The following is a 53,369-nucleotide window of genomic DNA, read 5'->3' as shown; positions in this document are numbered from 1 at the left end:
TCCCTCCTCCCCCCCCCCCCCCCCCCCCCCCCCCCCCCCCTCCCCCCCCCCCCCCCCCCCCCCCCCCCCCCCCCCCCCCCCCCCCGCCCGATCCTGTCATTGAACCGCTTCTGGGTGAACAGCCGCTGATTTGAACGATCTCGCAGCGGGTAGCCGGAAAGGAACAGAACCGACTTTCCGGGGAGGACACCCGCATGGCCGACCGCATCCGCCCGCCGCAGCAGCAGGAACCGCCGGGCACCACTGAGGACATGGACCCGCGGCCGCGCGATTCGATGGCCGACTACGAGGGCCGCGGCCTGCTGGCCGGAAAGCGCGCGCTGATCACCGGCGGCGACTCCGGCATCGGCCGGGCCGTCGCGATCGCCTTCGCGAAAGAGGGCGCGGACGTCGCCATCTCGTATCTCAACGAGCACGAGGACGCGGAGTACACCGCGGACCGGGTGCGCGCCGAGGGCCGGGAATGCTTGCTGCTTCCGGGCGATCTCGCCGAAGCGAGCCAGTGCCGGGACATCGTCGAGCGCACTCTGTCCGAATTGGACGGTCTCGACATCCTGGTCAACAACGCGGCGACGCAGTGGCCGGTCGACAGTCCGGAGGACCTGACCGAAGAGCAGTGGATGCACACCTTCGACGTGAATCTCCACAGCTACTTCCGGGTGACCGCCGCCGCGCTGCCGCATCTGGGCGACGGGGACGTCATCATCAACACCGGTTCGGTGAACGGCCTGCGCGGCAACAAATCGCTCATCGACTATTCGGCGACGAAGGGCGCGATCCACGCCTGGACGTACTCGATGGCGCAGGCGCTCGCCGACCGGGGGATCCGGGTGAACTGCGTCGCGCCGGGTCCGGTGTGGACGCCGCTGATCCCGTCGACGTTCCCGCCGGAGAAGGTGGAGAAGTTCGGCTTGCAGGTGCCGTTGGAAAAGGCGGCGCATCCGGACGATATCGCGCCGTCGTATGTGTTTCTCGCTTCGAACCGGCTTTCGTCGTACTACAGCGGCGAGGTGATGGCCGCTCTCGGCGGCGAAACCGTTCCGGGCGGATAACCGCGGTTCGGTCCGTGAGGGGAACCCTGAGGGAATCAGATTCCCTCAGGGTTCCCTCACGGACGATCACCGGTTTTCCGAGTCGAGCCCGGCGGCGAGCAGTTCGGCGAGATGGATGCCCTCGCGTCCGCCGCTGTCCAGTTCGTGCAGCTGGGTCCGGCAGCTGAACCCGTCGGCCAGCACCGCTGTCCGCCGGTCCGCCTGCCGGACCCGGGGGAGCAGCACCCGTTCCGCGCAGGCCTTGCTGACCTCCAGGTGCCCTCGCTCGAAGCCGAAATTCCCGGCCAGGCCGCAACATCCCGAATCGAGCCGTTCGACGTCCACCCCGGCCGCCTCGAGGAGTTCGCGATCCGCGTCCCAGCCCAGCACCGCGTGCTGATGGCAATGCACCTGGGCCAGCGCGTGCCCGGGAATCCGCGGCGGCCGGTACCCGGGGGAGTGCCGGGTCAGCAGTTCCGCGAGCGTCACGGCCTGGTTCCGCAGCCGCCGGACGTCGTGGTCACCGGGGAACAACTCCGCCGCGTCGGAGCGGAACACCGCAGTACAGCTGGGTTCCAGGCCCAGCACGAGCCCGCCGTCCCGCAGATGCGCGGCCAGCTTGCGCACGGTGCGGGTCAGCACCCGTTTCGCGATTCCCAGCTGGCCGGTGGAGATCCAGGTCAAACCGCAGCACGCGGACGGCTCCGGCAGCGTTACGCGCCAGCCCGCGTCCTCCAGCACCCGCACGGCCGCCTCGGCGACGTGCGGATGGAAGTAGGACGTGAACGTGTCCGGCCACAGCATCACCGTTCCGCGCGCGCCCGTCCCGGACGGTTGACGCCGGGCGAACCATCGAGGCAGCGGTTTCGGGGCGAAGCGGGGGATTTCGCGGTGCTCGACCCCGGCGGCCCGCGTCGCGAAGGGGGTTTTGCCCAGCAGGTTCACCAGCCAGGCCGTGCGCGTCTTCGCGACCAGCCGCGCGACGAGTGGAAGCCAGCCCATGCTGAAATCCGACCGCGGCCGTTTCCAGGGGCGGCCCTCGTAGTGATGGGCGAGGAATTCCGCCTTGTAGGTGGCCATGTCCACGTCGGCCGGACAGTCGGATTTGCAGCCCTTGCAGGAAAGGCACAGATCGAGCGCCTCGCGGACTTCGGTGGAGCGCCAGCCGTCGGAAATCGGGCTGTCGTGGTGCCCGTTGAGCATTTCGAACAGCAGCCGGGCGCGGCCGCGCGTGGAGTATCCCTCCTCGCCGGTGATCTGGTACGACGGGCACATCACGTCACCGTTGTCCGAAGTGGACTGACGGCAGCGGCCGACGCCGACGCAGCGGTTGGCGGCCTGGGAGAACGAGCCGCCGTCGTGCGGGAAGCGGAAGTAGAGGTCCTGCGGCTCGGCGGGGGACCACGAGCCGCCGAGCCGCAGGTTTTCGTCCAGCGCGTACGGCGCGACGACCTTGCCGGGATTCATCCGGTCCGCCGGGTCGAAGATCGCCTTGAGCTGGCCGAAAGCGGTGACCAGGTCGGTGCCGAACATCCGCGGCAGCAGTTCGCCGCGGCTCTGCCCGTCGCCGTGCTCGCCGGAGAACGAGCCGCCGAACTCCGCGACCAGGTCGGCGGCCCGTTCCATGAACTTCCGGTAGGTCGCGACGCCGGACGCGGTGTAGAGATCGAACGGGATCCGCGTGTGCACGCAGCCCTGGCCGAAGTGGCCGTACAGGCTCGGCCCGGTTTCGTCGGTGTAGCCGAATTCCTCGTACAGCGCGTCCAGCCGCCGGAGGTAGTCTCCAAGTTTTTCCGGCGCTACGGCGGAGTCTTCCCAGCCCTCGTAGGTGTCCCGTTCGCCGGGGACGTGCGCGGTCGCGCCGAGCCCGGCCTCGCGGACCTGCCAGAGCTCGGCTTCCTTGGCCGGATCGTCGAGGAAAGCGACCTCGGCGCCCTCGATGGAGTCGAGCAGCCCGCGAGCCTGGTTCTCGGCCTCTTCGAGCGTTTTTCCCCCGAACTGGACCATCAGGAACGCCCGGCCGCGCGGCAGTTCTTCGCGGGCTTTCTCGTTGAGGTGCTTGAGCCGTTCGTCGTAGAGAAGCCGGTGATCGACGCCTTCGAGCGCGATCGGCTCGTGCGGCAGGACGTCCGGCACCGCGTCGGCGGCGGTCGCGATGTCCGGGTAGCCGAGCACGACCATCGCGCGCTCCGGCAGCACCGGGACCAGGTTCAGTTCCGCGCGCAGGACGGTGACCAGCGTCGATTCGCTGCCGACCAGCAGCCCGGCGACGTCGAAGCCGTGTTCGGGCAGCAGCGAGTCGAGGTTGTAGCCCGACACCCGGCGCGGGATGTCCGGGAAGCGGCGGCGGATCTCGTCGGCGTACTCGTCGCGCAGGCGGTGCAACTGCCGGTACACCGCGGCGCGGCGGTCGCCGTGGTGCTCGATCTCGGCGTACTCCTCGTCGCTGGTTTTCCCGCACCAGAACCGGGTTCCGTCCGCCAGCAGCACTTCGAGTGCCACGATGTTGTCGACGACCTTGCCGGTGCGCTGTGCGGTCGCGCCGCAGGAGTTGTTGCCGATCATGCCCCCGAGGGTGCAGTTCATGTGCGTGGCGGGCTCGGGGCCGAACCGGAGCCCGGTGTCGGCGAGCTGCCGGTTGAGGTCTTCCAGCACGATGCCCGGCTGCACGACGCAGGTGCGGCGCTCGGCGTCCACGGATTCCAGCTCGGAACAGTACTTCGACCAGTCGAGCACGACCGCGGTGTTGGTGCACTGGCCGGCGAGGCTCGTCCCGCCGCCGCGCGAGAGCACCGGCGCGCCGAATTCCCTCGCCACAGCCAGCGCCTCGACGGCGTCGTCGGGGGAGCGGGGCATCACGACGCCGAGCGGGACCTGGCGGAAATTCGACGCGTCGGTGGAGTAGGCGGCGCGGCTGCCGTCGTCGAAGCGGACCTCGCCCTCGACGCGCTCGCGCAGGGCGGCGGCAAGGGCTTCGGTATCGATCTCGGCGGGTTCCGGCACGCGAACAACGGGGTTGGGGAGTTCAGCGGTGCTCATCGGCCCTCCTTGACCGCATACTCGGCGGCCGCGTCCGCGTGCAGCCGCAGGCCGTGCCCGGCAGTGGACATCGACGGAGCGACCCGGCCGCCGCTCGGGTCGAGGCCGCCGTAGAACAGTTCCCGTTCGATCCGGTCGTGGTCGGCGAACCATTCGATGTGCCGGAAGTTCGGCGTCGCCGCGGCCGCGTGCGCGGACAGGTTCGGCGCGCAATGTGCGGAAACCTCGCGGTTAGCGGCAGCGGCAAGGGCGGCGACGCGACGCCATTCGGTGTACCCGCCGCACCGCGTCACGTCGACCTGGAGACAGTCGACGGAGGGGAGCATCCGGGCGAAATACGGCAGGTCGTAGCCGTACTCCCCGGCGGCGATGTCCGGCCCGTCGGGCGCGCGCAACTGCGCGAGCCCGGGCAGATCGTCGCTGGACACCGGCTCTTCGAACCAGGTGACGCCGAATTCCCGCAGAGTGTCGGCGATCCGGCGAGCCCGGCCGACCGAATAGCCGCCGTTCGCGTCGACGTACAGCGCGGCGTCGTCCCCGATCGTCTCCCGGGCCAGCCGGACCCGGCCGATGTCGCGGGCGACCGCGGAACCCCAGGACTCGCCGATCTTGATCTTCACCCGCGGAATGCGCTGCTTGCGCACCCAGTGGTCCAGCTGCGCGGCCAGTTCGTCGTCGTCCTGCGAAGTGAAACCGCCGCTGCCGTACACGTCGACCTCGTCGTGCACCCGGCCGAGCAGGCGGCTCACCGGAACGTCGAGCAGCCGCGCGGCCGCGTCCCAGATCGCGATGTCCACAGCGGACAGTGCACAAGAGACTAAACCGGCGCGGCCGAGGTTCCGGATCGCGTGCTGCATCGCGGTCCAGCACGCGGGCGGGTCCAGGACCGGCTTTCCCTCTAGCGCCGAGGCCAGTTTGCCCTCGATCAGCGGGACGCAGGAGAAATCCGCGTACGTCCAGCCGAGCCCGTCGGTGTCGCCGGCCCGCACCCTGGCCACGATGAGCGTCGTGGAATCCCAGGCGAGCGTGCCGTCGGCCTCCGGCGAAGGAGTCGGCACCCGGTAGGCGCGCGCGTCGACGCGTTCGATGTGCGGGGCGGCGACGGTCACCGCGACCGTCCGGGCAGGAACTCCTGCAGCTTCGTCTTCGCGCCCTGGAACATCAGGTGGAACGCTTCGGGATCGCCCTTGAGCACCGACTCGGTCACCGATTTCATCTGCTCGAACGTCGCGTGCGGCGGAATCGGCGGGACTTCGGCGTCGCAGCGCACGTCCAGCACGGCCGGCCGGTCCGCGGCGAGCGCGGTCCGCCAGGCCGACGCGAGGTCGCCCGGATCGTCGACGTTGATCCCTTCGAGGCCGACACTGCGGGCGAATCCGGCGTAGTCGACGTCCGGCAGCGATTGCGATTCCTCGAACTTCGGCGCGCCGCCCATCGCGCGCAGTTCCCAGGTGACCTGGTTCAGGTCGTTGTTGTGGAAGACGCAGACGATGCACCGAGGATCCGACCACAAGCCCTGGTAACGGGCGATGGTGATCAGCTCGGCCATGCCGTTCATCTGCATCGCCCCGTCGCCGACCAGCGCGATCGCGGGCCGGTCGGGATGCGCGAACTTGGCGCCGATGGCGTAGGGCACGCCGGGGCCCATCGTCGCGAGCGTGCCGGACAGCGTGCTGCGGATGCCGTCGCGGATCCGGAGGTTGCGCGCGTACCAGTTGGTCGACGAGCCGGAATCGGCGGTGACCATCGCGTTGCCCGGGATCTGCTGGGAGAGCTCGTGCACGATCCGCATCGGGTTGACCGGTTTCGCGTCCACCGCGGCTTGCTGGTCCATGGTGGTCCACCAGTCCGCGACGTTCTTCTCGATTTTCTCGCGCCACGAACGGTTTTCCGTCCGGCTCAGCTTCGGGATCAGCGCGCGCAGGGTCGCCGCCGCGTCACCCACGAGGTTGACCTCGGTGGGGTAGCGCATGCCGATGAACCGGCCGTCGATGTCGATCTGCACCGCGCGCGCCTGGCCGTACTCCGGAAGGAACTGGCTGTACGGGAAATTGGAGCCGACGATCAGCAGCGTGTCGCAGTCGCGCATCATCTCGTAGCTCGGCCGGGTGCCGAGCAATCCGATCGAGCCGGTCACGTAAGGCAGGTCGTCCGGAAGAACGTCCTTGCCCAGCAACGCCTTCGCCACTCCGGCCCCGGTGAGGTCCGCGACCTGCTTCACCTCGTCGGCCGCCTTGCGGGCGCCCTGCCCGACGAGGATCGCGACCTTCTCCCCGGCGTTGAGCACGTCGGCCGCCTCGCTGATGGCGGGTTCGGGCGGCACCGGATTCGGCCACGCGGTCCCGGGCGGGCTCGACGGCATCTGCTTGAACGCGTGCTGCGGCGGCTGGTACGGCTCTTCCTGCAGGTCCGCCGGGATGATCAGCGCGGTCGGCGTGCGCGAGGCCTGCGCCACCCGGAACGCGCGGTCGAGCGCGTTGGGCAGCTGCTCGGCGACGTTCACCTCGATGCAGTACTCGTTCGCGACATCCCGGTACAGCGCTTGGAGCTCGACCTCCTGCTGGTAGCTGCCGCCCATCGCGGTGCGCGCGGTCTGCCCGACGATCGCCACGACCGGCACGTGGTCGAGTTTCGCGTCGTAAAGCCCGTTGAGCAGGTGGATCGCGCCGGGCCCGGAGGTCGCCATGCACACGCCGACGGCACCGCTGAACTTCGCGTAGCCGACCGCGGAGAAGGCGGCCATTTCCTCGTGCCGGGCCTGGACGAACCGCGGCTGGTTGTCCGCCTTGCCGAAGGAGGCGACGAGACCGTTGATCCCGTCCCCGGGGTACGCGAACACCTGTTCCACGCCCCAGTCACGCAGCCGCGAAAGCAGGTAGTCGCCGACGGTCTCGGTCATGACAAGTCCTCCCGTGCGTTGAGTTCTTCCCCGGCTACCCGGTGGTCTGGGGCACTACACGTCGTGCCGCAGCCCCTGTTCGTGCCCGCTGGCGTTCGTGGTGGTTTCCGCGCCGTCGAGGTGGCGCGCGGTGTTGACGAGCCCGACCATGGTGAAGGCCTGCGGCATGTTCCCGAGCTGCCGTCCGGCGGCGACGTCGTATTCCTCGCTCAGCAGCCCGACGTCGTTGCGGACGGCCAGCATCCGCTCGAAAACCTCGACCGCTTCCTCGGTGCGGCCGGTGCCGTGCAAGGCGTCGGCGAGCCAGAAACTGCATGGCAGGAACGCGCCTTCGCCGCCTTGCAATTCGCCCTGCCCGGAATCGGCGTCCGGATCGTAACGATGGACGAATCCGTCTCGCGACAGCTCTTTCCGTACCGCGTCGACGGTTCCGCGGACCCGAGGGTCGCTTGCCGGAAGGAAGCCGACGCGAGGGATCAGCAGCAAGGCCGCGTCGAGGCCGTGCGAGCCGTAGAACTGGGTGAAAGTGTTGCGGTCGGCGTCGTAGCCTTCGCGGCAGACTTCCTCGTGGATCCGGTCGCGCAGCGCGCGCCAGCGGTCGACCGGGCCGTCGAGCTGGTGCCGTTCCACTGTCCGGACCGCGCGGTCTATGCCCGCCCACGCCATTACCTTGGAATGCACGAAATGACGCGGTTCGCCGCGTACTTCCCACAGGCTCCGGTCGGGCTGATCCCAATAGCCTTCGAGGAAATCGAGCAGCCCGCGTTGCAGGTCCCACGCCGGATGCGTCACCGGAAGCCCGGCCTCGCGGACGAGATGCAGGCCGTCGATCGTTTCGCCCCACACGTCGAGCTGGACCTGACCCGCGGCGGCGTTCCCGATGCGCACCGGGGTCGAACCGGCGTAACCGACCAGCAAGTCCAAAGTGGACTCAGGCGCCCGGCGGGAACCGTCCAGTCCATAAAGGACCTGGAGTTCGGCCGGATTTCCGGCGGCGGCGCGCACCAGCCATTCGCGCCACGCCTTCGCTTCGTCGGGATAGCCGGTGCCCACGAGCGCTTGCAGGTGCGCCAGCGCTTTCTCGGCGTCCGTCGGATCGGGCCGCTCGCGGTAGGACGCGTGGTAGGTGAGCACGAACGGCACTCGCTCGCCCTCAGCGACGGTGAACGCGGCGTCGCCCTCGGCCGACACCTCGACCGGCGTGGTCAGCCGAACCGCGTCGGGACCCGCTACTGCGTCGAAACGGCCGTCGACATGCCGGACCACGGCCGCACTGAGCCGTAGTCGAACCGCGGCCGGAGGCAATTCCGCATCGGCACCCGGCCGCGCAATCCCTCGACGATCCGGACGAGATCAGCCGCCCCGTCCCGCGGCGGCATGAAGTCGAGCACCCGCACGGCACCGTCGGCGGTCTCCCATTCGCTGGCCAGGACCAGGGAATCGCCGACGTAACCTCGGCGCGTCGCCGACCCGCCCGCCGCAAGCCCTAGTTGCCAGACCCCCGCGCGTTTGTCGTGCAGAAGCGCGGCGAAACACGCGGGGGAGTCGAAGCGCGGCAGACAGAGCCACTCGACCGCACCTTCCCGTGACGCCAACGCCGCGGTGTGCAGGTCGCCGAGCAAGGCGTAATCCTCGATCGGGCGCTGGTTCGTCGCGTCCGGATCAGTCGCGGCCGAGCGCCTTCGCCAGTTCCTTCTTGTTCATCGTGGACCGGCCGTGGATATTGCGCTTCTTCGCCTCGTTGTACAGCTGGTCGCGCGTCGGGCCGCCGGGGCCGAGCCGCTTGCCGGAACGGTGCCCGCCGCGCTTCTGCGGCGATTTGTCCTGGACCGAACTCTTGCTCGCCTGGTCCGATTCGCCCGACTGCGCCCGGTTCTTGTTCACCGTGCGGGCGGCGATCTCCTTCGCGCGCTTCTTGCTCGCGCCGCGCTCTTCCTGCGACTCCTCGATGTGCTGGTACTGCCGTTCGCGTTTCGAACTCCAAGCCTGCTGCGGCATCCCAGTCTCCTTCCGCCGTTCTTGATCCCCGGGTTGCCCGCGCGCGGGAGGGGGAAACATCGCGGTTCGCCGAGCCGGAAACGGGTACCCGCTCGCGAGTGGGACGCGAACAGACTCTCGCCGGGCGGCTGCTGGCCGAGCACCTGGTCGCCGGCCGGCTCGAACCAGGGACCGAGATCGGCCTGCGGGTCGACCAGACGCTGACCCAGGACGCCACGGGCACGCTGGTGATGCAGGAGCTGGAGGCGCTCGGGCTCGACCGGGCGCGCACCGAGCTGAGCGTGCAGTACGTCGACCACAACCTGCTGCAGGCGGACGAGAAGAACGCCGAGGACCACGCGTATCTGCGCTCGGCTTGCCGCCGGTTCGGGCTGTGGTTTTCCAAAGCGGGCAACGGGGTTTCGCATCCGACGCACATGGAGCGTTTCGGCGTGCCCGGCAAGAGCCTCGCCGGCTCCGATTCGCACACCTGCGCGGCAGGGGCGCTGGGCATGCTCGCCGTGGGCGTCGGCGGGCTCGAAGTGGCGCTGGCGATCGCCGGGGAGCCGCTCTACCTGCGGATGCCGGAGATCTGGGGCGTCCGGCTGCGCAACGAGCTGCCGCCGTGGGTGTCGGCGAAGGACGTCGTGCTGGAGATGCTGCGGCGGCACGGGGTGAGCGGCGGACGGCACCGGATCATCGAGTACCACGGGCCGGGGCTGGCCTGCCTGCGCGCGATGGACCGGCACGTGATCGCCAACATGGGCGCCGAGCTGGGCGCGACCGCGACGGTGTTCCCGGCCGACGAGGCGATCCGCGTGTTCCTGCGGGCCGAGGGGCGCGAACACGACTTCCGCGACCTGCGGGCCGGACGCGACGCTTCCTACGACGTCGAAGACGAGATCGATCTGTCCACTGTGGAGCCGCTGGTGGCGAAACCGTCGTCGCCGGGCAACGTGGTGCCGGTGCGGGAGGCGGCCGGAACGCCGGTGGGGCAGGTCGTGCTCGGTTCGTCGGCCAACCCCGGGTTCCGGGACTTCGCCGTCGCCGCGGCGACCGTCCGGGGCAGGCAGACGGCCGATTCGGTCAGCTTCGACGTCAACCCGACGTCGCGGCAGATCCTCGTCGAACTGGCTCGCAGCGGACATCTCACCGACCTCGTCGCGGCGGGAGCGCGGGTGCACCAGGCGGGCTGCCTCGGCTGCATCGGGATGGGCCAGGCGCCCGCGCCCGGCACGAACTCGCTGCGCACCTTCCCGCGGAACTTCCCCGGCCGGTCGGGCACCGCGGACGATTCCGTCTGGCTGTGCTCGCCCGAGACCGCCGCGGTGTCGGCGCTGACTGGCGAGCTGACCGATCCGCGCGACTACGCGACCGCGCACCATCTCGCGTATCCGCGCGTCACCGGGCCAGCCCGTTCGGCCGCCGACCCGCGCGTTTTCACCGCGCCGCTGCCCGAGGACGAGGCGCTGCGGGAAGAACTGGTGAAGGGACCGAACGTCGCCGGACTGCCGGACTTCGACCCGCTGCCGGACGAGATCGAGGGGCCGGTCCTGCTGAAAGCCGGGGACGACGTGTCGACCGACGAGATCTCGCCCGCGGGCGCCCGCGCACTGCCGTACCGCTCGAACATCCCGAAACTGGCCGAGTTCACCTTCACCCGGATCGACGAGGACTACCCGAAGCGCGCGGGCTCGCCGCACTTCGTGGTGGCGGGGGAGAACTACGGCCAGGGCTCGTCGCGCGAGCACGCCGCGATCACCGCCCGGTACCTCGGCCTGCGGGTGGTGCTCGCCCGGTCGTTCGCCCGGATCCACTGGCAGAACCTGGTCAACTTCGGCGTGCTGCCGCTGGAATTCGCCGACGCGGAGGACAGCGAGAAGATCCAGCGCGACGACGTGCTGTCCGTGTCCGGGCTGCATCGGCTGGCCGAGACGGGGGAGCTCACCGTCCGCAACCAGACCCGGGACGAGGAATACCGCGCGGCGCATCACTTGTCGCCTCGCCAGATCGATGTCCTCCTGGCGGGCGGGCGGATTCCGCAGCTGGCGCGGGCGCTGAGCTAGGAAGCTTTCAACGCGGCTTCCAGATCGGCGCGGGACATCTTCGACCGGCCCTTGACGTCGCGTTCCTTCGCGAGCTTCTGCAGCTCCGTCTTGGACAGTTCGGACAGATCCGGGGTGCGCGGCTTGCGGCTGCTGCGCACGCTGTTGGCCAGCGCCTCCATGAGGTCGACCACCTTCGTCGGCTGCTCCGGCTCGGCGGCGGGCGTGACGGTGTTCCCGGCTCGCTTCGCCTCGATCAGCTCGTCCACCCGCTGGCGGTAGGTGTCGTGGAATTCTTCGGGCTTCCACGGCTCGGACATCGCGTCGATCAGCTTGACCGCCAGGTCCAGTTCCTTCTGGTTGGTCTTCGCCTTCGCCGGGAGCTGTGGCACGTCTTCCATACTGCGCACCTCGGCGGCGTAATGCAGCGTGTTGAGCACGATCACGCCGTCTCCGGCGCGGGCGAGCGCGAGGTGTTCGCGGCCGTGGAAGACGAACTTCGCGACGGCTGCCTTGTCCCGGCGGGCGAGCGCGTCGAGCAGCAGCACGTACGGCCGTTGTGATTCCTCCTTGGCGGGCGCCAGCCAGTAGGCGCGGTCGAAGTACATCGGGTCGACTTCCTCGAGGTCCACGAAGCTCTCCACCTCGAGCGACCGCGACCGGCCCGGCGCGATCTCGTCCAGTTCCTCCTGCTCGACCAGCACGTACTCGTCGTCGCCGACCTCGCGGCCGCGGACGATGTCGTCGTAGGGCACCTCGTCGCCGGTCCGCTCGTTGACCCGCCGGTAGCGGATCCGGTCCCGGGTCCCGCGCTGGAACTGGGTGAAGTGCACGGCGTGGTCCTCGACCGCTTTGTACATCCGCACCGGGACGTTGACCAGCCCGAACGACAGCGCTCCCTGCCACACCGGACGCATCGGCAGCTCCCTCCTGTTGCCCGCCGGGTACCCGATCCGGGCTTCCGGCACACGGCGCCGGTGTAACCGAATGGGATTCGGGGTAGCTTCTGCTCCGATGCGCATAAAACCTCGCGGAAGCCAGTTCTTCCAGCTGCTCGCGGACGCGGCCGCGAACCTCGTCACCGCCACCGCGCTGCTGCGGGACCTCACCGAAGCGGCCCCGCCGGACCGGGAGGCCATCGCGGCCCGGCTGCACGAGGTCGAACACGCCGGCGACGACCTGACGCACACCATCATGGTCGAGCTGAACAGCACGTTCGTCACCCCGTTCGACCGCGAGGACATCCAGGCGCTGGCCGCGCGGATCGACGACGTCCTGGACTTCCTCGACACCGCCGCCGACCTCGCGGTGCTGTACCGGCTCGAGAAGTTCCCGCCCGGCACCGCCGGGATGCTGCGCGTGCTCTGCCGCGCCGCGGAGCTGACCGCGGAAGCGATGCCGGGGCTGGCGAAGGTCGGCGAGCTGTCGCCGTACTGGATCGAGGTCAACGCGCTGGAGAACGAGGCCGACCACACCTACCGGCGGATGCTCGCCGACCTGTTCCAGCCCGGCGCCGACGCGCTCGAAGTGCTCAAGGCGAAGGAAGTCGTCGAACAGTTCGAACTGGCCGCCGACGGGTTCGAGCACGTCGCGGACGTGGTGCAGACCATCGCGGTCAAGGAGTCCTGAGTGGACAGCACCGCCGCGCTGGTCGCCGTCGTGGTGCTGACGGTCTTCTTCGACTACACCAACGGCTTCCACGACGCGGCGAACGCGATCGCCAGCGCGGTGTCCACGCGGGCGCTCCCGCTGCGCACCGCGCTCGTGCTGGCCGCGGTGATGAACCTGGCCGGAGCCCTGCTGTCGACCGGGATCGCCGCGACCGTCGCGAAAGGAATCATCGACGTCCCGGCCGGCCCTGGCGCGCTGACCGTGGTGCTCGCCGCGCTCGTCGGCGCGATCGCCTGGAACCTCGTGACCTGGTATTTCGGCCTGCCGTCCTCGTCGTCGCATTCGCTGATCGGCGGCATGGTCGGGGCCGCGCTGGCCGCGGCGAGCACCGTGCACTGGACCGGCATCGCGGAGAAAGTGCTGGTGCCGATGGTCGCGTCGCCGCTGCTCGGGCTCGTGCTCGGGTACGTGGCGATGGTGGCCGTGCTGTGGCTGCTGCGGCGGCGGAATCCGCACCGCAGCGGCCGGGTGTTCCGGCGGCTGCAGATCGTGTCGGCCTCGGCGCTGGCGCTCGGGCACGGGTTGCAGGACGCGCAGAAGGGGATGGGCGTGCTCGTCCTGGCGCTGATCGCGGCGGGCAAGCAGAACACGTTCTCGGTGCCCCTGTGGGTGACGCTGGTGTGCGCCGGGGCGTTGTCGCTCGGCACCTGCTCGGGTGGCATGCGGATCATGCGGACGCTCGGCCGCCGCGTGTTCCCGCTCGATCCGCCGCACGGGTTCGTCGCCGAATCGGTCGGGGCCTCGGTGCTGTACTTGACCGCCTTCGCGGTGAAGGCGCCGATTTCGACCACCCACGTGATCACCGCGGCGGTGATGGGGGTCGGCGCGACGCGGCGGCTTTCGGCGGTGCGATGGGGAATCGCGCGGGACATCGTGCTCGGGTGGGTCCTCACGTTCCCCGCGGCGGCGGGAGTTTCCGCGCTGGCTTTCTGGCTGCTGTCGCAGTTCGGCTGATCACCTGGACACCAGGGCGAGCACTTCCTCGTCGCTGGTCGGGCCGAAATCCGCATAGAACTCGCCGACCGCGCGGAACTCCTCCGGCTCCCGGAGGCAGATCACCTCGTCCGCCTCGCGAGCGAGCTTGTCCAGCGCGGACGGTGCGCCGACCGGAGCGGCGAAGACAAGCCGCGACGGCGCGTGCGACCGGAGCGCGCGCAGCGCGGCGATCGCGGTCCCGCCGGTGGCCACCCCGTCGTCGACCACCACGACCTCACGGCCTGCCGGGGAGCGCGGGACGCGCTCGCCCAGATAGCGGCGGACCTGGTCGCGGGCTTCGGAACGGGCGTGTTCGACCTGACGGGTGACGTCGTCCGGTGTCAATCCGAGTGCGCGAAGCCCGGCTCGGTCGAAGTACGGCGGCCCGTCCGCCGCGACGGCGCCGAGCCCGAGTTCCGGTTGTCCCGGTGCCCCGATCTTGCGGACGACCAGCAGTTCCAGCGGCGCGTCCAGCGCTCGGGCAACCGGGGCCGCGACCGGCAGCCCGCCGCGGACGAGCCCGAAGACGACCGGGTCGGCCCACGTCCGGCAGGCGAGCGCGGCGGCGAGCCGGGCACCCGCTTCGGCGCGGTTACGGAACGGTCTCACCGGCGGGTTTTCTTGGCCGCTCGGCGGAGCCGAGTGTCCTTTCCGGACTTCCGGTTCAGCACTTTCCCGGCGAGGGCCAGGCCAGCCGCTACCTTGCCGAGGCTTGGCTGGCGGCTTTTCGGCTGGTGGCTTTCGGCTTCCTTCCGGTCGTCCTTTGTGGACTTCAAGCTGCGGCGCAACAGCTCCCCGGCCCCGAGAACGGCTGCGGTCAGCCCGGCCGCGACCGCGCCGTGATGACGGCTGAGCACCGGCTGGGGGTCCCGCGCCTTCGCTTGCTGGTCGAACTCCCCGTGCGCGCCGTAGTCGGATCCGCGCGGGCCGTCCGCGGGCTCCCACAGGTTCGCGGGCTGGCTCGGCGGCTGCGGTTGCCCGGTTTGCTGCGCGCCGAAGCCGGTGCGGGCGAGGTACCGGTCGAGCAACCCGGGCGCGACGGCGTTGGCCAGAAGGGTCGCGGCGGTGCTCGTGCCGACCCAGTACTCACGGCGGCGCGGGTGGTCGGCGGCGTGCAGCACTGCACGCGCGGCGAGTTCGGGCTGGTAGATCGGCGGCACCGGCTGGGCGTGCTCGGGCAGCCGGGACAGCAGCCAGCTGAACTGCGGCGTGTTGACCGCGGGCAGCTGCACCATGGTCGTGCGGATTCCGCTGTGCTCGTGGAGAAGTTCGCAGCGAAGCGCTTCGTTGAAGCCCTGGATCGCGTGCTTGGCCCCGCAGTATGCGCTCTGCAGCGGGATTCCGCGGTACGCGAGCGCCGAGCCGACCTGGACGATCGTGCCGGTGTCCCGGGGCCGCATGCGTTCGAGAGCGGCCATCGTGCCGTACACGAAACCGAGATAAGTGACCTCGGTGACGCGGCGGTATTCGCCGGGTTTGACGTCGGCGAACCGGGCGAACACCGAGCTGAACGCGACGTTGACCCAGACGTCGATCGGCCCTAGCTCGTCCTCGGTGCGGGTCGCGGCGGCGTCGACCTGGGCGAAATCGGCCACGTCAGCAGGCAGTTCGAGCGGCGTGCCCCCGGCCTCCCGGACGTCCTCCGCCGCGGCGGCGAGCCCCTTCTCGCCGCGCGCCAGCAAGGCGACTTTCGCGCCGCGGCTTCCGTAAGCGCGGGCGACGGCCCGGCCCACTCCGGCGCTGGCTCCGGTCACGACTACGACGGGCGGCATGGAAATCCTTTCCCCGGACCAGGAGTCCGGCGGGTCGGCGGACGCAGACACTCCTGGCGGGCGACGTGCCCGCACACCGCGACCGCGACCAGCGCGAAGCCGAGCAGCGCGAGCGGTACCTCCGGCGGAAAGGCGATCCCGCGGGCAACGAACCCCGCCGCGACCGCGGTCAGCGTCCAGCACGCCGACTGGCCGAAGGCACGCCGCAGCCACAGCGCGTCGGCCGCGAGAAGCTCGCGCTCTCTCGACCTCAGCGCCCTCTGGGGACCGGGCTGCCGGTGCGCGGCCATCGCCTGCTCCCTTCCGCCTCGCAGCTCGCTTACCCGCTCCTGGCCAGGCCAAACGAGAACGGCGGAAGCGTCCGGTTTGCTCCGGAAGGCCACGGGTAACCGGGCGGGACGGGGCGCGATCGCTGACGTCGCCGATCATCGGCGGACACCGCCGGACTTCGCCGGAAGGAGCACGAGATGAGCAGGCTGCTGGTCGACCCGGAAAGCGCGACTGTCCCTTGTGGACAGTGCGGCCGCGAGGCGGTGCACGTGGGCAGGCTGGTCCAGGAGGACGGGACGCCGGTGAGCCACGCGGTGGTGTGCACGGTGTGCCGCGCGCACCGGCCGGGGCCCGGGCTGGGAGAAACCCGGATGCCTCGGCTGGCGGTGCTTACGCGGCCCTCCGCGGGATGATCCTGGTGTCGTCGCCGTGAGGCTGGCAAGGCCGTGAAGGGCTCCTTGAAGGAATCTGATTCCTTCAAGGAGCCCTTCATAGACATTGGCCTGGGCCCGCTTCGGCCCCGAAACCCAGGCGGCCGTGGTCCGCTCAGTCGATGCCGAGCACGGACTCCGCGGTGGTCCAGTTGGTGAGCATGGCGTGCTGCGCGTCGGCGAGGGTGGCCTTCCCCGCGCACACCGCCTTCTTGACCGCGTTTTCGACGGAATCCTTGCTGTAGGAGTTCTGGTCGCCGTCGTGCGGTTCGGGCCAGAGGTTCTTCGGATCCTTCGGCGCGCCGCCGAGTTCGAGCGGCAGGAAGTGGTCCTCCTCGTACGAGCTGAGCGAGGTGTCGGAGTAGCCGTAGTCGATGATGCCCTGCTTCTTGAGCTTGTTGGTGTAGGTCGTCGAGGGCCGGATCGTGGCCGTCCAGCCGGGGACGCAAATCGTGTCGTCGATGGTGTCCTGGGTGACGTCCGGGTTGGTCGCGCCGGGCGTGCAGACCGGATCGGGCAGCGGAAGATAGGACTGCGAGCACTTCGCGGCGAGAGAATGCGGGACGGCGGCGTTCGCGGCGGGCGCGACCAGCACGAGCGAACCGGCCAGAACGACGGCGGGCGCGGCGAAACGGGCAAGTCGGGACATGGAAATCTCCTCCCAGGAATACGGTCGCGCCAGCCTCCGCCGGGACCGGGCGATCGCACTACCTACCTTCGAAGGAATGCGTGAAGAATTAACCGGGTGCTCAACTTGTCGGCCGACAAAATGCACAAGGTGGACGCAATTCGCGGGTGCCGATGCGGGGATGATCGGCGAATGCGGCGCAAGCGGGGAGGGTCCGGGCGAGCAGGTCGGAAGTTCTTGAACCGTCAGCATTCGGGCGCTCAGGGCTGGCAGCGAGTGGCGGACCTGAAACCTGGAAAGGTTCTTCAAAACTGTTTCCGGTCAGTTTTTATGCGCCCGTGGGGAAAAGGGGTCGAAAAACGCTGAAATCGATTTCCGCTGCGCCGTTCGGTTGAAGCTCGCGGTGCTTCGTATCCGTTCCCGGCTCTTCCGCGACCTTTTTCGTGAACCCTGCTGGAATGGATCTTTTCCGGCGTATTTCCCTGGGGTGAGCGATGAGCGAACGGGAAGTGCCGCGGTCCGGAGCCGGACGCGGCGAGGGCGCGGAAAGCGGCCCGGCGGGCGAGACCGCGCCCGCTGAACCGGGAGCGGGGTACGAGATTCCGATCGGGATGCCGGTTCCGGCGGCCGAGCTGGAGCGGTTGAAGGCGGCCGCCGAGCGGCACCGCGATCGGGAGGACGAGGCCGACGCCCCGGCACGGGCCGGCGACGAGGCCGCGGAGGAAGAGGGTGATCACCGTGATGCCTGATGGGATTCAGGTGCTCGAGGGCCAGATCGGCGAAACGGCCGGGGGCGCGTCGCGGGAGATGGCGGATCTGACGGTCGGCGAACTGCTCGCCGAACAGCCGTCGCCGGACCGGTCGCCGTTGTTCGCGCAACGGTTCCCGGTGCCGGTCGAGGAGTACGACCGGCTCAAGACCGATGCGCGGGAGCACGGCGCGGAAGCGCTGGGACCCGACGAAGCGCTCGACGTCCAGCTGGACCAGGAAGCGTCAACGGAACCGTCGGAGGAGAATCCGCCGGAGGACCAGATCTACGACGGGCTCGCCCCGGCGGCGTCGGCGAGCTTCGACGGGATTTCGCAGACCGCGTTCCAGCCGCCGGACTGCACCGTCGCGGTGGGCCCGAAACAGGTGCTGGCCGCGGTCAACGTGGACCTGGTCGGCTACGACAAGACCGGCCTGCCACAGTTCCGGTGGGCCAACTTCACCGCGATGTTCAACCCGGTGCTGCCCGCCGGAGCGCAGCTTTTCGACCCGAAACTGGCCTACGACCACTACAGCGGCCGGTGGATCGTCTGCATCGCCGCCCGGCGCGCGAATCCGCAGGGGTCGTGGATCATGCTCGGCGTCTCGCAGACCGCCGATCCCGCGGGCGGGTACTGGATCTGGAGCACCGACGCGACCGCGAACGGCTCGACCGCCACCGGCAACTGGTCCGACTACCCGATGCTGGGCTTCGACACCCAGGCGATTTACGTGTCCACCAACCAGTTCGCCTTCGGCGGCGGGTTCGCCTACGCGAAACTGCGCATCTTCAAGAAGGCGGAGCTGTACGGCGGCGGAACCGGCGGGAGCCACACCATCCGCTGGTGGGATTTCTGGGACTTGGCCAACCCGGACCGGAGCGCGGCGTTCTCCGTGCAGCCGTGCACCCATTTCGAAGGCCTCGGCGGAAATCCGCGCGCGTACCTGGTGAACTCGCTGTTCCCGTCGGGATCGAGCCTCACTCTCTGGACGCTGTCGAACCCGCTGGGCCCGTGGTCCGGCGGCACACCGACGCTGACCTCGACCGCCGTGCCCTGCCGCGGCTACAGCCTGCCGCCCGGCGCGGTGCAAAAGGACGGCGGGGCAACGCGAATCGCCACCAACGACACTCGGCTGCTCAACGCGGTCTTCCAGTCGGCGGGCCGCACGCAAAAAGTCTGGACGACGCACACCTCCGCGTACAGCTGGCCGGGCGACACCGAGGCGCGATCAGTGGTGCAGTGGTACGAGATCGACGTGCCCAGCCACGGGATCACGCAGCAAGGCGCGTTCGGCGCACCCGGCAAGCACTACTTCTTCCCGGTGATCCAGACCGACCTTTCCCTCAACGCCCACGTGGCGTTCGGCCGGTCCGCCGCCGACGAGTACGGCCATTTCCGCCAGACCGGCCGCCTCGCCACCGATCCGCCGGGGACGTTGCAGGGCAGCGCTTCGGTGATCGCCGGGCAGAGCGCCTACACCGGCGGCAGATGGGGCGACTACTTCGGCATCGGCCGGGACCCGTCGGATTCCCGGACCGTGTGGAGCTACGGCGAATACGCCGGCGCGGGCAACACCTGGCGGACCCGCCTCAACGCGGCGAAGTACTGACAGCAGGGAGGGCGACATGAACACTGCACAACGGCTCCGGATCGCGGGTGAGGCGGCACTGGCAGCGCTCAGTGCCGTGGCGCTGGTGCTGACGTTGACGGCGCCGGACTGGATCGAACGCACGACTGGCGCTTCTCCGGACGGCGGTGACGGGGGAGCCGAGTGGTTCCTGACGGCTGCCGCTTGCGTGGCGACGTTGTTGTTCGCGGGGTTGGCCGCGTGGGAGTGGCGGCGGCTGCGGACGGCGTGAACGGCGCGCGGGCACCGGTTCGCTCCGGTGCCCGCAGCTCGAGGTTCCCGGTGCCATCGGAAGGTCAGCTCGCCGCTGACCTTCCGAGGTATGCGGCGGAAAACCCGCGCGGTGCGGCGAGTCCCGATGCGCGGAACACTTTTGACGGCCGACCGATCCTGCCCGAGGGCGAGAACTGGCCAGCACCGCAGAACTGCTCGACGTCATTCCTCATACGTGATCGCGTACCGCGCGGCCACCGGATTGATCTTCACCGGGTCCACCGCGCCGTCCGTCAGCACCGCCGGTCCGGCCTCGAACAGATCCTCCAGATAGTGCTCCCACCCGCCCGGCGAGGAGATCTGCAGCAGCCGCGGCGCCGGGTCCGACACCGCCCGCAGCGCGTGCGGGACCCCGTGCGGCAGCAGCACGAACATCCCCTTCGCCGCGACGTGGCTCTCGTCGGCGAAGTCGATGCCCAGTTCGCCCTCCAGGACGTAAATGCATTCGTCGGCCTCGTGGTGGACGTGCCGCGGGATGTCGCGCGCCAGCGTCACCTCCATCAGGGAGAAGCGGGCCTCGGTGTCGCCCGTCATCGCCTTCACGGCGAACGCGGGCGGCAGCGGCACCCGGCCCGGGCGTGCCTCGCCGGGCTGGAGAAGCAGGAAGCGGTCCTTCGTCATGGGGTATCCTCGCAGACAAGTCGGAAGCGGAGTCCGTTTCCACATTAGCCACGGGAGGGCACGGGTTGTCAACGGAGCGCAGGCCGAGGGCGGACGCGGAACGCAACCGGGCGCGGGTGCTGGAAGCGGCCCGTGCGCTGCTCGCCAAGCACGACGATGTCCAGCTTCCGGAGATCGCGCGGGTCGCCGGGGTGGGCGTCGGGACGGTGTACCGGAACTTCCCGGACCGGCGGGCGCTCGTGGAGGCGCTGGCGGAGCAGCGGTTCGCCGAGATCGCGGAGTACGCGCGGAAACGGTGCCTGGACGGGAAATCCGGCGTCAAACGCTATCTGCGGCACGTCGGCGAGGTGCTGTCCGCGGATCGGGCGCTGTCGTCCGCCATTGAGACGGCGCGCGGGTCGGCGGGGAGCGAACCCCGTGGCGACGCACTGGCGGAGCTGGAAACCGTGGTGGCGCAAGCGATCGCGGCGGATCAGGCGGCGGGGGTGCTGCGCGTGGACTGCACGGTCGGCGACGTGTACCTGCTGGTCGGCTGCTTGTCGTCGGTGGTCCGCACGGGGAGCGGGGACTGGCGGCGGTTCCTGGAGCTGGCTCTGGAGGGGTTGCTGCCCCGGGACTAGCCGTCCAAGCGCATCAGATGAGACGTGAGTTCGCCGCAGTCGTGCATCGCGATCAGCACGGCGGCCATCTCGCGCACGCCGGGTTCGCGGACGATCACCTGATCGACACAGGCGAAATAGCTGCCACCGGCGCACTCGCCGGTGCTTTCCCAGCGGCGCATGATCCGGTCGACCTCGTCGAGGGTGAACATCGTCGCGCTCCACCGGGAGCCGTCGGGATAGCGGACCTCGACGTCGACGTTGTCCACCTCGTCGGGGTCCTCTCCGCCGCCGACGAGGAACATCGCGTCGAACGCCGAGGTCCGGAAGACGTAGTGCGAAGAGTCCCAGCCGTCGGAAAGAATTTCAGTCCCCACGGCGAAAAGCCTAGCGGGCCGCCCCGGACGCGGAGCGGCCCGCTAGGCACGGAAATCAGGCGATGTCCTCCAGCGCGACCCCGGGGTCGGCCAGCCGCTCCGGGTCCACCGTCTTGCCGGAACGGATCAGCGCCTTGATCGGGTCGGTGACGTCCCAGACGTTGACGTTCATCCCGGCCAGCACGCGGTTTTCCTTGAGCCAGAAGGCGATGAACTCGCGCCCGGCCACGTCGCCGCGGAACACGACGCGGTCGTGGCCCTCGATGGCACCGAGGTATTCCATGCCGAGGTCGTACTGGTCGGTGAAGAAGTACGGCAGCTCGTCGTACGACTCCTCCTTGCCGAGCATCCCGGCCGCGGCGACAGCGGGCTGGTTGAGCGCGTTCGCCCAGTGCTCGACGCGCAGGTGCTTGCCCAGGAACGGGTGGTAGGCGTTCGCGACGTCGCCGGCGGCGAAGATGTCCGGGTCGCTCGTGCGCAGGCTCGCGTCGGTCACCACGCCGTTGTCGACGTCGAGCCCGGCCGCCTCGGCGAGTTCGACGTTCGGCTTGGCGCCGATCCCGGCCAGGACGGCGTCCGCATCGAGGACGCTGCCGTCGCTGAGCCGGATCCGCTTGGCCTGGCCGCCGTTGGTGATGTGCTCGACCTGGACGCCGAGCCGCAGGTCGACGCCGTGCGCGCGGTGCAGGTCGGCGAACACCGGCGCGACCTTCGGGCCGAGCGCGGCGATCAGCGGCAGTTCGAGCGCCTCGACGACGGTGACCTCCACCCCGGCCTGGCGCGCGGCGGCGGTCGCTTCGAGGCCGATCCAGCCGCCGCCGACGACCACCAGCTTCGCGGCGGTGCCGAACAGTTCCTTGAGCCGGTCGGAGTCCTCGATCCGGCGCAGGTAGCAGATCCCCGCGGTGTCCGGCAGTTCGCGCGGGCTCGCGCCGGTGGCCAGCAGGAGCTTGTCGTAGCCGAGGCTGGTGCCGTCGTCGAGCGCCACCCGCTTCTCGTCCCGCGCGATCGCCGTCGCCTTCACGCCCTGGCGCAGCTCGATGTTCTTCTCGGCGTACCACGCGGCGTCGTGCACCTGGAAGCTCTCGGCCTCCGCGTTGCCCGCGAGGTAGTCCTTCGACAGCGGCGGACGCTCGTAAGGCAGGTGCCGCTCGTCCCCGACGATGGTGATCTTCCCGTCGAAACCCTTGTCGCGCAACGCTTCCGCGGCCTTGGCTCCGGCCAGTCCGGCTCCGATGATGACGAACGACGAGGTCACTGACGAACTCCTTCGATGCGGGGACGACGGGAGTACTTATATCACTAGCGAAGTTTGGTCTTATTCGACTGCCTGGTCAAGTTCCCCTGATCAGAGGTATCCGACTGAGACTGCGCCTACCCCGAAAGGCGTTACTTCGCTGTTCAGCCGTACCCGCCGCCGGAGTAGCCGCCTCCGCTGTAGCCGCCGGTGCCCGACGCCGCCGGGGTGGTCGTGATCGCGGCGCCGCTCGGCGAGACCATCCACCACAGCCCGCCGTTGAGGTTCAAGCCCTGGCCGTTGGTCTCCCCGGCGGCGCGGTCGCCGCGGTAGCGGTACAGCGGATGGCCGCCGAGTGTTTCTTGCTTGGACCCGTCTGCCCGGGTGATGGAGCCGATGCCGCCCTGCGCCACGCCGGTGAGCGGGGTGCCCGCCGCGACCGGGGGCCAGTAGCTCGCGCAGCTCGCGGTGCAGGCGGACTGGCCGTCGTGATCCGCGGCGAAGAGGTAGATCGTGTCGCCCTTGGTGTCGGTGAGATGAGTCGGCGCGGCGGGCGGCGCGGCTGTGGTGTCGCCGCCGCCACCGCACGCCGCGGCGAACAGACCCGCCGCGGCCAGCGCGGCAGTCAGCCCGAAAGTTTTTGCAGTCGCCGGATTTTTGCCCTTCATCCCAGCCTCCAGGAGGTGCGCGGATGTCGCCTTCCCCCGACACGCGGCAGGGGCCGGAACGGTTCAGCTCGATTTGTCGAGGGTCACAGCGTCTGGACGGAAGGGGTACCGGCACGTACGGTATGGCAAGCCTAACCTTAGTCACTCTCCGAGGAGGACCCATGCCAGAGCGTGCGCTCGACCGGGCCGTCCCGTTCGTGCTCGGCCTGTTCCGGATCGTCGTGGGGCTGCTGTTCGCGGCCCACGGCGCGGCGGCGCTGTTCGGGTTCTTCGGCGGCGGCCCGAAGGGTGGAACTGTCGCCGTCGGCACGTGGCCTTCCTGGTACGCGGCGGTGATCCAGCTCGCGTGCGGCCTCTTGGTCGCGTTCGGCCTCGGCACCCGGATCGCGGCGCTGCTCGCGTCCGGCTCGATGGCGTACGCGTATTTCGTCGTGCATCAGCCGGACGGCTTGCTGCCGTTGCAGAACCACGGCGAGCCCGCGGCGATGTTCTGCTGGGCTTTTCTGTTGCTGGCTTTCACTGGACCTGGTGCGCTGGCGGTGGAGGGGTTGTTCCGGAAGCGGTCCGACGCGGCTCGGTCGTGGGGTGGCGAGCCGCGCGGCGTGCTGAGCGCGGTTCAGGCCAACTCCGGCTCGGGCGACTAGCCGGTTGCGCAGGCGAGCTGATCCGGCTCTTGGAAGCGATCAGACGATGCTCGCCGCGCGGGACCATCGGGCAGCGAGCCGCGCGGCGTCCTGGGCGCGGTCCACGTCAACCCCGGCTCGGGCGACTAGCCGCAACCGCGAGATGCCGTCCGGGACGCTCGGCGGGCGGAAGCAGCCGACGACGATGTCCCGTTCGTACAGCTGATTCGCGGCCGCGACGGCCTGTTCCGGCGAGTCCGCGGGGATCGACTGCACCGCGCCGGGTGCTCGCGAAACTCCTGCGGCGTCGGCGATCGCGGACGCGGCGCGGTGCAGCTCATCGACTCGCGCCGGTTCGGCCGCGATGATCCGGCAGGCTTCCGCCGCGCTCGCGGCCGCGGCGGGGGCGAGCGCGGTGTCGAAGATGAACGTCCGCGCCGTGTTGACCAGATGTTCGCGCAGCAACGGCGATCCCAGCACTGCGCCGCCTTGTGCGCCCAAAGCCTTCGACAACGTAGCGGTCACCGCGACGTGGGGCGCGCCCGCGAGACCGGCTGCGTGCACCGCGCCCCGGCCGTTGCCCGCGACGCCGATGCCGTGAGCTTCGTCGACTACCAGGAAGGCGTTGTACTCGGCGCACAATGCCGCCGTGCGAACAAGATCCGTAGCGTCGCCGAGCACTGAGTAGATCGACTCGACCACTACGATCGCCCGTTCCTGCGACCGGTCGCGCAGCAGGCGTTCGAGCGCCTCCAGGTCGCTGTGCGGGCAGATCGCGACGGGGGAGCGCGACAGCCGCGCGCCGTCGATCAGCGACGCGTGGATGTGCGCGTCGGTGATCAGCAGCGTGTCCGGCGAACCGAGCGCGGTGATGACGCCGATGTTCGCCGTGTAGCCGCTGGAAAACCCGAGCGCGGCCGGTTGTCCGGTGAGAGCGGCTAGTTCGCGTTCCAGTTCGGTGTGACACGGCGTGGTGCCGGTGACGACCCGGGACGCGCCAGCACCCGCGCCGTACCTCTCCACGGCCTGGACGGCGGCCGCGCGCAGGCGCGGATCGGTGCTGAGGCTCAGATAATCGTTCGACGCGAGATCCAAAGTGGACGCCCGTGGGTGTCGCCGATCATCGGTGCGCCGGACGAGACCGGCGACGTGCCGGTCCCGTCCGGCGGCGGTCAGCCAGTCGTGCATCGACACCACGGCGGTCACGCGTTGGGTGCGGCGGCGGTGCCCGCTCCGCGTTCCCGCAGCGCCGGGGCGGAGTGCGCGGCCTGCTGCTGCTCGCCCGCGCCGAGCACCTCGAAACCGGCGTCGGCGATCATTTCCAGGTCGGCCTTCGCGGCCTGGCCTTCACTGGTCAGGTAGTCGCCGAGGAACAGCGAGTTCACCACGTGCAGCGCGAGCGGCTGCAGCGACCGCAGGTGCATTTCGCGGCCGCCGGCCATCCGGACTTCCGTTGCCGGGCAAGCGAATCGCGCCAGCGCGAGGATGCGCAGCGCGCGCAACGGGCTCAGCTCCCAGGTCCCGGCGAGCGGCGTGCCCTCGAACGGCATCAGGAAGTTGACCGGGATCGAATCGCTGCCGAGGTCGCGCAGCGCGAAGATCGCGTCGATCAGCTCGTCGTCGGTCTCGCCCATGCCGACGATCAGGCCGGAGCACGCGGAAAGCCCGGCGGACTTGGCTTTTTCGACTGTGTCGACGCGGTCGTCGTACCCGTGCGTCGTGCAGATCTCGGAGTACCGGGACTCGCTCGTGTTGAGGTTGTGGTTGTACGCGTCGACCCCGGCTTCGCGCAGCCGCTCGGCCTGGCCGTCCTTGAGCAGCCCGAGGCAGGCGCAGACCTCGACGTCGGCATGCGCGGTCTTCACCGCCTCGACCGCTTGCGCCACGCGGTCGACGTCGCGGTCGCTCGGCCCGCGCCCGCTCGCGACGAGGCACACCCGCGACGCGCCGCCCTGGATGCCCGCGCCGGCCTGGCGCGCCGTTTCCTCGGCGGACAGCCACGAGTACTTGAGGATCTGCGCGGACGACCCGAGCCGCTGCGAGCAGTACCCGCAGTCCTCGGGGCACAGGCCCGATTTCAGGTTGACGAGGTAGTTGACCTTGACCTTGTTGCCGAAGTGCGCGCGCCGCAGCCGTCCGGCAGCCGCGACCAGGCCGAGCACGTCCTCGTCCGGCGCTTCCAGCACCGCGCGGGCGTCGGTGCGGTCGAGTACGCCGCCGGCCAGCTGCCGGTCGGCCAGGTCGTCGAAGGTTTTGAACACCTATCAAATCCTAGGCGGCCGCTCGGCCGGAAGCAAGCGGCGGGCAGAATGGCAGGGGTGAAGGTGACGCGAGACCAGATCGTCGACCGGGCGTACGAGCTGCTGGCCGCCGCCGGGCTGAGCAGCTTGTCGATGCGGCGGGTGGCCATGGACCTGGGGGTCCAGCCGGGCGCGCTGTACTACCACGTCGCCAGCAAACAGGAGCTGCTCGCGGTCGTCGCGGCGCGGATCCTGAAAGGACTGCCGGAAGCGGCGAAGGATCCGCGCGAGGCTGCGGGGGATTTCCGGGCAGCGCTGCTGCAAGTCCGCGACGGAGCCGAAGTGGTGTCGTTCGTGCAGGCGTACCGCCCGGATCTGCTGGTGCCCACGCACGCGCTGCGTCGGCTGTTCACCGGGAAGTTCGACGAACGGCGCGCGGAGTGGGCGGCGCGCACGGTCGTCCACTATGTACTCGGCTTCGTCGCGGAGGAACAGAACCACGCCGAACTGGTGCGGGCCGGGATCGTCGAAGAAGACCCGGCGCGCAGCGGGGATTCGGACGAGGCGTTCGGATTCGGCATCGACGCGATCCTCAGTGGACTGTCCGGGTGACGGGAGCGGATCCCGGGTCGCAGCCGTCCGGACTGGCGTCGCGGATGGAACGTCACCAGGTCGTTATTTACCTTGGCGCGCTGGGGGTTGGCGCGCTGGTCGGCTGGCTGGCTCCGCAAGCCGGGCCGGGGCTGGAACCGGTGATCAACCCGGTGCTGGCAGCGCTGCTGTACGTCACTTTCCTGCAAGTGCCCGTCGCCGAACTGGGCCGCTCGTTACGCGACGGCCGGTTCCTCGGTGCCGCGTTGACGGTGAATTTCGCTGTCGTGCCAATGGTGGTCGCGGCGATGTCGGTCTTCTTCCCGGCTGGACAGGCGCTGCGGCTGGGCATGCTGCTCGTGCTGCTGGCCCCGTGTGTGGACTACGTGATCGTTTTCAGCGGACTGGCCGGAGGCAGCAGCCGCCGCCTGCTCGCCGCGACTCCGGTGCTGCTGCTCGCGCAGATGATCCTGCTGCCCGGGTTCCTGTATCTGTTCCTGGGCGCGGACTTGGCGCGGGCGGCGCGGATCGGGCCGTTCCTCGAAGCGTTTCTCGTGCTGATCGCCCTCCCGCTGGCCCTGGCCTGGCTCACCCAAGCCTGGGCGGCCCGCCGCGCGGCCGGACGCCGCTTCTCCGACGCGGCCGGGACGGCGATGGTGCCGTTGATGGCCGCGACACTGGCGACGGTCGTCGCGTCCCAGTTGCCGAAGCTCCACAGTGGACTCGGCCCGGTCGCGTCGGTGGTGCCGTTCTACGTGGTTTTCCTGGTGGTAATGGCGTTTGCTGGACTCGGGGTCGCGCGACTGTTCCGATTGGACGTCGCGGCGGGGCGGGCGATCGTCTTCACTGGGGCGACGCGGAACTCGCTGGTGGTGCTTCCGCTGGCGTTGGCGTTGCCGGACGGGTTCGCCGCCGCGGCGGTCGCCGTGGTGGCGCAGACGTTGGTGGAGGTGGTCGGGATGGTGTGCTACGTCCGGCTCGTGCCTCGGTTGCTGCCTTCGCGGTAAAGATCACTCCGGCGAATACCGGCTGGTTTGCGGTCAGCGTCCCGTGCTGCCGTCGATCAGTTCGCGGAGGATGTCGGCGTGCCCCGCGTGCCGTCCGGTTTCCTCGATCATGTGCGTGAGCGCCCAGCGGACACTCGGGCCTTCGCGACCCGGCACGGGCGCGGCGAGATCCGGGCAGCTGTCGAGAACTTCGTTGGCGAGCTTGACCGTCTCCCGATAGCGGACGACGACGTCGGCGACGCTGTCCTCGGTGCGAAAAGTCGACGGCCAGTTCTTGACGGTCTCGCCGAGAAACAGCGACCGTTCCACGAAAGTCAGATGGTTGAGCAGGCCGAGCAGATTCGTGCCGGACGGCACAGCGGCGGTGCGGCCCTCAGGTTCCGGCGCACCGTCGACCTTGGCGGCGACCGAAGTGCGGAGATAGTCGAGAAATCCGCGCAGAACTTCGGTTTCGCTGCCTCCGGTGCGAGGCGGCGGGGTGTCGCGGCGGCGGGTCATAGCGGTTTCCTTCCCGGGTCAGGCGGCGCGGCGGATCAGCAGGACATGGTCGACGACCTCGGCGGTCTGCCCGCCCGGTCCGGTCGCGATCCGGGTAGGGGAATCGGAGCGCTCGACGGTCCACCCGGCCGGGTCGAGCGCGAGATCCGCGGCGATCTCCGCCGGGCCGGGAAAACGCGCGTCCGGGTCCTGGTTCCACGACCACGGCGCGGCCGAACCGTGGTCCACGACCAGCAGCCGTCCGCCCGGGCGCAGTGCGTGCGCCGCGGTGCGCAGGACCGTCGTCCGGTCGAGTTCGAAGGGCGTCTGCAGGTAGTGCGCGGACACCAGGTCGAAGTCGCCAGCCGGGAAGCTGACCCGCAGGTCGTGCCGCACGGCAGTGATCCGCGTGCCGGACAGGCGGCTGACCGCGACGGCCGAGATGTCGGTCGCGGTGACGTTCCAGCCGCGGGCGGCGAGCCAGCGCGCGTCGCCGCCGTTGCCGCAGCCCAGGTCCAGCGCGTCGCCGGGAGGGAGGCCGCCGACGGTCTCCACGAGCCGGACGTTCGGCTTCGGTTCGGCGGCCCCGGACGGCTGGGCGGCGTGCACTTCGTCCCAGAACAGGGACGCTTCGGTGGTCATCGGTCGGCTCCTCGGGTCGGTGTGCGACCAGGGTCGCCGGAGCGGGGACCGGAATGCACGCGATCTTGCCGGAACGGCAAGTCCCTCCTGCTGGACCGCCGCGGGTCCTGCCTGCCAAGGGTGAACTGCCCGAGCCTGAGGGGAAGGCATGGCCGATGTGGATCGGCTCGCGGCCGAACTCGAAGACTCCGGCGGCGGTTCCGCGCCTTCCCGGATCTGGCTATCGGGCGGCTGTTCGCCCAGGCCAGACCGGGAGCGACGTCACCCGCTCAGCCGACGCGGCGGCGTTTCCCGCGACCACGTGCACGGCTGCCGCGTCCCGCCGAGCAGGACCAGCACGTCCGGGCTCACGCCCGCGCGCACTCGGGAGGCCAGCTCCGGCGACGTCGCGCCGAGTGCCGAGTAGACCGCCCGGACCAGGCACCTCGCCGCGTGCGGGGAACGCCTGGTGCGCAACGAGATCTCCAGCAAAAGGGCCTCGCGGTCGCACGTCCGGCCGCGGCTCGGCGCGACGATGCCCAGCCGGGTTTGCTCGGCCAGAGGGAGACATCGCAGCAGGCTGTCGACGACGCAGTCGATCGCGAGCCGGTTCAGTTCCGTGCGAGGCGGGCGAGGCCCGGGCAGAATTTCCTTCCGCACCACCATGGACCATCAACTCCTGGCCGCACACAGTAGTCGATCCGCCGCGTCGCGGGGCCTTCCCGTTCCGCCCGGCGGAAAACGATCCGGCCCGGTCCACTGTGGACGGTTCAGCCGGGCGAGCCGGACAAAACGGCGAGCCGGTCGAGAGACGCGCGGATCAGGGCGGGCAGGTCATCGCCATGCTGACCAGCGGGAACGGACAGGTGCAGCGTCGCGTGGCTGGTGCCAGCGGCTCCGGACGCGATCTGGAGCCAGCCGCCGCTCCATTCCAGCCGGAGCCGGTCGCGATGCCCGGCCGGGGACGCGACGACTGGCTCCGGCAGCCATTCGTTCAGGTGCGCGGCATCGGAGGCGACGGCATACACGCGCTCCGCGGGCGCGGGCATCCGCCGTCCGGCTTCGAACTCGCTCATGCGCCTGGCTACCCGGGGCACGGCGGCGCGAAACCGGACGGTCCACAGTGGAGGGTCGGGGACGGCTCCTCCGGGTTCACACCACCTCGCGAAGGATGGCGTCCAGTTCGGCCGGGGTGCCGAGGGTCCGCAATTCGGGCGGGGCGAGGCAGCCGATCCGGTGGTCGTCGTCGCGCACCGCCGCCGCGAACTCGGCGACACGGGACGCGGGCGGCGCGACCGAGGGCCCGCCGAGGTAGCGGATGACGATGAGGTCTTCGCCGGAATGCGTTTCCACGGCGGCGGCCCAGCCGCGGATCTCGTCCCACAGCAGGGCGACGTCGCGGCCGGGGTAAGCGGGCAGGTGGCCGTCGAGGGCGACGTAGGCCGACACCGGGGTGTCGTGGTCGACGGTGCAGGACTCGAGGCCGATGCCCAGTGCGCCGGTGACGTCGGCGAGGTAGTTCCACAGGGGGACCAGCGCGGGGTGCGACGGGCCGGTCTGGGCGGTGTGCAACGGCAAGGACACGGGGACAACGCCTTTCTCGCGCGAAGGACTGACGCGGGTCAGGGATGGCCTGCCCCGCGCCACGGGCCGCATCCAGCGGCGCGGCGGGGTTCACCGGCTAGTGGCCGGAATTCGCCCTTGCGGGCGGTCCGCACCTGATTCCCGGTAACGGGGCACGGGAAACCTGCGGAACGCGGGGAATCTGCCCGCGGGATCGGCAGGTCATCGGATTCACCTCCGCCGCTCGACAGGGGACGCTCTTTCCTTCTAGCATGTCATCGAAACGATGACAACTGCCAAGTCGTCGAGAGGATGACGCCATGGCGGAGGTAGACCCCGGCCTGCTGGTCGAAGGCGTCCGCGAGGCGGTGCTGGCCGCCCGCGACGGCGGAGCGGCGGCCGACCGGTCGCTGGCCGCGCTGTCCGCGCTGCGGGCGCTGCGCGACCAGCTCGGAGAGTGGGAACCGGAACTGATCGCGGCCGCGCGGGCCGCGGGCGCGAGCTGGGCCGCGCTGGCCCCGGCGCTGGGCGTGGCGAGCAGACAGGCGGCCGAACGCCGGTACCTGCGGCTGCGCCCGTCGGCGTCCGGGGAGACCACCGGCGAGGCCCGCGTCGACGCCGAACGCGACCGCCGCGCGGGAGACCGGGCAGTCGCGGACTGGGCCCGGCGCAACGCCGCGGTGCTGCGGCAACTGGCCGCCGAGGTCAGCGCGGCGCCCGGCTTGGACCCCGCCGGACAGGAACGCGCCGACCGGCTCGGCGTCGCGCTGGGCGAGGACGATGTCACGAACCTGCTGCCGCCGCTGGCGGACGTGCGCGCGCATCTCGAACCGCGGCACGCCGCGCTGGCCGACCGGGTCGGGGAGATCGGCGCGCAGACGGACCGGTTGCGCCAGGATGCGGCGGGGCAGCGGCGGGGGCGGGCGCGGTGAGATTCGATGCGGGTCGTGGCGGGCGTTCTGCTCGGGAGCCGGTGTTTCGGGTTGCGGCTTGCCGGGGGAGCGAGTGTGTCGGCCTGGCGTGTCAGGACGCGGTGGGGCAGCGGCGCGGCCGGGCGCGATGAGGTTCGCGCGTGGTGTGCCGGGCGTTCTGCGCGGGAGGGGGTGTTTCGGGTCGTGGCGTGCCGGGCGGGCGAGTGCGTCAGCCTGGCGTGTCACGACGCGGCGGGGTGGGCGTGGGCGCGATGAGGTTCGATGCGCGGCGTGGCGGGTGTTCTGCTCGGGAGGCGGTGTTTCGGATCGTGGCTTGCCGGGTCGGCGAGTGCGTCGGCTCGGCGCGTCAGGAGCGGCGCAGCCGGGCGCAACGAGGTTCGCGCGCGGCGTGCCAGGCGTTCCGCTCCAGACCCGGTGCGGGCCGTGGCCTGCCAGGCCGGGGCGCGGGTCGGCCCGACCCGCGAGAAGGTGGCCGGGCAACGGTGCGACCGAGCGCCAGCCCCGGACCGTGTCGTCTCGTCAGGCGGGAAATGCGTCGATCGACACACCTCCCACCAGCGCGAGGTCGCGGCCCAGCGCGCCGAGGCGGCCTCCCACCGCCACTGGCGTGCGCAAAGCCGGACCGGCTCCGAGATCGCCGCGGCCCGCCCAGGGCCGATCCGTCCCACCCGGAGCCGCTCGCACTGCGCCGGACGTCTCATTCCAGGCACCCCCGTGCTGCAGGTCGCCGCGGGATTCGAGATCATTTCCGGCGGCGGCATTCGTGTGCGCTGCCGTCGTAAGGCATGCTATTCGCGGTTGAACAGCCAGCCGCGTCCTTTTCCTGCCCGGGCACAGGGGTGCCGGGCTTCCTGAGGAGGGAAAGAGCGATGAGTGAGCTGACCGACCCGGTGATCGACCCGCCGGGTTCGCTGTCGATCGAACGGGCCGACCGCCCTTCCGCGGCGGTGCTGGCCCTGAACGGGGACCTGGACCTCGGGACCGCCCCGAAATTGACGGCCGCGGTCGCCGAAACCGTCTCCGGGAAGCCTCCGGTGCTGGTGCTGGACCTGACAGGGGTCGAATTCCTCGCGTCCGCGGGGCTGACCGTGCTGCTGGCCGCGTGCCGGGAAGCGCCGGAAGGGACGCAGGTGCGGATCGTGGCGTCCGGGCGCGCGACCCTGCGGCCGATCCAGCTCACCGGGCTGGAGTCGAGCCTTCCGCTGTACCCGACGCTCGACGAGGCGCTCGCCGCGGAGTGATCAAGGGGTTCCGGCCTCCGCGGTGCGCTGGAGCACCACGAGTGCGACATCGTCCTGCGGCGGCCGGGACCCCACCATCGCGGCCATGATGCGGGCGCAGGCGCGTTCCGGGTCCTCCGGCCGGACCAGCTCGGCGAGCTCGTCCATGCCGGTGTCGACGAGCCGGTCCCGCCGTTCGACGAGACCGTCGGTGTAGAAGGCGGCGACGGCCCCCGGCGGCAGGTCCACCGTGGTCGTGCGCCGGTCGACACTGGCTCCGACGGTCAGGCCGACCGGCGGATCCGGCGGAGCGGGCACGAGCCGCGCCGGTTCGCCTGGCGACGCCACGACCGGCGGCAGGTGCCCGGCGAGCGACAGCGCCATGCTCTGGTGGCCGGGTCTGAGCACGCCGTAGGCGACCGTCGCCATCACGCCGTGCTCGAAGTGGTTGGCTTTGCGGTCGAGCTTGGCGAGGACTTCGGCGGGATCGTCGCAGTCGAGCGCGTACGCGCGCAGTGCGCTGCGGAGCCGTCCCATGATGACCGCGGCGTCGAGACCGTGCCCGGACACGTCGCCCATCACGATGCCGGTCTGGTCGCCGGGGAGCCGGAACACGTCGTACCAGTCGCCGCCGAGCCCGGCTTCCGCGCCCGGCACGTAGCGGGCGGCCAGGCGCAGGCCGTCGATGACGGGCAGGACCCCGGGCAGCAGGCTCCGCTGCAACGCGATGGTCGCGGCCTGGTTCTGGTGCATGAGCTCCGCCTGCAGCACGGCGGCCAGCCGGTCGGCGAGCAGCCGCAGGGTTTCGATGTCGGTGGTGGTGAACCGGCGCGACCGCACGGTTCCGACGTGCAGCACGCCGACCAGTTCGGATCCGGCCAGCATCGGGACGCCGAGCATGGTGTGCAGTCCGCGTTCGGACAGCAGCAGGTTGAGGACCGTCGTCTGGTCGACGTGGTCGATGACCACCGGTTCCCGGCGCTCGGCGACGGCACCGGCGAACCCCGCGCCGACCGGGACCCGGACTCCCTGGTAGACCTCCTCCTCGAGGCCGGCGGCCGCGATCGCGACGAGGTGCTGCCACCGCGGTTCGTGGCGGAGCACGGTGGCGGTGTCGACGTCGAGGACGGTGCAAGCCCGGGCGAGGATCTTCGTGAGGTCCTCGCCGAGCGCGGCGTTGCTCGCGCCGGTGCCAAGGATTTCGGCGAGGCGGGTGCGCGATTCGGGCTCCGGCGCGTGAGGCGGCATGCAGCGACAGTAGCCGAACCCGCCTCGGCGTCCAGAGATGCGCGCCAGCAGGTGTGAAGTCCGCCCCGTCTGGGTACGCCCGTCTGGGCATCGGCGAAGTCGAGAACGAGAAAGGGACTTCCCCACGTGAGGTCAAGCGGCTGCGGCGAGGGGCAGCGAAGCGCGGCGGCGTTTTCCGGCACCTGTAGTTCCCCGCACCCCGTCGCGTCGTCGGCGGGGTGTCCACACCAACCGAGGACGGGCCGGCCGTGACCGGCTCGGACTCCGGCGAGGGCGACGCGCCCTGGGTGCTGGACCTGCGGGGGACCGGAGTCGGGGCCTTGCCCCAGGTGCGCGCCTGGGCGGGCAAATCCCTCGGGCATCTCTCGCCCGACCATCTCGCGGACGTCCTGATGGTGATCGAGGAACTCGCGTCCAACGCCTACGAGCACACCTCGGGGCCGAGCTATGCGCGGCTGACCGTGCTGTCCCGGCCGTGCGTCGTGGTGATCGAAGTGGACGACCCCGAACCCCGCCGCCCCGAGGTCCGGCCGCCGGACTACGAGCGGGCACGCGGCCGGGGGATGCTGCTGGTCGACCGCCTCGCCGACGACTGGGGAGTGCACGAGCATTCCGGCGGCAAGACGGTCTGGGCCCGGCTCGGCTGCGGCGTGCCCGCCCGCGAAGCCTGCGAATCGTCCCGCTGAGGATCAGCGGCCCTGTTGCGGGTCGGAGTCGTCGTGTTCGTCTCCCGAGGTGCCCTGTTCGCCGCGGATCGTCTCGCGTTCTTCTTCCGGGGTGTCGCCGTAGACGTCGTCGGATTCGCGCGGTTCGGTCATGGTCTTGCTCCTTCCGTTGAGGGTCCGGGTACCCGCTCGCGGCTCCGGGTACCCGGCTGGGGAGCGGAAGGAGCCAGGCCATGGCCGAAGGGGATATTCACACCTGTCGCGAAGGCGGGTTGTGGAAAAACCGCATCGAGGGCATCCGGCGGGTGGCGAACACCGCGGCGCGCCGCACGGACGCGGTGTCGGTCGGGCGGGAAATGGCGCAGGCGCGCGGCGTCGGACACTTCGTCCACGGCGAACCCCGGGCAGCCGGAGACGGGGAGATCGTCGAGCAGCGGTCCTACCGGCGCACGGCCCCGGCCTGGTGACCGGCCGGTTTTGGGGCGGTGCGGCGGAAATCGCGGTTTGTCCTGACTGGACCGGGGTATCCCGGCGGTCCGACCGAGATGGAGGACCGCCATGACGACGTCCGTGCGCGCGGTGACGGAGGCCCGGCCGCTGGGCAGAGTATTCCGGCTGCCGGGGGTTTATCGCCCGCAGGAAGACACCGCCCTGCTTTCCCGCGTGGTCTCGGCGGACCCGAGCATTGGCTGCGGGACGCGCTGCGTGGACTTGGGAACCGGCAGTGGCGCGCTGGCGATCGCACTGGCCCGGATGGGCGCTACGGTCTTCGCGGCGGACATTTCCCGGCGAGCGCTGGCTTCCGCGTGGATGAACACCGTGCTGCGGGCCTTGCCGATCGGGCTGATCCGGGGTGGTCTCCAGGAGACAGTGGAAGCCGGACCGTACGACGTCGTGGTCGCCAACCCTCCGTACGTGCCGTCCCCGACTCCGACGGTCCGCTCCACCCGGGCGTGGGACGCCGGGCCGGACGGACGCGCGATGCTCGACCCGTTGTGCGCGGCCGCCCCGTCGCTGCTGACCCGCGCCGGTGCGCTCTACCTCGTGCAGTCGACGATGTCCGATGTGGACAAGACCCGCTTCGCGCTGGCCGCGGGCGGGCTGCGCAGCGAGGTGGTAGCACGGGCGGAAATCCCGTTCGGACCGGTGGTGTCCGGACGGCTGGACTACCTGATCGAGCGCGGTTTCCTGCGGCCTGGCGACCGGACGGAGGAATTGGTGGTGCTCCGTGCCGCGCGATGAACGCCGGGTCCGGGTGGTGCCCGGCGGGCCGGTTCTGGTCGAGGGGCCGGTGGAGGTGTCCACTCCGGACGGGGAGACGGTGCGGTCGGACCGGTTCCTCGTGGCGGTGTGCGCTTGCCGGCGCAGCAAGAGGTTCCCGTGGTGCGACGCGAGTCATCGGAAGCGGGCCCGGGGCTGACCGGACACGGCCCGGTCGCGGGAGGCGCGACCGGGCCGGTTTGCGTCAGGGGAGCGGCTGACGCAGCGACGACAGCCCGGCCTGCCAGCAGCCGAGCAGGTGCTGGTCCAGTTGTGTTTCGAGGAATCCGGTGGCCTGGATGCCGAACACGACGTCCGCCGCCAGTTCCGGTTCCCCGGCCAGCAGTCCGCCGACGACCTCGTGCCGCATGACCTGCTCGTGCACCGCGTCGGCCTCGATGTGCTCGGTGTAGAAGAACCGGCAGGCCTCGGGCGCGCCGAGGTGGCGCAGGAGCCGGTCCATCCGCTGCGCGCTCGGAGCGGTGGTGATCTCCGCGGCGGCGAAGTGCCCGACCAGCGCCCCGCGCGACGCCCGGTGCAGGCCGAACATCGACATCATGTTGACCAGCGCGAGCATCGGCCCCGGAACGTGCTCCAGCAATGCCAGGTATCCGGCGGGAAGATCGGCCGCCGCGAGCAGGTCCGCGAACAGCTTGGCGTGCACCCGGTCGGCGCGGCCGCCGCCGAACTCGTCGAATTCCACCGCCACCAGCCCGGCCTTCGCCGGACCGGACAGCCGCGGGATGACCCACGCGTGCGGGTCGGCCTCTTTGAGGTGGTAGACCGACCGGTGCGCGAACAGTTCCCGCACGTGCCACCATTCGCCCTCGGCCAGCAGGAAACCGACCGCTCCGTCGGCGTCCCGCGTGGTCAGCAGTTCGTCGAGTTCGGCGTCCACATCGGAGCCGCCCGCGACCGCGTCGCGCAATGCGGAGCGGAACATGTTTTCGAGCTGTGCCCGGACTCCCAGCAGCGCGGTGTCCCACTCGCGTTCCGCGGCGACGCCGGGCAGCCCACGGTAGTGCAATTCGTAGCAGAGGTGCAGGGCGAGGTGGAGATCGTCGCCGAACGGATCGGCACCGCGGAGGTCGAGCGCGGTCTGGCTGCTGGGTTCCCGCAGGATCTCCAGCAACGCCGCGGAGACCGGACCGCGAGCGGCCGGCAGTGCGGTGAGGGAGGTCGTCATGGGCCCCGGGTACCCGTCTCAGCGGAGGTCACGCGTGGCACGGTTCGCGCGGCGAGCATCGCGACCACTCCGTCCGGCCCGGCTTTCCGTTGTGCGGCCGAGCCAGTGCCGTCTCGCAGAGCGGCTTGGCTGAGGCGGTGGGCGAGCTCGTGATCTCCAGCCGCGCGAAGGGCGGGGCCGGCGTGGCGGAGCAGACCGGCGAGAGCTTCGGCGGCGGGCAGCGGTCTCGCGAGCACTGGGTCGACGAGGGCACCGGTGAGACTGTGCCTCGTCGCTGACCATACGGCCGCCGCACCGAGCTGCGGATCGACCGGCCGGGCCTCGATGCCGCGTTCGAGGTCGGCGAGCGCGGTGGCGACGAGTGCGCGCGACAGGACCGCTTGCAGGAGTGTGCCGTCGACGGTCAACGGCACGTCGGCGACCCGCAGTTCGACGGTCGGGTAGCGCGGCGAAGGCCAAGCCAGCCAGAACGTCTGCTCGCGATCCACCAAGGCTCCGCACTCCACCAGAGAATCGACGCGACGCTGATGCTCGGCGTGCGAACGAGCGTGCGGGGCGAGCCCGGAGCCGGGAAAACGGGACTGCAGAGCCATTCTCCAGCTGTGCAGCCCGGTGTCCCGGCCGCGGTCATACGGGGAATTGGCCGACAGCGCGAGCAAGACCGGGAGCCAGCGCGCGAGGTGGTTCACGACCGCTACCGCCGTGTCCGCGTCCGGGACCCCGACGTGCACGTGACAACCGCAGGCCTCGTAATCGGCGGCGAGATCGCCGTAATGCGCGTCGATGCGCGCGTACCGGTCCGGCGGCAGCGGCTCGGCGGGGGAGCGGCGGGTGCCGACCGGGCTTCCCGTGGCCAGGATTACGCACCCAGCCTCGGTCGCAGCGCGGGACAGCGTCACCCGGCCGCGGCACAGCTGGTCGCGAAGCTGTGCCGCGGCCGTGCAGATGCCGGTGGCGTGTTCCACCTGGGTCGCGCGGAGTTCCCGGTGGACTGCCGCGCCGCCGGTGAGCTGCCCGACCTTGCCGAGGACTTCGTCCGCGACCGGCATCGGGCGGCCGTCTTCCGGCGCGGCGAGCAGGAATTCTTCCTCGACACCGAATGTCGGTACGTCCATCGGCACCTCCCCGGACCGGGATACCCACGCCGAGGCGAAGCAATCGGGCGCGGTCCTTTCCGGACGGCGTTCTTCGGTTCAGGCGTGGAACCGAGTGGTCTCGGCGAGCGGAGCCCGTCCGACCGCGAACTGGTTGACCGGCGCCGCTTGGTCGGCGTAGCCGAACGAGATCCCGAACAGCAGCTTCCCTCGGTCGAGGCCGAGCGTTTCCCGGACTGTATCCGCGTAGAAGCTCAGCAATCCTTGCGGGCAGCTGGAAACGCCGTGCGCCTGCATGGCCAGCAGCAAGGTCTGCCCGTACATCCCGACGTCCGCCGCGAGCCGGGCTTCGGCGGTGTCCGGTGCGAACAGCAGCGCGACGTGCGGGGCTCCGTAGAAGCGCAGGCTTTCGGCGTCGTAGGCGGCGCGCGCTTCGTGGTCGTCGAACCCGATCCGCAACGCGCCGTACAACGCGCCGCCCGCCGCGGCTCGGCGTTCCTGGTGCACGGCTTCGTAAATCGCTTCGCTGTACGGGAAATCAACCGATCGGCGGCCTGCCTGGTGTGCGGCGACGAGCGCGTCGGCGAGTTCGTCTCGTTTCGCTCCGCTGACGACCTCGACCTGCCACGGCTGCGCGTTGGAATTGGACGGCGCCGCGGCGGCGAGGTCGAAGATCTCGCGGAGGGTGCGGTCCGGAACGGGATCGGGCCGGAACGACCGGGTCGCGCGCCGCCCGCGGATCAGGGTCGCGGCGGCGTCGGCGAGTTCGGGCATCGGGAAAACTCCTTAGGTAAACGTGAACGTGTACTTAAGTACGGTAGCAGGCTCCGATGGCTTAAGTAAACGTTTCTGTACACTTGGGCGCATGGTCGAGGAGAAGGCCCGGCGGGCCGGTCGCGGCGGACGCGAGCGCGTGCTGGCGGCCGCCGCGGACCTGTTCGCCCGCCACGGCATCACCGGCACGACGATGGAACAGGTCGCGGCCGCGGCTCCGGTGTCGAAGCGGACGCTGTACCTGCATTTCCCGGTCAAGGACGATCTGGTCGTCGCCTACCTGCGCGACCTCGTCCGGTCCGGCGACACCCTGCACGACGTGCTGACCCGCGCGGATCTTCCACCGCGGCAACGGATTCTGGCGATGTTCGACCTGCCAGAGTCCGAACCGGTGCGCGGCTGCCTGTTCGTGGACGCGGCGGCGGAGTACCCCGACCCGGACAGTGCGGTGCACGCCTACGCGCGGGAGCAGAAACTGCTGATGCTCCAGCTGGTCACCGACCTCGTCGCGGAGCTGGGGGCCGCAAATCCCGGTGCGCTGGCCGAGCAACTGGTGACGTTGGCCGACGGGGCCGCGAGCCGGGCGATGGTCCTCGGCGACCCGGGCTACGGCCGTCATGCGCGGGCGGCGGCCGAGGTGCTGCTGGACCGGGCGGTCGGCTGAGGACCGCGCTCTGTCCACAACGGACTCGACCGTCACCGTCGGCCGGGAGAAGCGGGCAAGGGCGGAGCCTGGGGTATCGCGACCGCCCTTGCCCGAACCGGCCGGGAGGGTCTGACCCGGCCGGTTCGACCCCCTTGGCGGCGGCCCCACCCTCCCGGTGGGCTCAACGCACCGTGGAGGACGCTGCCGGGACAGTAGGAAACGAGTCTTGAACGCCGCTGGAATCCGCAGGTCAGGGAGTTGCGGGCGAGTCAGTGAGCGGGACTTCGCGGACGAAGTGCGCGGCCGCCAGCGCGAGCAGCGCGACGACGAGCGTCCCAGCCGCGACCGCGTGCAGGCCGTCGGTGACCGCGACCGGCGCCGGCTCGGCTTCATCGCGGGCCAGCGCGCCGACGTACAGCGAGCCGAACAGGGCCGCGCCGATGCCGCTGCCGAGTGTCCGGGTCAGCGAACCCATGCCCAGCGCCGCGCCGAGGTCGCGGGGTTCGACGCTCAGCCGGATGATCAGGACCGTGTTCTGGATCAGGCAGCCGAGCCCGGCTCCCAGCGGCAGCCCGACCAGCGACGCCAGCAGCGGATCGGTGCCCGGCCCGAGAAGGAGCACTGCGGCCATGCCGATGGCCACGCACACGCTGCCGATGATTGGCAGGATCCGGAACCGGCCGGTGCGGCGGAGGTATTTCGCGCTCCCGTGCATCACCGCGACCATCCCGGCGGTCATCGGGATCAGCAGCAGGCCGCTGAGCGACGGCGGCACGTGCCGCGCGTTCTGGAAGTACAGCGGGAGGAAGGCGACTGTCGCGACCATGGTGACGTTGAAGGCGAAGCCGAGCACTTGCGCGAGGGCGAAATTGCGGGTGCGGAACATCCGGAACGGAACGAGCGGCTCGGGACAGCGGCGTTCCACGAAGACGAACGCGGTCAGCGCGGCGACCGCGGCCGCGCCCAGCCCGAGGATCGTCGGCGAGCCCCAGGCGTAGCGCGTGCCGGCCCAGCTGGTCGCCAAGGTGAGGCAGACGACCGCGGCGACCAGCAAAACCGTTCCGCCGTAATCGATTCGCGCTTTTCCGCTCTTCCGCGGCAGCCGGACGCCGACGATCGTCCCGGCGAGACACAGCAGCCCGAACGGCACGTTGACGTAGAAGATCCAGCGCCAGCCGAGCGCGTCGGTGAGGAAGCCGCCGATCAGCGGGCCGCCGACGAGGGAGAGGCCCAGCAGCAGGCCGGTCCAGCCGGAGATCCGGGCGGATTCCCTGGGCGGCAGCAGAGCCTGGACCATCGCCATCGCGCCGACGAGCAGCCCGCCGGCCCCGATCCCTTGCAGCGCGCGGAAACCGATCAGTGCGCCCATGTCCGGAGCCAGCCCGCACAGCACGGAACCGGCCAGGAAAACCGCCACGGACAGCAGGAACATCGCCTTGCGGTCGAACTGGTCGCTGAGCTTGCCCCACACCTGCGTGGACGCCGCGATCGCCAGCGCGTAGGCGGTGACGATCCAGGTCATCGACCCCGGACCGCCGAGATCCGCGGCGATGCTGGGCAGCGCGGTGGCCACGATGTAGCTGTCCAGCATGCCCAGCGCCATGCCGGACAACGCCCCGGCCAGGCCGATCTTGACGCGCCGGGTGAACGGGCCGGTTTCTTCCGGCGCGGCGGTTCTCGGCATGGCTGGACGTCCTTCCCCCGGGGATCGTGTGTTCCCAAGGTAGCCAGAAAAGTGCCCACTAGGCAACTTTGCCTGGTGGGCATTAGTGGCTTGGTGCGCGTTAGGCGAGTTTCAGCAGCAGTTCGCTCAGCTCGACCGGCATCGTGATCATGCAGTCGTGCCCGGTCGGCAGCTCCCAGACCTGCGACGGCTTCCCGTTGGGCTGGATCGGCGGGACCGGGCGGCGGACGATGCCGTCGGGGGTCGAGCCGACGCAGTGGATGTGCGTCCGCGGGATCGCCCGCGCGGCCGGGTTGCCGAGCCGCACCGGTTGCTGCAGGCAGCGCACCGGCTGGTCGGAGAGCATGCCGCGCAACCACGCGACGTCGGCCGGATCGGTGACGCCGAACAGCCCCAGCGGCGCGGGCCGCTCCGGCATCGGCGGGACGCGCCAGCCGTCGCCGTGCTGTGCGGCGAGTTCGATCAGGCGTTGACTCACCGGCTGGACGTCGACCGCCGTTTCGCCGTCCTCGGGAACCATGGCGTCGAGGTAGACCAGCTCGGCGACCCGGTCCGGCACCTCGTTGGCGGCTGAGGAAATGACCAGCCCGGCGTAACTGTGGCCGACCAGGACCACGTCGTGGGCGTCGCGGAGCACGTCCACGACGTCCTGGACATGGGTGTCGAGCCCGACTTCCGGGCTGAGCAGATGCTTCTTGTCGCCGTAGCCGGTCAGCGAGGGCGCGAGCACCCGGTGTCCGGCCGCTTCCAGCAGTGGGACCACCCGGTCCCAGGCCCGGCCGCTGTGCCAAGCGCCGTGGACCAGCACAAACGTAGTCATCTTGAGGATTCCTCGGGGGTTTGCGGTTACCGGAAGTAACCCGGTACGGTTCGAGAACCATCGTGACCGTCCGTGCCGCGGCGGGGCAATAAGGCACTAATTAGTGCCCCGGTTCTCCGGAGGTAACCATGGCCGACGAGGTGTGCCGGACCCGAGTGGTCCTGGAAATCGTGGGGGACAAATGGGCGCTGCTGATCGTGCGCATGCTGCGCGACGGCCCGCGGCGGTTCACTGAACTCAAAAGGGAAATCGACGGAATCAGCCAGCGGATGCTGACCGTCACGCTGCGGGATCTGGAACGCGACGGGATTCTCATCCGGACTGTCCACAATGTCATGCCGCCGCATGTCTCCTACGAACTGACGGCGATGGGCCGGACCCTCCGCGAAGCGACCGCGCCCTTGCTGAAATGGAGCGTCGAGCATTTGGCGAAGATCGAGAAGGCTCGGGCGGACTATGACGCTCGCTGAACTGAATGGGTCGGTTCGCTGAATCTGCGCGCCAGCGGATCGCTTGACCGGTGCGTCAGCCGCAATGCCGCGCGGGGCGCGTTCCGCAGCGGGAGATGGGCGACGCGCGCGTGGGTGTGCGTTTCCGCGGCCGAGGTCGTGGTCGACCCGACGGCGCGGCCGGACGCGATGATCGTCAGCCATTCGTCGTAGCTGCCGCATTCGAGCACTCGCTCCGGCCGGTTCGGCGAGCGGACCGCGGCCCGTGGCCTGGCCCGGCTGATCTGGCTGTGGTAGTTTTGATTCGTCCAGATAAAAGGCCAGGTGGGACGATGGATCGAACGTTCACCAACCAGGCGCGGCGGGCGCAGATCGTGCGGGCCGCGATCGAGACGATCGCGGAACTCGGCTACGCCAAGGCGTCCTTCGCGCAGATCACCCGGCGGGCCGGGCTGCGCAGCCCGCGGATGATCTCGTACCACTTCGCCGACAAGAACGACCTGATCCGCCAGATCGCCGTCGAGGTCTTCACCGCCGGAGCCCGCTACATCTACGAGCGGACCGAGGCCGCGGACACCGAGCTCGGCAGGCTCCGCGCCTACCTGGAAGCCAACCTGCGCTTCCTGCGCGACCACCCGAAGGAGGTCGCGGCGCTGACCGAAATCGGCAGGCATCTGCGCACCGGAGACGGGGAGGCCTACACCTCGACCAGTGCGCAGGAAGTCAGCGTGCACAGCCTGGAAACCTTGCTCGCGCAGGGCCAGTCCAGCGGGGAGTTCCGGGACTTCGACGTCCGCTCGATGGCGATCATGATCCGCGCCGCGGTCGACGGCGCCGCGCAACGCCTGCACGAGGAACCGGAATTCGACTTCGACGCCTACGCGGACGAAGTCGTCGCCGCCTTCACTCTCGCCACTCGAAAACAGTAATTCGTCATGTCTGGGGGAACCATGATGACCAGTGCATCCGGCGTGCGCGCCAGCCTGCGAAGGCTTCCGCTCCTGGAGATCGCGGCGCCGCTCGTGCTCTTCTACGGCCTGCGCTGGCTCGGGGTGAACCAGTTCGTGGCGCTGATTGCCGGAAGCGCCATCCCGGTCATCGGCGCGGTGCGCGGCCTTGTCGTCGAACGGCGGATTTCCGGGGTGCGGCTGTTCGTGCTCGGCACCATGGCGGTCACCGTCGCCGGTTCCTTTGTCGCCGGGAGCCCGCGTGCTCTGCTGCTGCGGAGCGCCGTGCTGACTGTCGCGTTGGGCTTTTTCTTGCTCGCTACGCTATTCTTTCGCCGACCGTTCCTGTACGAAGCAGCCCGAGTCGTCTTCGACGAAGGCAAACAACGCGTCTGGGAACGGAATTGGGACGACTCCTTGCCCTTTCGGCAGCTGCTGTGGCGGATCAGCTTGATCTGGGGCATCGCCTGCCTGGTCGACGCCGCCCTCCGGGTCGCTATCGCGCTGCTGCTGCCGGTCGACCTCGTCCCCGTCTTGGATGACGGACTCCTCGTGGTCACTTTGGCGGCCCTCGTGGTCGTCCAGCGCTTCTACGGCAGGTCTTTTCTGCGCCGGAACGGCCTTCGGCTGCACGGTGTGCACCTCGTTCCCCTGACAGCACCGTGACGCGCCAGGTCGTGCTGATCACGGGCGGTGCCAGCGGAATCGGTGCCGCCACGGCTCGTCGGCTCGCTGCCCGCGGTATGCGGGTCGTGCTCGTCGATCGAGACGAGGAGCGGGGCGCCGCCGTGGCCGCTGAACTGGACGGCCGGTTCGTCGCGGCCGATGTCGGATCGCTGGCGGACAACGAGCGTGCGGCGCGGATCGTCGCGGAAGAGTTCGGGCGATTGGATGTCGTGCTGCTCAACGCGGGCGTCCCCGGCCGGTGCGGGCTGGCCGATTTCACTGAACTGTCCTATCGGGACACTATGCGGACCAATGTGGACAGTGCGGTGTACGGTCTGCGTGCTTGCCTGCCGTTGCTGCGCCAAAGCACCGGTTCGGTGGTCGTGACAGCGAGCATGGCCGGGCTCACCGGTTCGCCGGACCTGTTCTACGCCACCAGCAAGTACGCCCTGATCGGCCTGGTCCGGTCAGCCGCGCCGCAACTCGCTCCGGACGGCGTGCGGATCAACGCGCTCTGTCCCGGTCTGGTGGGCACGCCGATCATCGAGGGACTCCGTCCGTCGCTGGAGAAAGCCGGGCTCCGGATCGCCGACCCCGGCGAAGCGGCGGCGGCCGTGGAGACGATCCTGGCCAGCGGCGAGACCGGGGAAGCGTGGGTGCTGCAGGCCGGTCGCCCGGCGAGTCTCGTGCCCGCGCCGGAAATCCCGCTCGCGGTGTGGTGAGCGGCTCGCGTTCGGCGGGTGCGCTCTCGCTCGCGGAGGTGAGTTTCGGGAAGGCGGCACACTCTTCGTGTTCGTGGTGCGGGTCGTCTCCCCAGGCTTGTTGTGGGCGGACACTGCCACGGCTCACCCGAGGTGTCGCGCTGCTCTTCCGGGTGGCTGCCCTGTTTGACCGAAACCTAGGAAAGCGTTGTCCGAGCGGTGTGTGCCCGGGCCGCAATTTGTCCGGGGACGTACTATTGTGGGCGGGCAGGGATGCGGGGACAGGCTTCGGCGGGCTAGACAGGCTGCTGGGGCACGGGTGCGTAGTTAAGGTCGAGGGATGTCGGCAGCAGTGGGTGGGGCAGCGAAGGGCGGCTCGCGGGCGGGGCGGCGGGTCAGTCTGGAGGCGCCGGCGGATCTGGCCGCGGCGCCGGGGTATGGGGCTCGGCGGCTGTATCAGGCGTATTTGGCGGCTTGGAATCGGCATGTCGATTCGGTGCTGACCGGGCCGCAGTTCGCGGTGTTGTCGGCGGTGCGGGCTTATCCGGGGTTCGATCAGACGGCGCTGGCCAAGGCGGTGGCGTTGGATACGTCGACTATGGCTGATGTCTGCCGGAGGTTGGAGAATCGGGGGCTGATCGTTCGCGGGCCCGCACCGCATGACGCCCGGGCGAAGGTGCTGACGTTGACGGAGGACGGGGTGGCGGCGTTTCGCGAGGTGACGCGGCGGACTCGGCGGTTGGATCAGGCGTTGCTCGAGGGGTGTCCGGAGGAGCGGCGGGGGGAAGTCGCGGGGATGTTGAACGAGTTGGGGGCGTTGTGGGAGGCGGTTGCTGAGCGGGTGGAGATTTGAGGGGGTTTCGGCTCGTCGCCTGGGGGCGACATTGCCGTGGGGCGTGGGTGGGGGCACCCCGAAGCTGAATTGTGACGACGGGCGGCGGATGTTTGTCAAGGCGGGAAAGATGCCTTGACAAACACCCGCCGCCCGCGTTTTTGGCTTCGTATCGGGGTGCGGGGGAGTGTGGGTGCGCTGGTGAGTGGGGTGCGCGGGCTGCGGTTTTGGGGGTGGGGCTTGCGCCCCCTGTGGCATTGGGTACGTCTGGCGCAGCGAATGTGGCATTGGGTGGGATGCACCCAATGCCATCTTGGGGTTTCCTCAGCGGCGGGTCGTGAGGGCGTCTTGAGGGAGTCTGGGGTCGCGAAAGGGAGCTGTCGCGGCTGGTGGGTCGTGAGGGCCACCTTGAGGGAATCTGAGTCCGTGAAGGTGGCCCTCACGGACGTCGTGGAGGCTCCCGTCACGGGCGTGGGTGGGTCGTTGGTCGGGTGTGGCGGGCGGTTCTTGCGGCTGGGCCGGGGGCAGCGGAAGCTCGCACAGCGTCGGCGTCCGGCGCGGTCCGTCTGGGCACGGGCGGCAATGCGTCTCCAGGGCTGACCGTGGCTGGGTGGCCGGGCTGTTGCCTCGCTCGGTGACCATCCCGGCGCCCAGTGCGCTCAAAACCTCCCGCTGCCGCGAAATTCGCCGCCGACTATTGCGTGTTCGGATAATCCGTGTTCGGATTAACTTCGTCCGGGTGAGGGCGGCTAGCGGTAGGAGGTCAGCGGGTGGCGGCGAGTCAGTCTTTCGAGGTAGTGGTCGCCGGGGGCGGGCTGGGCGGGCTTTGTGCTGCCTTGTCGTTGCGGCAGCGCGGGTTGCGGGTCACGGTGGTCGAGGCGGCGCCGCAGCTGGGGGAGATCGGGGCGGGGATTCAGACCGCTCCTAATGCCAGCCGGATTTTGATCGGGCTGGGGTTGCGGGCTGAGTTGCAGAAGGTCCGGTGCGAGCCGCAGGATCAGGTTCGGCGGCGGTGGGCCGATGGGAGCATTATCGCGCAACTGCCGCTCGGGCAGCGGGTGGTCGACAAGTACGGGGCGCCGTATTGGCATTACCATCGCGCGGATTTGCATTCCGTGTTGCTGCGGGCGTGTGTTGATCCCGATGGGGCCGGGCCGGTCGTGAAGGTGGCGACGGGGGCGAAGGTGGTCGATCTCGATCGCGGGAATCCGGAGCGGCCTGCGGTGATCGCGGAGGACGGGCGGCGGTTCGAGGGGGACGTCGTGGTGGGGGCGGACGGGATCCGGTCCGCGGTGCGGGACCTCGCGGGGTTTGACGATACTCTCGCGTTTTCCGGGGAGATGGCGTATCGGGCGTTGATTCCCGGGGATTCGATCGCGGCGGATCCGGCGACCCGGTTCCTGGTCGATCGTTACCATTCTACGATTTGGTACGGGCCGGACAAGCATCTCGTGCATTACCTGATCCGCGGCGGCGAGTATCTCAACGTGGTGGCGATCGTGCCGTGCACGGAGGAAGTCGAGAAAAACTGGAGCGCGCCGGCCAGTGCGGAGCAGCTCGCGGCTGAGTATTCCGATTGGGACGATCGCGTGCCGACGATGCTGTCCAAGGCGAAGGACGACGTTTCGGTCTGGGCGATGTACCGGCGGCGGCGCGATCCGGTGTGGGTGGACGGGCGCGTCGCGTTGCTCGGGGACGCTTGTCACGCAATGCTTCCGTACCAGGCGCAAGGGGCGTCGCAGGCGATGGAGGACGGGGCGGTTCTCGCGGAGGAGCTCGGGCAGGCGACTCGCGAGGGGATCGACAGCGCGTTGACCCGGTACGTGCACCGGCGTGCCAAGCATGCGGGGATGGTGCAGGACGCGTCTTTGCGGAACATGAGTTTCTACCATTTGCCCGACGGTCCGCAGCAGCGCGAGCGCGACGAAAAGCTGCGCAGTTTCGACGGCGAGTCCGATGTGTCCTACGACTGGCTGTGGAACGGAACTCCGCTCAACGACCCGGACAACGAATCGATTCACTACCAGTTCGCCCGATAGCAACGAACGGCCCACGCAGACTTTCGCAAAGGAGCAAAGCTATGCGTACCGGAGACCAGGTGGTCCAGGACCTGCCGTGGCGCTGGCGCGTCCAGGGCAAGATCTTCCTCATCGGCGGGCTCGGCTACATGTTCGACGCCTGGGACGTGGCGCTGAACGGATTCCTGACCCCGCTGGTGGGCACGGAATTCGGGCTGTCGGCCACGCAGCGGGGGTTCGTCGCCACGGCGAACCTGATCGGCATGGCGGTGGGGGCGGTCGCCTGGGGGACGGTCGCGGACCGGATCGGGCGCAAGCGGGCGTTCAGCATCACGTTGCTGTTGTTCGCGTTTTTCTCGGTGTTCGCGGCGTTGTCGCCGAATATCGAGGTGTTCCTGCTGCTGCGGTTCCTCGCCGGAGTCGGGCTCGGCGGGTGCATTCCGGTGGATTACGCCATTGTCAGCGAGTTTTCGCCGCGCAAGCAGCGAGGGCGCGTACTGTCCGCTATGGACGGTTGGTGGCCGGTCGGGACGACGCTGGCGGGGGCGTCGGCGACGTTGCTGGTTCCGGTTTCCGGGAACTGGCGGTGGATGCTGGTGCTGATGATCCTGCCCGCGGTGCTGTTGTTCTGGGCGCGGCGCGGGGTGCCGGAATCGCCGTTGTATCTGGTGCGCAAGGGGCGCGAGGCGGAAGCGCGGCTGGTCATCGACGATCTCGTCGAGCGCACGGGTGCGCCGAAGGAGCCGTACCGGATTCCGCCCGCGATTCAGGAGGACAAACGCGGCGGCGGAGTGTTCGCGGCGGTCGATCAGCTGCGCCGGGTGTGGGCGTACAACCCGAAGGTCACCGGGGTCGCGTGGGCGTTGTTCATCAGCGTGATGCTGGTGTATTACGCGGCGCTGAGCTGGATGCCGTCGATCCTCAAGGCGCAGGGCTTCGGCGAGATCGCGGCGTTCGCTTCGACCACTTTGATGAACGCGCTCGGTATCGTCGGCGTCGTGGTGGCGGTGTTGCTGGTGGACCGCATCGGCCGCAAGCGGGTGATCGCCGCGGCCGGGCCGCTGGCCGCGGTCACGCTGGTGGTGTTCTCGCTGGTGCTCGGGTCGGCCGGGGCCGCGGTGGTGGCGATCGGCGCGTTCGGGCTGTTCTCGCTGGTGGTCATTCCGGTGATGTACGCGTTCGTGTCCGAGCTGTACCCGACGGAGCTGCGCGCCTCGGGCTTCGGCTGGGCGTCGTCGTCCAGCCGGGCGGTCACCGGGTTCGCGCCGCTGCTGTTCGGCAGCGTGCTGTGGCCGGTGCTCGGGCTGCCGCTGACGTTCACGCTGCTCGGCCTGCTCGTCGTCGGGGCCGTGGTGTTCATGGTCTTCTGCGCGCCGGAAACCCGGGGCCGCGAGCTGGACCGGATCGACGACGAACCCGCGCCCGCGCCGCAGCAGTCCGAAGTGGACGCAGTCTGATCCGCCGCAGCAGAAAGGGAACCGCATGAAGCCCGCCGCGTTCGCCTACCATCGGGCGCACGATGTCGCCGACGCCGTCGGCCTGCTTTCCGACCTCGCCGGGCAAGGGCGGGAGCCGAAAGCGATCGCGGGCGGGCAGAGCCTGATGCCGATGATGAGCTTCCGGCTGGCCCGCCCGAGCGACCTGGTCGACCTCGGACGGCTGCGGGACCTGCCGGGGATGACCGCCATCGAGCAGACCGGTTCGACGCTCCGCGTCGGCGCGATGACGACGCACCGCCAGGTCGAGCTAGCCGAGCTTGGCGCGGGGTTCTCGGTGCTGGCGGAGGCGATGCGGTACGTGGGGCACTTGCCGATCCGGTCGCGCGGCACGGTCGGCGGCAGCCTCGTGCACGGCGACGCCACCGCGGAATGGTGCATGCTCGCGCTGCTGCTGGACGCGGTGATCGTCGCCGAGGGACCGAACGGCCGCCGCGAAATCCCGGCCGGGGAGATGTTCTACGGCTTTTACGCCACCGCGGTGGAGGCGGACGAGGTCGTCACCGAGGTCCGGTTCACCCGGGCGGCTCCGAAGGCCGCGTTGACCGAGTTTTCCCGGCGGGCGGGGGATTTCGCGACGGTCGCGGCGGCGGTGACGCTGGAGCCCCGCGCGGACGGTTCGCTGGAAGGCGGCCGGGTGGTGCTCGGTGGCGTAGCGCCCGCGCCGTTGCGGGTTCCGGAGGCGGAGGAAGTGCTGGCGGACGGTGTGCCCGGGCCGGAGTTGTTCGCCGCGTGCGGCCGGGCGGCGGCGGAGGCGATCGATCCGCGCAGCGACGCGCAGGGCAGCGCGGATTACCGGCGGGCGCTGACGAGAACGTTGGTGGCGCGGAGTTTGGGCCAAGCCTGGGAGAGGGGAGAGCGTTGAGGGGATCCGAAGAACCCCGGTTCGACGGCCGGGGCGGCAAGTGGATCGGCGCTTCGGTGCGCCGCCGCGAGGACCCGCGCCTGGTCACCGGCCGGGGCCGGTTCGTGGACGACATCCATCTCCACGGCATGCTGCACGCCGGGTTCGTGCGCGCGACCGTCGCGCACGGCAAGATCACCGGACTCGACCTCAGCGCGACCCGCGAGGTGGACGGCGTTGTAGCCGCGTACTCGGCGGAAGACCTCCAACTTGGCGACATGGTCGCGCTGCTGGACCGTCCGCCCGAGGAATTCACGCCGACCACCATGCCGATCCTCGCGCGCGGCAAAGTGCGGTTCGTCGGCGAGCCGATCGCGCTGGTCATCGCGAAGGATCCGTACGCGGTCGAGGACGGCATCGAAGCCGCGCAGGTGAGTTACGAGATCCTCGACGCTGTCGTGTCCGAGGAAACCGCGCTCGCCGAAGGTGCGCCGTTGGTGCACGAGGACGCGCCGAGCAACGTGCTGCTCGACGTCACGGCGTTCGACACCCCGGGCGTGGACGAAGCGTTCGAAAACGGTTGCGTGATCGAGCTCGTCTCCCGGAGCGGTCGGCAGAACGCGCTGCCGTTGGAGACACGCGGCGCGGTGGCGTCCTGGGACGACCGCGACGAGCAGCTTCTCGTCCAGACGTGCAGCCAGGTGCCACATCAGGTGCGTACCGTTCTGGCGCGTTCGCTGCGGATTCCGGAACGTGCGGTGCGCGTCGTGGTCCCGGACATGGGCGGCGGCTTCGGGCAGAAATGCGTGGTGGGGCGGGAGGAAATCGCTGTCGCGGCGGCGGCGAAACTGCTGCGGCGTCCGGTGAAGTGGATCGAAGACCGCAGCGAAGCTCTCGCGTCCGGGTTCCTCGCGCGCGAGCAGCGGTACCGCACGCGCGCCGCGTTCACTCCGGACGGCGAGCTGACCGCGCTGGAGTCCGACATCGTCTGCGACATGGGCGCGTACTCGTGCTATCCGTTCACCGTTGGCATCGAACCGCTGATGGCGGCGGCGGAAATGCCGTCGGTGTACCAGGTTCCGGCGTATCGCGTGCGGGCGAGGGCGATCACGAGCAACAAAGCGCCGACCGCGCCGTACCGCGGGGTCAGCCGTCCGCAGTACGTCATGGTGATGGAGCGGATCATGGACCTGGCCGCGCGCAGGCTCGGTCTCGACCCGGTGGAGATCCGCCGCCGCAACGTGATCACCGAGTTCCCGTACACCGGCATCAACAAGGTGACTTACGATCCCGGCAGTTATCTGGAATCTCTGGAGCTGGGCGAAAAGATACTACGCGACGAGGGCTGGTATGACCTGCGCGAGAAGAACCCCCACGTCGGCATCGGCTACAGCTGCTTCTCCGAACGCACCGGCTACGGCTCGGAGGCGTTCGCGAAGCGGAAGATGACTGTCGTCCCCGGGTTCGACGTGAGCGAGATCCGGATGGACCTCACCGGGTCCATTGTGGTCACCAGCGGCACGATCAACCACGGGCAGTCCCACGAGACGACGTTCGCGCAGATCGTCGCCGAGCGGCTGGGCGTCGACCTCGCCAAGGTCAAGCTGCGCCAAGGCGACACGGAGCGGATTTCCTACGGCTGGGGCACTTTCGCGTCGCGCTCGGTGACCATCGGCGGTTCCGCGGTGGCGACCGCGGCGACCCGGCTGGGCGAGCAGCTCTGCCTGATCGCGGCGCATCTGCTGGACACCCGCGTCGAGAACGTCGGCCTCGACGGCGACGGGGGAGTGATCCAGCTCGACGACCCCGGCCGGCGGCTCTCGTTCGAGGAAATCGCCGACGTCGCGTACCTGCGCAGCCACCTGCTGCCCAAGGAAGCCGAGCCGACGCTCACCGCCACCGCCACGTTCGACGTCCCCGGCGACGGCACCTTCTCGAACGCCACGCACGCGGTGGTGGTCGAGGCCGATCCGGGCACTGGCCAGGTGAAAATCCTCCGGTACGCGTGCGTCGAGGACTGCGGCGTGGTGATCAATCCGAAGGTGGTCGACGGACAGGCGCGCGGCGGCATCGCGCAGGGCATCGCCGGCGCGCTGTTCGAGGAAGTCACCTACGCCGAGAACGGCGAACCGTCGGCGGCGAGCTTCATCGACTACCTCGTGCCGACCGCCGCGGAGATCCCCGACATCACCGTCGACCACCTCGAAACCCCTTGCGCCTTCACCGAAAGCGGCGCGAAGGGAGCCGGGGAGGGCGGCACGATCGGTGCGCCCGCCGCGGTGCTCAACGCGGTCAACGACCTTCTCTGGCACACCGGGGTCCAGCTGGAGCAGACCCCGATCCACCCTGAGGCCGTCCTCGCCGCGCTGAGCACGGCCGACCGGGAGAAAGCGGGTACCGGCGCATGACCGACAAACAGCTGATCGTCTTGACCGTCAACGGCGAAGAGCACGAACTGCTCGTCGAACCCCGGTGGACGCTGCTCGACGTGCTGCGGCACAACGTCGGGCTCACCGGCACGCACGTCGGCTGCGAACACGGCGTGTGCGGGGCGTGCACGATCCTGGTCGACGGCGAGCCGGTGCGCGCCTGCCTGATGTACGCCGTGCAGGCGGAAGGATGCGCGATCCGGACTGTCGAGGATCTCGGCACGCCGGAGGAGCCGAATGATTTGCAGCAGGCGTTTTCGGAACACCACGGGCTGCAGTGCGGATTCTGCACGCCCGGTTTTCTCATGCTCGCCGAAGGATTCCTCGCCCAGGAACCGTCGCCGACGCGCGAGCAGATCCGGGAAGCGGTGTCGTCGAATCTGTGCCGCTGCACCGGATATCAGACCATTGTGGACGCGATCGAGGCGACCGCCGCCCAGCGGTGCAGCCGATCCGGCAGGAAAGAGGACGCGGTCCGATGATTCTCGAGAACACCCTTGACCTTCCCGGCGATCCGGACACGGTGTTCGCGCTGCTCAACGACGTCGAGCGGGTCGCGGGCTGCTTGCCCGGCGCGGTGCTGGAGGGCCGGGACGGCGAGTCCTACCTCGGCAAGGTCAAGTTCAAGGTCGGCCCGGTCAGCGCCGCATACGCGGGCAAAGTCCGGTTCACCGAGATCGCCGAGGGCGAGCGGCGGCTGCGGCTGTCAGCCCGGGGCGCGGACAGCCACGGCAACGGCGACGCCGAAGCGGACGTCACGCTGACCCTGGTGCCCGGTCCGAAGGGATCGTCGCTGAACCTGCACACCGACCTCGTGGTGCGGGGCAAGATCGCGCAGTTCGGGAAGGGCGCGATCAGCGCGGTGTCGAACCGGATCCTGCAGCAGTTCGCGCAGAATCTCGGTGCGCTGCTGGAAAACGGCGGGACCGCACCGACTCCGGCCGCGGCGGCGGCTCCTACCTCGGATTCGCTGGACGGCTTGGCGATGCTGCTCCCGCCCAACGCGAAGCGTTATCTCCCGCTCGTCGCGGCGGGCGCGCTCGGGCTGTTCCAGGGCTGGCTGCTCGGGCGCGTCCGGTCGCAGCACAAACTGATCAAGGAGTTGCTGCGTGAACGCGCCTGACCACAGCCTGCACGGCTCCGTGACCGACCAGACCTACGCCCGCGCGGGTTTCGGCGCCGCGGTGCCCAGGGGAACCGCGCCCGTGCTGGTCGTGGTCGATCTGACCCGCGGCTTTACCGAGCCGGAATTCCCTTCCGGCGCTGACCTTTCCGTCGAAGTCGAAGCCGCTGACGCACTGGTCCGGGCCGCGCGCCAGAGCGGTGCCCCGGTCGTCTACACCGCGATCAGCTACACGCCTGCCGAGGCGGACGGCGACGCGATCGCGTGGCTGCGCAAGGCTCCCGGCATGCGCTCTCTGCGCGCCGGAAGCGCCGAGGTCGCACT

General features: G+C 69.9%; 60 protein-coding genes (1 of these 60 only partly in view). 31 read left to right on the top strand and 29 right to left on the bottom strand.

The features are described 5' to 3' along the window. The first annotated feature begins 194 nt into the window (after positions 1 to 194). Positions 195 to 1,052 carry an SDR family oxidoreductase gene (locus ACZ63D_RS02310; protein WP_465352477.1) on the top strand — a complete coding sequence of 286 codons (858 nt, stop codon included), beginning with the start codon at positions 195 to 197 and terminating at the stop codon, positions 1,050 to 1,052. 66 nt (positions 1,053 to 1,118) lie between these two features. Here the strand turns inward: ACZ63D_RS02310 and ACZ63D_RS02305 are convergent, their stop codons facing one another. The 6 genes from ACZ63D_RS02305 to ACZ63D_RS02280 are packed head-to-tail and all read right to left on the bottom strand — an operon-like array spanning position 1,119 to position 8,967. Then, positions 1,119 to 4,070: an FAD-binding and (Fe-S)-binding domain-containing protein gene (locus tag ACZ63D_RS02305; protein WP_465352476.1), complete on the bottom strand. Its 2,952-nt coding sequence runs from the start codon at positions 4,068 to 4,070 to the stop codon at positions 1,119 to 1,121. After that, positions 4,067 to 5,179, bottom strand: coding sequence for an enolase C-terminal domain-like protein (locus ACZ63D_RS02300; protein WP_465352475.1), 1,113 nt, complete (start codon positions 5,177 to 5,179; stop codon positions 4,067 to 4,069). The genes ACZ63D_RS02305 and ACZ63D_RS02300 overlap by 4 nt, the downstream gene beginning before the upstream one ends. Continuing rightward, positions 5,176 to 6,969: a thiamine pyrophosphate-requiring protein gene (locus ACZ63D_RS02295; protein WP_465352474.1), complete on the bottom strand. Its 1,794-nt coding sequence runs from the start codon at positions 6,967 to 6,969 to the stop codon at positions 5,176 to 5,178. Before ACZ63D_RS02295 ends, ACZ63D_RS02300 begins: the two co-directional genes overlap by 4 nt. 54 nt (positions 6,970 to 7,023) lie before the next feature. Next, on the bottom strand, positions 7,024 to 8,235 hold the full coding sequence (locus ACZ63D_RS02290; RefSeq protein ID WP_465352473.1) for a glycoside hydrolase family 15 protein: 1,212 nt from the start codon (positions 8,233 to 8,235) through the stop codon (positions 7,024 to 7,026). Beyond that, on the bottom strand, positions 8,199 to 8,591 hold the full coding sequence (locus tag ACZ63D_RS02285) for a trehalase-like domain-containing protein (RefSeq protein ID WP_465352472.1): 393 nt from the start codon (positions 8,589 to 8,591) through the stop codon (positions 8,199 to 8,201). The genes ACZ63D_RS02290 and ACZ63D_RS02285 overlap by 37 nt, the downstream gene beginning before the upstream one ends. Positions 8,592 to 8,631: 40 nt before the next feature. Further along, complete coding sequence (locus ACZ63D_RS02280) at positions 8,632 to 8,967, bottom strand: plasmid stabilization protein (RefSeq protein WP_465352471.1); 336 nt, start codon at positions 8,965 to 8,967, stop codon at positions 8,632 to 8,634. 98 nt (positions 8,968 to 9,065) lie between these two features. Here ACZ63D_RS02280 and ACZ63D_RS02275 point away from each other — a divergent pair, with 98 nt between their 5' ends. Next, complete coding sequence (locus tag ACZ63D_RS02275) at positions 9,066 to 11,012, top strand: aconitate hydratase (protein ID WP_465352470.1); 1,947 nt, start codon at positions 9,066 to 9,068, stop codon at positions 11,010 to 11,012. Here ACZ63D_RS02275 and ku read toward each other — a convergent pair. Next, the gene (ku, locus tag ACZ63D_RS02270; RefSeq protein ID WP_465352469.1) at positions 11,009 to 11,908 is read right to left on the bottom strand and encodes a non-homologous end joining protein Ku; all 900 of its coding nucleotides are present in this window, start codon (positions 11,906 to 11,908) and stop codon (positions 11,009 to 11,011) included. The genes ACZ63D_RS02275 and ku overlap by 4 nt on opposite strands. A gap of 97 nt (positions 11,909 to 12,005) precedes the next feature. Between ku and ACZ63D_RS02265 the strand changes: the two genes are divergently transcribed. Together ACZ63D_RS02265 and ACZ63D_RS02260 are read left to right on the top strand one after the other, a co-directional pair. Further along, positions 12,006 to 12,620: a DUF47 domain-containing protein gene (locus tag ACZ63D_RS02265; protein ID WP_465352468.1), complete on the top strand. Its 615-nt coding sequence runs from the start codon at positions 12,006 to 12,008 to the stop codon at positions 12,618 to 12,620. Beyond that, positions 12,621 to 13,616, top strand: coding sequence for an inorganic phosphate transporter (locus ACZ63D_RS02260; protein WP_465352467.1), 996 nt, complete (start codon positions 12,621 to 12,623; stop codon positions 13,614 to 13,616). On the opposite strand, the gene ACZ63D_RS02255 is transcribed toward ACZ63D_RS02260, so the two are convergent. From ACZ63D_RS02255 to ACZ63D_RS02245, 3 genes are read right to left on the bottom strand one after another with little or no spacing between them, the layout of a single operon-like run. Continuing rightward, complete coding sequence (locus ACZ63D_RS02255; protein WP_465352466.1) at positions 13,617 to 14,246, bottom strand: phosphoribosyltransferase; 630 nt, start codon at positions 14,244 to 14,246, stop codon at positions 13,617 to 13,619. Further along, positions 14,243 to 15,409, bottom strand: a complete 1,167-nt coding sequence (locus ACZ63D_RS02250) for an SDR family oxidoreductase (protein WP_465352465.1) — start codon at positions 15,407 to 15,409, stop codon at positions 14,243 to 14,245. The genes ACZ63D_RS02255 and ACZ63D_RS02250 overlap by 4 nt, the downstream gene beginning before the upstream one ends. Beyond that, positions 15,394 to 15,699, bottom strand: coding sequence for a DUF3040 domain-containing protein (locus ACZ63D_RS02245; protein ID WP_465352464.1), 306 nt, complete (start codon positions 15,697 to 15,699; stop codon positions 15,394 to 15,396). The genes ACZ63D_RS02250 and ACZ63D_RS02245 overlap by 16 nt, the downstream gene beginning before the upstream one ends. Positions 15,700 to 15,876: 177 nt before the next feature. Here ACZ63D_RS02245 and ACZ63D_RS02240 point away from each other — a divergent pair, with 177 nt between their 5' ends. Then, on the top strand, positions 15,877 to 16,092 hold the full coding sequence (locus ACZ63D_RS02240; protein WP_465352463.1) for a hypothetical protein: 216 nt from the start codon (positions 15,877 to 15,879) through the stop codon (positions 16,090 to 16,092). A 133-nt stretch (positions 16,093 to 16,225) separates the two neighbouring features. Here ACZ63D_RS02240 and ACZ63D_RS02235 read toward each other — a convergent pair whose 3' ends face one another. Further along, positions 16,226 to 16,759 (bottom strand): hypothetical protein, encoded by a 534-nt coding sequence (locus tag ACZ63D_RS02235; RefSeq protein ID WP_465352462.1) that lies wholly within the window; start codon positions 16,757 to 16,759, stop codon positions 16,226 to 16,228. Between the two features lie 473 nt (positions 16,760 to 17,232). Between ACZ63D_RS02235 and ACZ63D_RS02230 the strand changes: the two genes are divergently transcribed. Genes ACZ63D_RS02230 through ACZ63D_RS02220 form a run of 3 tightly spaced genes read left to right on the top strand, consistent with a single transcriptional unit; the run spans position 17,233 to position 19,346 of the window. Continuing rightward, positions 17,233 to 17,487: a hypothetical protein gene (locus ACZ63D_RS02230; protein WP_465352461.1), complete on the top strand. Its 255-nt coding sequence runs from the start codon at positions 17,233 to 17,235 to the stop codon at positions 17,485 to 17,487. Beyond that, positions 17,480 to 19,096: a hypothetical protein gene (locus ACZ63D_RS02225; RefSeq protein WP_465352460.1), complete on the top strand. Its 1,617-nt coding sequence runs from the start codon at positions 17,480 to 17,482 to the stop codon at positions 19,094 to 19,096. The genes ACZ63D_RS02230 and ACZ63D_RS02225 overlap by 8 nt, the downstream gene beginning before the upstream one ends. Positions 19,097 to 19,112: 16 nt before the next feature. Beyond that, complete coding sequence (locus ACZ63D_RS02220; protein ID WP_465352459.1) at positions 19,113 to 19,346, top strand: hypothetical protein; 234 nt, start codon at positions 19,113 to 19,115, stop codon at positions 19,344 to 19,346. Positions 19,347 to 19,549: 203 nt separating this feature from the next. Here the strand turns inward: ACZ63D_RS02220 and ACZ63D_RS02215 are convergent, their stop codons facing one another. Beyond that, positions 19,550 to 20,008 (bottom strand): cupin domain-containing protein, encoded by a 459-nt coding sequence (locus ACZ63D_RS02215; RefSeq protein ID WP_465352458.1) that lies wholly within the window; start codon positions 20,006 to 20,008, stop codon positions 19,550 to 19,552. Positions 20,009 to 20,073: 65 nt separating this feature from the next. Here ACZ63D_RS02215 and ACZ63D_RS02210 point away from each other — a divergent pair, with 65 nt between their 5' ends. After that, positions 20,074 to 20,628, top strand: coding sequence for a TetR/AcrR family transcriptional regulator (locus ACZ63D_RS02210; RefSeq protein ID WP_465352457.1), 555 nt, complete (start codon positions 20,074 to 20,076; stop codon positions 20,626 to 20,628). Here ACZ63D_RS02210 and ACZ63D_RS02205 read toward each other — a convergent pair. The 3 genes from ACZ63D_RS02205 to ACZ63D_RS02195 all read right to left on the bottom strand — a co-directional run bounded on the left by ACZ63D_RS02205 (position 20,625) and on the right by ACZ63D_RS02195 (position 22,889). Continuing rightward, positions 20,625 to 20,984 (bottom strand): hypothetical protein, encoded by a 360-nt coding sequence (locus ACZ63D_RS02205; RefSeq protein WP_465352456.1) that lies wholly within the window; start codon positions 20,982 to 20,984, stop codon positions 20,625 to 20,627. The two genes, ACZ63D_RS02210 and ACZ63D_RS02205, sit on opposite strands and share 4 nt — an antisense overlap. Positions 20,985 to 21,039: 55 nt before the next feature. Next, positions 21,040 to 22,242, bottom strand: coding sequence for an NAD(P)/FAD-dependent oxidoreductase (locus ACZ63D_RS02200; RefSeq protein ID WP_465352455.1), 1,203 nt, complete (start codon positions 22,240 to 22,242; stop codon positions 21,040 to 21,042). A 143-nt stretch (positions 22,243 to 22,385) separates the two neighbouring features. After that, positions 22,386 to 22,889, bottom strand: a complete 504-nt coding sequence (locus ACZ63D_RS02195) for a COG4315 family predicted lipoprotein (protein ID WP_465352454.1) — start codon at positions 22,887 to 22,889, stop codon at positions 22,386 to 22,388. A gap of 161 nt (positions 22,890 to 23,050) precedes the next feature. Between ACZ63D_RS02195 and ACZ63D_RS02190 the strand changes: the two genes are divergently transcribed. After that, a complete protein-coding gene (locus ACZ63D_RS02190; protein ID WP_465352453.1) occupies positions 23,051 to 23,533 on the top strand; it encodes a DoxX family protein in 483 nt (160 codons plus the stop codon). 39 nt (positions 23,534 to 23,572) lie between these two features. On the opposite strand, the gene ACZ63D_RS02185 is transcribed toward ACZ63D_RS02190, so the two are convergent. Together ACZ63D_RS02185 and bioB are read right to left on the bottom strand one after the other, a co-directional pair. After that, positions 23,573 to 24,718, bottom strand: coding sequence for an 8-amino-7-oxononanoate synthase (locus tag ACZ63D_RS02185; RefSeq protein WP_465352452.1), 1,146 nt, complete (start codon positions 24,716 to 24,718; stop codon positions 23,573 to 23,575). Further along, a complete protein-coding gene (gene bioB / locus ACZ63D_RS02180) occupies positions 24,715 to 25,773 on the bottom strand; it encodes a biotin synthase BioB (protein WP_465352451.1) in 1,059 nt (352 codons plus the stop codon). Before bioB ends, ACZ63D_RS02185 begins: the two co-directional genes overlap by 4 nt. Positions 25,774 to 25,821: 48 nt before the next feature. On the opposite strand from bioB, the gene ACZ63D_RS02175 reads away from it, so the two are divergent. Together ACZ63D_RS02175 and ACZ63D_RS02170 are read left to right on the top strand one after the other, a co-directional pair. Beyond that, the gene (locus tag ACZ63D_RS02175) at positions 25,822 to 26,364 is read left to right on the top strand and encodes a TetR family transcriptional regulator (RefSeq protein WP_465352450.1); all 543 of its coding nucleotides are present in this window, start codon (positions 25,822 to 25,824) and stop codon (positions 26,362 to 26,364) included. A gap of 44 nt (positions 26,365 to 26,408) precedes the next feature. Beyond that, the gene (locus ACZ63D_RS02170) at positions 26,409 to 27,350 is read left to right on the top strand and encodes an arsenic resistance protein (RefSeq protein ID WP_465353681.1); all 942 of its coding nucleotides are present in this window, start codon (positions 26,409 to 26,411) and stop codon (positions 27,348 to 27,350) included. A gap of 33 nt (positions 27,351 to 27,383) precedes the next feature. Here ACZ63D_RS02170 and ACZ63D_RS02165 read toward each other — a convergent pair whose 3' ends face one another. From ACZ63D_RS02165 to ACZ63D_RS02145, 5 genes are all read right to left on the bottom strand, one after another. Then, entirely contained in the window at positions 27,384 to 27,848 is a 465-nt protein-coding gene (locus tag ACZ63D_RS02165; RefSeq protein WP_465352449.1) for a DinB family protein, read from the bottom strand. Between the two features lie 18 nt (positions 27,849 to 27,866). Further along, a complete protein-coding gene (locus ACZ63D_RS02160) occupies positions 27,867 to 28,469 on the bottom strand; it encodes a class I SAM-dependent methyltransferase (RefSeq protein ID WP_465352448.1) in 603 nt (200 codons plus the stop codon). A 261-nt stretch (positions 28,470 to 28,730) separates the two neighbouring features. Beyond that, entirely contained in the window at positions 28,731 to 29,114 is a 384-nt protein-coding gene (locus ACZ63D_RS02155; RefSeq protein WP_465352447.1) for a DUF2267 domain-containing protein, read from the bottom strand. Positions 29,115 to 29,218: 104 nt separating this feature from the next. Continuing rightward, a complete protein-coding gene (locus ACZ63D_RS02150; RefSeq protein WP_465352446.1) occupies positions 29,219 to 29,524 on the bottom strand; it encodes an SRPBCC family protein in 306 nt (101 codons plus the stop codon). 76 nt (positions 29,525 to 29,600) lie between these two features. Further along, positions 29,601 to 30,026 (bottom strand): DUF6292 family protein, encoded by a 426-nt coding sequence (locus tag ACZ63D_RS02145; RefSeq protein ID WP_465353680.1) that lies wholly within the window; start codon positions 30,024 to 30,026, stop codon positions 29,601 to 29,603. 305 nt (positions 30,027 to 30,331) lie between these two features. Here ACZ63D_RS02145 and ACZ63D_RS02140 point away from each other — a divergent pair, with 305 nt between their 5' ends. Continuing rightward, positions 30,332 to 30,943, top strand: coding sequence for an HSP18 transcriptional regulator (locus ACZ63D_RS02140; RefSeq protein WP_465352445.1), 612 nt, complete (start codon positions 30,332 to 30,334; stop codon positions 30,941 to 30,943). Positions 30,944 to 31,812: 869 nt separating this feature from the next. Then, positions 31,813 to 32,184 (top strand): STAS domain-containing protein, encoded by a 372-nt coding sequence (locus ACZ63D_RS02135; protein ID WP_465352444.1) that lies wholly within the window; start codon positions 31,813 to 31,815, stop codon positions 32,182 to 32,184. On the opposite strand, the gene ACZ63D_RS02130 is transcribed toward ACZ63D_RS02135, so the two are convergent. Continuing rightward, a complete protein-coding gene (locus ACZ63D_RS02130; protein WP_465352443.1) occupies positions 32,185 to 33,411 on the bottom strand; it encodes a PP2C family protein-serine/threonine phosphatase in 1,227 nt (408 codons plus the stop codon). It abuts the gene before it with no gap. A gap of 248 nt (positions 33,412 to 33,659) precedes the next feature. Between ACZ63D_RS02130 and ACZ63D_RS02125 the strand changes: the two genes are divergently transcribed. Continuing rightward, the gene (locus ACZ63D_RS02125) at positions 33,660 to 34,097 is read left to right on the top strand and encodes an ATP-binding protein (RefSeq protein WP_465352442.1); all 438 of its coding nucleotides are present in this window, start codon (positions 33,660 to 33,662) and stop codon (positions 34,095 to 34,097) included. 3 nt (positions 34,098 to 34,100) lie between these two features. Here ACZ63D_RS02125 and ACZ63D_RS02120 read toward each other — a convergent pair whose 3' ends face one another. Beyond that, positions 34,101 to 34,229, bottom strand: a complete 129-nt coding sequence (locus ACZ63D_RS02120; RefSeq protein WP_268744698.1) for a hypothetical protein — start codon at positions 34,227 to 34,229, stop codon at positions 34,101 to 34,103. Between the two features lie 80 nt (positions 34,230 to 34,309). Between ACZ63D_RS02120 and ACZ63D_RS02115 the strand changes: the two genes are divergently transcribed. The 3 genes from ACZ63D_RS02115 (at position 34,310) to ACZ63D_RS02105 (ending at position 35,496) form a co-directional block, all read left to right on the top strand. After that, complete coding sequence (locus ACZ63D_RS02115; protein WP_465352441.1) at positions 34,310 to 34,543, top strand: DUF2188 domain-containing protein; 234 nt, start codon at positions 34,310 to 34,312, stop codon at positions 34,541 to 34,543. A gap of 91 nt (positions 34,544 to 34,634) precedes the next feature. Beyond that, entirely contained in the window at positions 34,635 to 35,318 is a 684-nt protein-coding gene (locus ACZ63D_RS02110) for a methyltransferase (protein ID WP_465352440.1), read from the top strand. After that, on the top strand, positions 35,272 to 35,496 hold the full coding sequence (locus ACZ63D_RS02105) for a CDGSH iron-sulfur domain-containing protein (RefSeq protein WP_465353679.1): 225 nt from the start codon (positions 35,272 to 35,274) through the stop codon (positions 35,494 to 35,496). The genes ACZ63D_RS02110 and ACZ63D_RS02105 overlap by 47 nt, the downstream gene beginning before the upstream one ends. 45 nt (positions 35,497 to 35,541) lie before the next feature. Here the strand turns inward: ACZ63D_RS02105 and ACZ63D_RS02100 are convergent, their stop codons facing one another. The 3 genes from ACZ63D_RS02100 to ACZ63D_RS02090 all read right to left on the bottom strand — a co-directional run bounded on the left by ACZ63D_RS02100 (position 35,542) and on the right by ACZ63D_RS02090 (position 38,390). Then, complete coding sequence (locus ACZ63D_RS02100; RefSeq protein ID WP_465352439.1) at positions 35,542 to 36,522, bottom strand: iron-containing redox enzyme family protein; 981 nt, start codon at positions 36,520 to 36,522, stop codon at positions 35,542 to 35,544. Continuing rightward, the gene (locus ACZ63D_RS02095; RefSeq protein WP_465352438.1) at positions 36,519 to 37,637 is read right to left on the bottom strand and encodes a carboxylate-amine ligase; all 1,119 of its coding nucleotides are present in this window, start codon (positions 37,635 to 37,637) and stop codon (positions 36,519 to 36,521) included. Before ACZ63D_RS02095 ends, ACZ63D_RS02100 begins: the two co-directional genes overlap by 4 nt. Positions 37,638 to 37,715: 78 nt before the next feature. Then, positions 37,716 to 38,390, bottom strand: a complete 675-nt coding sequence (locus ACZ63D_RS02090) for a nitroreductase (RefSeq protein WP_465352437.1) — start codon at positions 38,388 to 38,390, stop codon at positions 37,716 to 37,718. A gap of 91 nt (positions 38,391 to 38,481) precedes the next feature. Between ACZ63D_RS02090 and ACZ63D_RS02085 the strand changes: the two genes are divergently transcribed. Beyond that, positions 38,482 to 39,054 carry a TetR/AcrR family transcriptional regulator gene (locus ACZ63D_RS02085; RefSeq protein ID WP_465352436.1) on the top strand — a complete coding sequence of 191 codons (573 nt, stop codon included), beginning with the start codon at positions 38,482 to 38,484 and terminating at the stop codon, positions 39,052 to 39,054. Between the two features lie 232 nt (positions 39,055 to 39,286). Here ACZ63D_RS02085 and ACZ63D_RS02080 read toward each other — a convergent pair whose 3' ends face one another. Both ACZ63D_RS02080 and ACZ63D_RS02075 read right to left on the bottom strand, forming a co-directional pair. Further along, positions 39,287 to 40,720 carry an MFS transporter gene (locus ACZ63D_RS02080; RefSeq protein WP_465352435.1) on the bottom strand — a complete coding sequence of 478 codons (1,434 nt, stop codon included), beginning with the start codon at positions 40,718 to 40,720 and terminating at the stop codon, positions 39,287 to 39,289. A gap of 100 nt (positions 40,721 to 40,820) precedes the next feature. Beyond that, positions 40,821 to 41,540 carry an alpha/beta hydrolase gene (locus ACZ63D_RS02075; RefSeq protein WP_465352434.1) on the bottom strand — a complete coding sequence of 240 codons (720 nt, stop codon included), beginning with the start codon at positions 41,538 to 41,540 and terminating at the stop codon, positions 40,821 to 40,823. A gap of 128 nt (positions 41,541 to 41,668) precedes the next feature. Between ACZ63D_RS02075 and ACZ63D_RS02070 the strand changes: the two genes are divergently transcribed. The 12 genes from ACZ63D_RS02070 to ACZ63D_RS02015 form a co-directional block, all read left to right on the top strand. Next, positions 41,669 to 42,010: a winged helix-turn-helix transcriptional regulator gene (locus tag ACZ63D_RS02070; protein WP_465352433.1), complete on the top strand. Its 342-nt coding sequence runs from the start codon at positions 41,669 to 41,671 to the stop codon at positions 42,008 to 42,010. A gap of 311 nt (positions 42,011 to 42,321) precedes the next feature. Continuing rightward, positions 42,322 to 42,918, top strand: a complete 597-nt coding sequence (locus tag ACZ63D_RS02065; RefSeq protein WP_465352432.1) for a TetR/AcrR family transcriptional regulator — start codon at positions 42,322 to 42,324, stop codon at positions 42,916 to 42,918. A 24-nt stretch (positions 42,919 to 42,942) separates the two neighbouring features. Continuing rightward, the gene (locus ACZ63D_RS02060) at positions 42,943 to 43,602 is read left to right on the top strand and encodes a VC0807 family protein (RefSeq protein ID WP_465352431.1); all 660 of its coding nucleotides are present in this window, start codon (positions 42,943 to 42,945) and stop codon (positions 43,600 to 43,602) included. Continuing rightward, entirely contained in the window at positions 43,599 to 44,324 is a 726-nt protein-coding gene (locus ACZ63D_RS02055) for an SDR family NAD(P)-dependent oxidoreductase (RefSeq protein ID WP_465352430.1), read from the top strand. Before ACZ63D_RS02060 ends, ACZ63D_RS02055 begins: the two co-directional genes overlap by 4 nt. Before the next feature lie 331 nt (positions 44,325 to 44,655). Beyond that, a complete protein-coding gene (locus tag ACZ63D_RS02050; protein ID WP_465353678.1) occupies positions 44,656 to 45,156 on the top strand; it encodes a MarR family winged helix-turn-helix transcriptional regulator in 501 nt (166 codons plus the stop codon). Between the two features lie 749 nt (positions 45,157 to 45,905). After that, positions 45,906 to 47,174 (top strand): FAD-dependent monooxygenase, encoded by a 1,269-nt coding sequence (locus ACZ63D_RS02045; protein WP_465352429.1) that lies wholly within the window; start codon positions 45,906 to 45,908, stop codon positions 47,172 to 47,174. Positions 47,175 to 47,215: 41 nt separating this feature from the next. Next, positions 47,216 to 48,610 carry an MFS transporter gene (locus ACZ63D_RS02040; RefSeq protein WP_465352428.1) on the top strand — a complete coding sequence of 465 codons (1,395 nt, stop codon included), beginning with the start codon at positions 47,216 to 47,218 and terminating at the stop codon, positions 48,608 to 48,610. Between the two features lie 25 nt (positions 48,611 to 48,635). Further along, positions 48,636 to 49,514 carry an FAD binding domain-containing protein gene (locus ACZ63D_RS02035; protein ID WP_465352427.1) on the top strand — a complete coding sequence of 293 codons (879 nt, stop codon included), beginning with the start codon at positions 48,636 to 48,638 and terminating at the stop codon, positions 49,512 to 49,514. Beyond that, positions 49,511 to 51,901, top strand: a complete 2,391-nt coding sequence (locus ACZ63D_RS02030; protein WP_465352426.1) for a xanthine dehydrogenase family protein molybdopterin-binding subunit — start codon at positions 49,511 to 49,513, stop codon at positions 51,899 to 51,901. Before ACZ63D_RS02035 ends, ACZ63D_RS02030 begins: the two co-directional genes overlap by 4 nt. Next, the gene (locus ACZ63D_RS02025) at positions 51,898 to 52,404 is read left to right on the top strand and encodes a (2Fe-2S)-binding protein (protein WP_465352425.1); all 507 of its coding nucleotides are present in this window, start codon (positions 51,898 to 51,900) and stop codon (positions 52,402 to 52,404) included. Before ACZ63D_RS02030 ends, ACZ63D_RS02025 begins: the two co-directional genes overlap by 4 nt. Further along, positions 52,401 to 53,045: an SRPBCC family protein gene (locus ACZ63D_RS02020; RefSeq protein WP_465352424.1), complete on the top strand. Its 645-nt coding sequence runs from the start codon at positions 52,401 to 52,403 to the stop codon at positions 53,043 to 53,045. The genes ACZ63D_RS02025 and ACZ63D_RS02020 overlap by 4 nt, the downstream gene beginning before the upstream one ends. Further along, positions 53,032 to 53,369, top strand: the 5' portion of a protein-coding gene (locus ACZ63D_RS02015) for an isochorismatase family protein (RefSeq protein ID WP_465352423.1). 322 nt of this gene lie beyond the right edge of the window; the window shows 338 of its 660 coding nt (coding positions 1-338); it begins with the start codon at positions 53,032 to 53,034; the stop codon falls past the right edge of the window. Before ACZ63D_RS02020 ends, ACZ63D_RS02015 begins: the two co-directional genes overlap by 14 nt.

It is taken from the genome of Amycolatopsis sp. NPDC104775, from assembly GCF_055583325.1.
Note: the sequence above shows the minus strand (reverse complement) of the source record. Positions and strands in the feature narration are given on the sequence as shown.

Bases quoted from the DNA above. Each gene is read 5' to 3' on its own strand.
- ACZ63D_RS02310 (WP_465352477.1), top strand. From the start codon at position 195: ATGGCCGACCGCATCCGCCCGCCGCAGCAGCAGGAACCGCCGGGCACC.
- ACZ63D_RS02305 (WP_465352476.1), bottom strand. From the start codon at position 4,070: ATGAGCACCGCTGAACTCCCCAACCCCGTTGTTCGCGTGCCGGAACCC.
- ACZ63D_RS02295 (WP_465352474.1), bottom strand. From the start codon at position 6,969: ATGACCGAGACCGTCGGCGACTACCTGCTTTCGCGGCTGCGTGACTGG.
- ACZ63D_RS02280 (WP_465352471.1), bottom strand. From the start codon at position 8,967: ATGCCGCAGCAGGCTTGGAGTTCGAAACGCGAACGGCAGTACCAGCAC.
- ku (WP_465352469.1), bottom strand. From the start codon at position 11,908: ATGCGTCCGGTGTGGCAGGGAGCGCTGTCGTTCGGGCTGGTCAACGTC.
- ACZ63D_RS02265 (WP_465352468.1), top strand. From the start codon at position 12,006: ATGCGCATAAAACCTCGCGGAAGCCAGTTCTTCCAGCTGCTCGCGGAC.
- ACZ63D_RS02250 (WP_465352465.1), bottom strand. From the start codon at position 15,409: ATGCCGCCCGTCGTAGTCGTGACCGGAGCCAGCGCCGGAGTGGGCCGG.
- ACZ63D_RS02245 (WP_465352464.1), bottom strand. From the start codon at position 15,699: ATGGCCGCGCACCGGCAGCCCGGTCCCCAGAGGGCGCTGAGGTCGAGA.
- ACZ63D_RS02240 (WP_465352463.1), top strand. From the start codon at position 15,877: ATGAGCAGGCTGCTGGTCGACCCGGAAAGCGCGACTGTCCCTTGTGGA.
- ACZ63D_RS02235 (WP_465352462.1), bottom strand. From the start codon at position 16,759: ATGTCCCGACTTGCCCGTTTCGCCGCGCCCGCCGTCGTTCTGGCCGGT.
- ACZ63D_RS02230 (WP_465352461.1), top strand. From the start codon at position 17,233: ATGAGCGAACGGGAAGTGCCGCGGTCCGGAGCCGGACGCGGCGAGGGC.
- ACZ63D_RS02225 (WP_465352460.1), top strand. From the start codon at position 17,480: ATGCCTGATGGGATTCAGGTGCTCGAGGGCCAGATCGGCGAAACGGCC.
- ACZ63D_RS02220 (WP_465352459.1), top strand. From the start codon at position 19,113: ATGAACACTGCACAACGGCTCCGGATCGCGGGTGAGGCGGCACTGGCA.
- ACZ63D_RS02215 (WP_465352458.1), bottom strand. From the start codon at position 20,008: ATGACGAAGGACCGCTTCCTGCTTCTCCAGCCCGGCGAGGCACGCCCG.
- ACZ63D_RS02195 (WP_465352454.1), bottom strand. From the start codon at position 22,889: ATGAAGGGCAAAAATCCGGCGACTGCAAAAACTTTCGGGCTGACTGCC.
- ACZ63D_RS02190 (WP_465352453.1), top strand. From the start codon at position 23,051: ATGCCAGAGCGTGCGCTCGACCGGGCCGTCCCGTTCGTGCTCGGCCTG.
- ACZ63D_RS02175 (WP_465352450.1), top strand. From the start codon at position 25,822: ATGGCAGGGGTGAAGGTGACGCGAGACCAGATCGTCGACCGGGCGTAC.
- ACZ63D_RS02170 (WP_465353681.1), top strand. From the start codon at position 26,409: ATGGAACGTCACCAGGTCGTTATTTACCTTGGCGCGCTGGGGGTTGGC.
- ACZ63D_RS02165 (WP_465352449.1), bottom strand. From the start codon at position 27,848: ATGACCCGCCGCCGCGACACCCCGCCGCCTCGCACCGGAGGCAGCGAA.
- ACZ63D_RS02160 (WP_465352448.1), bottom strand. From the start codon at position 28,469: ATGACCACCGAAGCGTCCCTGTTCTGGGACGAAGTGCACGCCGCCCAG.
- ACZ63D_RS02155 (WP_465352447.1), bottom strand. From the start codon at position 29,114: ATGGTGGTGCGGAAGGAAATTCTGCCCGGGCCTCGCCCGCCTCGCACG.
- ACZ63D_RS02150 (WP_465352446.1), bottom strand. From the start codon at position 29,524: ATGAGCGAGTTCGAAGCCGGACGGCGGATGCCCGCGCCCGCGGAGCGC.
- ACZ63D_RS02140 (WP_465352445.1), top strand. From the start codon at position 30,332: ATGGCGGAGGTAGACCCCGGCCTGCTGGTCGAAGGCGTCCGCGAGGCG.
- ACZ63D_RS02135 (WP_465352444.1), top strand. From the start codon at position 31,813: ATGAGTGAGCTGACCGACCCGGTGATCGACCCGCCGGGTTCGCTGTCG.
- ACZ63D_RS02130 (WP_465352443.1), bottom strand. From the start codon at position 33,411: ATGCCGCCTCACGCGCCGGAGCCCGAATCGCGCACCCGCCTCGCCGAA.
- ACZ63D_RS02120 (WP_268744698.1), bottom strand. From the start codon at position 34,229: ATGACCGAACCGCGCGAATCCGACGACGTCTACGGCGACACCCCGGAA.
- ACZ63D_RS02115 (WP_465352441.1), top strand. From the start codon at position 34,310: ATGGCCGAAGGGGATATTCACACCTGTCGCGAAGGCGGGTTGTGGAAA.
- ACZ63D_RS02110 (WP_465352440.1), top strand. From the start codon at position 34,635: ATGACGACGTCCGTGCGCGCGGTGACGGAGGCCCGGCCGCTGGGCAGA.
- ACZ63D_RS02100 (WP_465352439.1), bottom strand. From the start codon at position 36,522: ATGACGACCTCCCTCACCGCACTGCCGGCCGCTCGCGGTCCGGTCTCC.
- ACZ63D_RS02095 (WP_465352438.1), bottom strand. From the start codon at position 37,637: ATGGACGTACCGACATTCGGTGTCGAGGAAGAATTCCTGCTCGCCGCG.
- ACZ63D_RS02090 (WP_465352437.1), bottom strand. From the start codon at position 38,390: ATGCCCGAACTCGCCGACGCCGCCGCGACCCTGATCCGCGGGCGGCGC.
- ACZ63D_RS02085 (WP_465352436.1), top strand. From the start codon at position 38,482: ATGGTCGAGGAGAAGGCCCGGCGGGCCGGTCGCGGCGGACGCGAGCGC.
- ACZ63D_RS02080 (WP_465352435.1), bottom strand. From the start codon at position 40,720: ATGCCGAGAACCGCCGCGCCGGAAGAAACCGGCCCGTTCACCCGGCGC.
- ACZ63D_RS02075 (WP_465352434.1), bottom strand. From the start codon at position 41,540: ATGACTACGTTTGTGCTGGTCCACGGCGCTTGGCACAGCGGCCGGGCC.
- ACZ63D_RS02070 (WP_465352433.1), top strand. From the start codon at position 41,669: ATGGCCGACGAGGTGTGCCGGACCCGAGTGGTCCTGGAAATCGTGGGG.
- ACZ63D_RS02065 (WP_465352432.1), top strand. From the start codon at position 42,322: ATGGATCGAACGTTCACCAACCAGGCGCGGCGGGCGCAGATCGTGCGG.
- ACZ63D_RS02060 (WP_465352431.1), top strand. From the start codon at position 42,943: ATGACCAGTGCATCCGGCGTGCGCGCCAGCCTGCGAAGGCTTCCGCTC.
- ACZ63D_RS02040 (WP_465352428.1), top strand. From the start codon at position 47,216: ATGCGTACCGGAGACCAGGTGGTCCAGGACCTGCCGTGGCGCTGGCGC.
- ACZ63D_RS02035 (WP_465352427.1), top strand. From the start codon at position 48,636: ATGAAGCCCGCCGCGTTCGCCTACCATCGGGCGCACGATGTCGCCGAC.
- ACZ63D_RS02025 (WP_465352425.1), top strand. From the start codon at position 51,898: ATGACCGACAAACAGCTGATCGTCTTGACCGTCAACGGCGAAGAGCAC.
- ACZ63D_RS02020 (WP_465352424.1), top strand. From the start codon at position 52,401: ATGATTCTCGAGAACACCCTTGACCTTCCCGGCGATCCGGACACGGTG.